Source organism: Gordonia sihwensis NBRC 108236, assembly GCF_000333035.1.
Taxonomy (GTDB): Bacteria; Actinomycetota; Actinomycetes; order Mycobacteriales; family Mycobacteriaceae; genus Gordonia; species Gordonia sihwensis.
The window spans coordinates 57672-114982 of record NZ_BANU01000011.1; the positions used below are offsets into that span (position 1 = coordinate 57672).

Annotated in this window: 51 protein-coding genes (2 of these 51 cut by a window edge); 34 read left to right on the forward strand and 17 right to left on the reverse strand. The window is 68.7% G+C overall.

What is annotated here, in order from left to right:
- Positions 1 to 724, reverse strand: partial view of a TIGR03564 family F420-dependent LLM class oxidoreductase gene (locus tag GSI01S_RS08350; protein ID WP_006896091.1) — the 5' portion only. 197 nt of this gene lie to the left of the window's left edge; the window shows 724 of its 921 coding nt (coding positions 1–724); it begins with the start codon at positions 722 to 724; the stop codon falls past the left edge of the window.
- 163 nt (positions 725 to 887) lie between these two features.
- Here GSI01S_RS08350 and GSI01S_RS08355 point away from each other — a divergent pair, with 163 nt between their 5' ends.
- Complete coding sequence (locus GSI01S_RS08355) at positions 888 to 2102, forward strand: oxygenase MpaB family protein (protein WP_006896092.1); 1215 nt, start codon at positions 888 to 890, stop codon at positions 2100 to 2102.
- A 23-nt stretch (positions 2103 to 2125) separates the two neighbouring features.
- Here the strand turns inward: GSI01S_RS08355 and GSI01S_RS08360 are convergent, their stop codons facing one another.
- Complete coding sequence (locus GSI01S_RS08360) at positions 2126 to 2749, reverse strand: TetR/AcrR family transcriptional regulator (RefSeq protein WP_006896093.1); 624 nt, start codon at positions 2747 to 2749, stop codon at positions 2126 to 2128.
- Between the two features lie 119 nt (positions 2750 to 2868).
- Here GSI01S_RS08360 and glsA point away from each other — a divergent pair, with 119 nt between their 5' ends.
- From glsA to GSI01S_RS08370, 3 genes are read left to right on the forward strand one after another with little or no spacing between them, the layout of a single operon-like run.
- The gene (gene glsA, locus GSI01S_RS08365; protein ID WP_006896094.1) at positions 2869 to 3897 is read left to right on the forward strand and encodes a glutaminase A; all 1029 of its coding nucleotides are present in this window, start codon (positions 2869 to 2871) and stop codon (positions 3895 to 3897) included.
- Complete coding sequence (locus GSI01S_RS20490; protein ID WP_006896095.1) at positions 3894 to 4286, forward strand: MFS transporter; 393 nt, start codon at positions 3894 to 3896, stop codon at positions 4284 to 4286. The genes glsA and GSI01S_RS20490 overlap by 4 nt, the downstream gene beginning before the upstream one ends.
- The gene (locus GSI01S_RS08370; RefSeq protein ID WP_006896096.1) at positions 4258 to 5529 is read left to right on the forward strand and encodes an MFS transporter; all 1272 of its coding nucleotides are present in this window, start codon (positions 4258 to 4260) and stop codon (positions 5527 to 5529) included. The genes GSI01S_RS20490 and GSI01S_RS08370 overlap by 29 nt, the downstream gene beginning before the upstream one ends.
- Here the strand turns inward: GSI01S_RS08370 and GSI01S_RS08375 are convergent.
- On the reverse strand, positions 5526 to 6119 hold the full coding sequence (locus tag GSI01S_RS08375; RefSeq protein ID WP_006896097.1) for a hypothetical protein: 594 nt from the start codon (positions 6117 to 6119) through the stop codon (positions 5526 to 5528). The genes GSI01S_RS08370 and GSI01S_RS08375 overlap by 4 nt on opposite strands.
- A 288-nt stretch (positions 6120 to 6407) precedes the next feature.
- Positions 6408 to 6740, reverse strand: coding sequence for a hypothetical protein (locus GSI01S_RS08380; protein WP_039867294.1), 333 nt, complete (start codon positions 6738 to 6740; stop codon positions 6408 to 6410).
- A 41-nt stretch (positions 6741 to 6781) separates the two neighbouring features.
- On the opposite strand from GSI01S_RS08380, the gene GSI01S_RS08385 reads away from it, so the two are divergent.
- Together GSI01S_RS08385 and GSI01S_RS08390 are read left to right on the forward strand one after the other, a co-directional pair.
- On the forward strand, positions 6782 to 8806 hold the full coding sequence (locus GSI01S_RS08385; RefSeq protein ID WP_157225322.1) for a winged helix-turn-helix domain-containing protein: 2025 nt from the start codon (positions 6782 to 6784) through the stop codon (positions 8804 to 8806).
- Between the two features lie 155 nt (positions 8807 to 8961).
- Positions 8962 to 9369 carry a DUF7144 family membrane protein gene (locus GSI01S_RS08390; RefSeq protein ID WP_006896099.1) on the forward strand — a complete coding sequence of 136 codons (408 nt, stop codon included), beginning with the start codon at positions 8962 to 8964 and terminating at the stop codon, positions 9367 to 9369.
- Between the two features lie 13 nt (positions 9370 to 9382).
- Here the strand turns inward: GSI01S_RS08390 and GSI01S_RS08395 are convergent, their stop codons facing one another.
- Positions 9383 to 10033, reverse strand: a complete 651-nt coding sequence (locus GSI01S_RS08395) for an NAD(P)H-binding protein (protein WP_006896100.1) — start codon at positions 10031 to 10033, stop codon at positions 9383 to 9385.
- Positions 10034 to 10120: 87 nt separating this feature from the next.
- Positions 10121 to 11368 carry a Glu/Leu/Phe/Val dehydrogenase dimerization domain-containing protein gene (locus tag GSI01S_RS08400; RefSeq protein WP_006896101.1) on the reverse strand — a complete coding sequence of 416 codons (1248 nt, stop codon included), beginning with the start codon at positions 11366 to 11368 and terminating at the stop codon, positions 10121 to 10123.
- Positions 11369 to 11502: 134 nt separating this feature from the next.
- Between GSI01S_RS08400 and GSI01S_RS08405 the strand changes: the two genes are divergently transcribed.
- Positions 11503 to 12435, forward strand: coding sequence for a LysR substrate-binding domain-containing protein (locus GSI01S_RS08405; RefSeq protein WP_006896103.1), 933 nt, complete (start codon positions 11503 to 11505; stop codon positions 12433 to 12435).
- On the opposite strand, the gene GSI01S_RS08410 is transcribed toward GSI01S_RS08405, so the two are convergent.
- Positions 12417 to 13391: a D-2-hydroxyacid dehydrogenase gene (locus GSI01S_RS08410; protein WP_006896104.1), complete on the reverse strand. Its 975-nt coding sequence runs from the start codon at positions 13389 to 13391 to the stop codon at positions 12417 to 12419. The two genes, GSI01S_RS08405 and GSI01S_RS08410, sit on opposite strands and share 19 nt — an antisense overlap.
- A gap of 77 nt (positions 13392 to 13468) precedes the next feature.
- On the opposite strand from GSI01S_RS08410, the gene GSI01S_RS08415 reads away from it, so the two are divergent.
- From GSI01S_RS08415 to GSI01S_RS08425, 3 genes are read left to right on the forward strand one after another with little or no spacing between them, the layout of a single operon-like run.
- On the forward strand, positions 13469 to 14755 hold the full coding sequence (locus GSI01S_RS08415; RefSeq protein WP_006896105.1) for an aspartate aminotransferase family protein: 1287 nt from the start codon (positions 13469 to 13471) through the stop codon (positions 14753 to 14755).
- Positions 14756 to 14759: 4 nt separating this feature from the next.
- The gene (locus tag GSI01S_RS08420) at positions 14760 to 17681 is read left to right on the forward strand and encodes an FAD-binding and (Fe-S)-binding domain-containing protein (RefSeq protein WP_006896106.1); all 2922 of its coding nucleotides are present in this window, start codon (positions 14760 to 14762) and stop codon (positions 17679 to 17681) included.
- Between the two features lie 24 nt (positions 17682 to 17705).
- Positions 17706 to 19178, forward strand: a complete 1473-nt coding sequence (locus tag GSI01S_RS08425) for an NAD-dependent succinate-semialdehyde dehydrogenase (RefSeq protein WP_006896107.1) — start codon at positions 17706 to 17708, stop codon at positions 19176 to 19178.
- Between the two features lie 5 nt (positions 19179 to 19183).
- Here the strand turns inward: GSI01S_RS08425 and GSI01S_RS08430 are convergent, their stop codons facing one another.
- Both GSI01S_RS08430 and GSI01S_RS08435 read right to left on the reverse strand, forming a co-directional pair.
- Positions 19184 to 19888 (reverse strand): GntR family transcriptional regulator, encoded by a 705-nt coding sequence (locus GSI01S_RS08430; protein ID WP_039867311.1) that lies wholly within the window; start codon positions 19886 to 19888, stop codon positions 19184 to 19186.
- Positions 19889 to 19917: 29 nt separating this feature from the next.
- Positions 19918 to 21390: an amidase gene (locus tag GSI01S_RS08435; protein WP_006896109.1), complete on the reverse strand. Its 1473-nt coding sequence runs from the start codon at positions 21388 to 21390 to the stop codon at positions 19918 to 19920.
- 106 nt (positions 21391 to 21496) lie between these two features.
- Here GSI01S_RS08435 and GSI01S_RS08440 point away from each other — a divergent pair, with 106 nt between their 5' ends.
- The 7 genes from GSI01S_RS08440 (at position 21497) to clpB (ending at position 30932) form a co-directional block, all read left to right on the forward strand.
- Complete coding sequence (locus GSI01S_RS08440) at positions 21497 to 22882, forward strand: TrkH family potassium uptake protein (RefSeq protein ID WP_006896110.1); 1386 nt, start codon at positions 21497 to 21499, stop codon at positions 22880 to 22882.
- On the forward strand, positions 22875 to 23555 hold the full coding sequence (locus GSI01S_RS08445; RefSeq protein ID WP_233500156.1) for a potassium channel family protein: 681 nt from the start codon (positions 22875 to 22877) through the stop codon (positions 23553 to 23555). The genes GSI01S_RS08440 and GSI01S_RS08445 overlap by 8 nt, the downstream gene beginning before the upstream one ends.
- 432 nt (positions 23556 to 23987) lie before the next feature.
- Entirely contained in the window at positions 23988 to 24629 is a 642-nt protein-coding gene (locus GSI01S_RS08450) for a hypothetical protein (RefSeq protein ID WP_006896112.1), read from the forward strand.
- A gap of 742 nt (positions 24630 to 25371) precedes the next feature.
- On the forward strand, positions 25372 to 26610 hold the full coding sequence (locus GSI01S_RS08455; protein WP_081598091.1) for a sensor histidine kinase: 1239 nt from the start codon (positions 25372 to 25374) through the stop codon (positions 26608 to 26610).
- Positions 26607 to 27287: a response regulator gene (locus GSI01S_RS08460; RefSeq protein WP_006896114.1), complete on the forward strand. Its 681-nt coding sequence runs from the start codon at positions 26607 to 26609 to the stop codon at positions 27285 to 27287. Before GSI01S_RS08455 ends, GSI01S_RS08460 begins: the two co-directional genes overlap by 4 nt.
- Positions 27288 to 27407: 120 nt before the next feature.
- Positions 27408 to 28118: an MTB12 C-terminal domain-containing protein gene (locus GSI01S_RS08465; RefSeq protein ID WP_006896115.1), complete on the forward strand. Its 711-nt coding sequence runs from the start codon at positions 27408 to 27410 to the stop codon at positions 28116 to 28118.
- A gap of 261 nt (positions 28119 to 28379) precedes the next feature.
- Entirely contained in the window at positions 28380 to 30932 is a 2553-nt protein-coding gene (gene clpB / locus GSI01S_RS08470) for an ATP-dependent chaperone ClpB (RefSeq protein WP_006896116.1), read from the forward strand.
- Positions 30933 to 31048: 116 nt separating this feature from the next.
- Here clpB and GSI01S_RS08475 read toward each other — a convergent pair whose 3' ends face one another.
- Positions 31049 to 31984 carry an alpha/beta hydrolase gene (locus GSI01S_RS08475; protein ID WP_006896118.1) on the reverse strand — a complete coding sequence of 312 codons (936 nt, stop codon included), beginning with the start codon at positions 31982 to 31984 and terminating at the stop codon, positions 31049 to 31051.
- 408 nt (positions 31985 to 32392) lie between these two features.
- On the opposite strand from GSI01S_RS08475, the gene GSI01S_RS08480 reads away from it, so the two are divergent.
- Positions 32393 to 33748 (forward strand): HNH endonuclease signature motif containing protein, encoded by a 1356-nt coding sequence (locus GSI01S_RS08480; protein ID WP_006896119.1) that lies wholly within the window; start codon positions 32393 to 32395, stop codon positions 33746 to 33748.
- A 9-nt stretch (positions 33749 to 33757) separates the two neighbouring features.
- Here the strand turns inward: GSI01S_RS08480 and GSI01S_RS08485 are convergent, their stop codons facing one another.
- Positions 33758 to 34372 (reverse strand): hypothetical protein, encoded by a 615-nt coding sequence (locus GSI01S_RS08485; protein ID WP_006896120.1) that lies wholly within the window; start codon positions 34370 to 34372, stop codon positions 33758 to 33760.
- Positions 34373 to 34683: 311 nt separating this feature from the next.
- On the opposite strand from GSI01S_RS08485, the gene GSI01S_RS19800 reads away from it, so the two are divergent.
- The 7 genes from GSI01S_RS19800 to GSI01S_RS08515 are packed head-to-tail and all read left to right on the forward strand — an operon-like array spanning position 34684 to position 42893.
- The gene (locus GSI01S_RS19800) at positions 34684 to 34782 is read left to right on the forward strand and encodes a potassium-transporting ATPase subunit F (RefSeq protein WP_081598092.1); all 99 of its coding nucleotides are present in this window, start codon (positions 34684 to 34686) and stop codon (positions 34780 to 34782) included.
- Between the two features lie 12 nt (positions 34783 to 34794).
- On the forward strand, positions 34795 to 36483 hold the full coding sequence (gene kdpA, locus GSI01S_RS08490) for a potassium-transporting ATPase subunit KdpA (RefSeq protein WP_006896121.1): 1689 nt from the start codon (positions 34795 to 34797) through the stop codon (positions 36481 to 36483).
- Complete coding sequence (gene kdpB, locus GSI01S_RS08495; protein ID WP_006896122.1) at positions 36483 to 38579, forward strand: potassium-transporting ATPase subunit KdpB; 2097 nt, start codon at positions 36483 to 36485, stop codon at positions 38577 to 38579. Before kdpA ends, kdpB begins: the two co-directional genes overlap by 1 nt.
- Before the next feature lie 4 nt (positions 38580 to 38583).
- Positions 38584 to 39240 (forward strand): potassium-transporting ATPase subunit C, encoded by a 657-nt coding sequence (locus tag GSI01S_RS08500; RefSeq protein ID WP_006896124.1) that lies wholly within the window; start codon positions 38584 to 38586, stop codon positions 39238 to 39240.
- Between the two features lie 10 nt (positions 39241 to 39250).
- Complete coding sequence (locus GSI01S_RS08505) at positions 39251 to 41794, forward strand: ATP-binding protein (protein ID WP_006896125.1); 2544 nt, start codon at positions 39251 to 39253, stop codon at positions 41792 to 41794.
- Positions 41794 to 42486, forward strand: coding sequence for a response regulator (locus tag GSI01S_RS08510; RefSeq protein WP_006896126.1), 693 nt, complete (start codon positions 41794 to 41796; stop codon positions 42484 to 42486). The genes GSI01S_RS08505 and GSI01S_RS08510 overlap by 1 nt, the downstream gene beginning before the upstream one ends.
- A 29-nt stretch (positions 42487 to 42515) precedes the next feature.
- Positions 42516 to 42893 carry a PPOX class F420-dependent oxidoreductase gene (locus GSI01S_RS08515; RefSeq protein ID WP_006896127.1) on the forward strand — a complete coding sequence of 126 codons (378 nt, stop codon included), beginning with the start codon at positions 42516 to 42518 and terminating at the stop codon, positions 42891 to 42893.
- Between the two features lie 187 nt (positions 42894 to 43080).
- Here the strand turns inward: GSI01S_RS08515 and GSI01S_RS08520 are convergent, their stop codons facing one another.
- Entirely contained in the window at positions 43081 to 44292 is a 1212-nt protein-coding gene (locus GSI01S_RS08520; protein ID WP_006896128.1) for a M20 family metallopeptidase, read from the reverse strand.
- A gap of 69 nt (positions 44293 to 44361) precedes the next feature.
- Between GSI01S_RS08520 and GSI01S_RS08525 the strand changes: the two genes are divergently transcribed.
- From GSI01S_RS08525 to GSI01S_RS08535, 3 genes are read left to right on the forward strand one after another with little or no spacing between them, the layout of a single operon-like run.
- A complete protein-coding gene (locus GSI01S_RS08525; protein WP_006896129.1) occupies positions 44362 to 45285 on the forward strand; it encodes a TtfA family protein in 924 nt (307 codons plus the stop codon).
- 53 nt (positions 45286 to 45338) lie between these two features.
- A complete protein-coding gene (gene pyrE / locus GSI01S_RS08530) occupies positions 45339 to 45905 on the forward strand; it encodes an orotate phosphoribosyltransferase (RefSeq protein ID WP_006896132.1) in 567 nt (188 codons plus the stop codon).
- Entirely contained in the window at positions 45898 to 46578 is a 681-nt protein-coding gene (locus GSI01S_RS08535; RefSeq protein WP_006896133.1) for a TrmH family RNA methyltransferase, read from the forward strand. The genes pyrE and GSI01S_RS08535 overlap by 8 nt, the downstream gene beginning before the upstream one ends.
- A 30-nt stretch (positions 46579 to 46608) precedes the next feature.
- Here the strand turns inward: GSI01S_RS08535 and GSI01S_RS08540 are convergent, their stop codons facing one another.
- Together GSI01S_RS08540 and GSI01S_RS08545 are read right to left on the reverse strand one after the other, a co-directional pair.
- Positions 46609 to 47487 (reverse strand): type IV toxin-antitoxin system AbiEi family antitoxin domain-containing protein, encoded by an 879-nt coding sequence (locus tag GSI01S_RS08540; RefSeq protein ID WP_039867298.1) that lies wholly within the window; start codon positions 47485 to 47487, stop codon positions 46609 to 46611.
- A gap of 104 nt (positions 47488 to 47591) precedes the next feature.
- Positions 47592 to 48296: a DedA family protein gene (locus tag GSI01S_RS08545; RefSeq protein ID WP_006896135.1), complete on the reverse strand. Its 705-nt coding sequence runs from the start codon at positions 48294 to 48296 to the stop codon at positions 47592 to 47594.
- Positions 48297 to 48445: 149 nt separating this feature from the next.
- Here GSI01S_RS08545 and fbaA point away from each other — a divergent pair, with 149 nt between their 5' ends.
- Positions 48446 to 49480 (forward strand): class II fructose-bisphosphate aldolase, encoded by a 1035-nt coding sequence (gene fbaA / locus GSI01S_RS08550; protein WP_006896136.1) that lies wholly within the window; start codon positions 48446 to 48448, stop codon positions 49478 to 49480.
- A gap of 92 nt (positions 49481 to 49572) precedes the next feature.
- On the opposite strand, the gene GSI01S_RS08555 is transcribed toward fbaA, so the two are convergent.
- Positions 49573 to 50544: an Rv0361 family membrane protein gene (locus GSI01S_RS08555; RefSeq protein ID WP_233500157.1), complete on the reverse strand. Its 972-nt coding sequence runs from the start codon at positions 50542 to 50544 to the stop codon at positions 49573 to 49575.
- Positions 50545 to 50784: 240 nt separating this feature from the next.
- Here GSI01S_RS08555 and GSI01S_RS08560 point away from each other — a divergent pair, with 240 nt between their 5' ends.
- From GSI01S_RS08560 to GSI01S_RS08570, 3 genes are all read left to right on the forward strand, one after another.
- Entirely contained in the window at positions 50785 to 51228 is a 444-nt protein-coding gene (locus GSI01S_RS08560) for a DUF3151 domain-containing protein (protein ID WP_006896138.1), read from the forward strand.
- A 20-nt stretch (positions 51229 to 51248) separates the two neighbouring features.
- Positions 51249 to 52403: an FUSC family protein gene (locus tag GSI01S_RS08565; RefSeq protein ID WP_006896139.1), complete on the forward strand. Its 1155-nt coding sequence runs from the start codon at positions 51249 to 51251 to the stop codon at positions 52401 to 52403.
- Positions 52404 to 52467: 64 nt separating this feature from the next.
- Complete coding sequence (locus GSI01S_RS08570; protein ID WP_006896140.1) at positions 52468 to 53400, forward strand: cation diffusion facilitator family transporter; 933 nt, start codon at positions 52468 to 52470, stop codon at positions 53398 to 53400.
- Between the two features lie 40 nt (positions 53401 to 53440).
- Here GSI01S_RS08570 and GSI01S_RS08575 read toward each other — a convergent pair whose 3' ends face one another.
- A complete protein-coding gene (locus GSI01S_RS08575) occupies positions 53441 to 54220 on the reverse strand; it encodes a site-2 protease family protein (RefSeq protein WP_006896141.1) in 780 nt (259 codons plus the stop codon).
- Positions 54217 to 54876: a hypothetical protein gene (locus GSI01S_RS08580; protein WP_375004082.1), complete on the reverse strand. Its 660-nt coding sequence runs from the start codon at positions 54874 to 54876 to the stop codon at positions 54217 to 54219. Before GSI01S_RS08580 ends, GSI01S_RS08575 begins: the two co-directional genes overlap by 4 nt.
- An 89-nt stretch (positions 54877 to 54965) precedes the next feature.
- On the opposite strand from GSI01S_RS08580, the gene GSI01S_RS08585 reads away from it, so the two are divergent.
- On the forward strand, positions 54966 to 56252 hold the full coding sequence (locus GSI01S_RS08585; RefSeq protein WP_006896143.1) for an adenylosuccinate synthase: 1287 nt from the start codon (positions 54966 to 54968) through the stop codon (positions 56250 to 56252).
- Between the two features lie 12 nt (positions 56253 to 56264).
- A protein-coding gene (locus tag GSI01S_RS08590; protein WP_006896144.1) for an adenylate/guanylate cyclase domain-containing protein crosses the window boundary here: on the forward strand, positions 56265 to 57311 show its 5' portion. The gene runs 561 nt beyond the window's last position; the window shows 1047 of its 1608 coding nt (coding positions 1–1047); the start codon lies at positions 56265 to 56267; its stop codon lies beyond the right edge, outside the window.

Below are 57311 nucleotides of genomic sequence, written 5' to 3' on the forward strand. Positions count from 1 at the left end.
AGGGCAGGTTGTCGTACATCGCGAACTGCTCGGCCGCGGCGGCGCGGGCGCCGTCGGCGTCGTCGGTCACCGAGACCGGCAGCATCGCCACCACGCGCACGTCGGAGGCCGAGCGTTCCGCGGCCTCGGCGGCTGTGCGCAGGGTGGGGGCGATGTGATCGCGCAAGGTCTTGGGCCCGGTCATCCAGGTCACCGTGCCCGCCGTGCGACTGCCCGCGATGCCGAGCATCTTCGGTCCCAGCGCGGCCAGGTACACCGGCGGCGCGGGAACGTCGGCGATCGTCAGGGCGCCCCGCGTCGTCACGAGTTCGCCCGCGCTGCTGACCTTTTCGCCGTTCAGTAGCGGGAGCAGGCCGTCGAGGTACTCGTTGGTGCGCTGGACGGGCCGCTTGTAGGAGACGCCCCACATGCCTTCGGTGACCACTTGGTGGCTCAGGCCGAGTCCCAGATGGAGGCGCGGACCGATGATCGCGTTGGTGGTCAGCGCGCGTTGCGCCAGGAGCATCGGATGCTGCACCTGCATCGGCAGCACGCTGGTACCGAACTCGATCTCCGGCACCTCCCATCCCGCGACCGTCAGCATCGTCAGGGCGTCGGGCTCATTCGGCATCTGGGTGCACCAGACTCGGCGAAAGCCCTCCTCCTGGATCTCCGCGAGGCTCTCGACGGCCTTGTCGACGGAGGCGGTGCGGGCATTGATGGTCCAGACGACGCTGACATCCATGGGTGCTCCTGAGTTCGGGACGGTCGACGTCGATCCTATGCTTCTTCGCCGACGCGCGTGGGTGGCTCGGGACCCCGCCGCGGGGAGCTGGTGCGCGTGCAGCCGGTGAGACGATATAGTCAAACAGTCTCAAAATGGTGCGTTCATCTCTTACTCTTGCCGCATGGAACTGGTCGTGTCGCCCGCGCATCTGCGGTTGCGGAATCGAATCGAGCGGATCACGGGAGTGGATCTGTTTCCCGGCGACGACGTGCGCTCGGCGTTCGCTGCGGGACTTCTCGCCGGCGACCCGACGGCGGAGGCCTTCGTCGCCGAGACCTTTCACGGTGAGATGGGCGGTGCGGCGGCGCGCGAACTCCTCGACGAGGCGCTGCGAGTGGGGATCGACAACGTTCCCGACGCGCCCGAATCGATGCGGGCTCTCTTCGCCGAGTTCGAGACGGTCCCGGACTGGGTGGATCCGGACCTGGTGGAGCAGGGCGCGGCGGTGTGGCGACGCTGGGGCTACAACCTCGGAGCGGTCGGGAATGCGGGCACGATGGACACCTACACCGAGGCGTCTCTCGCGGTGCCGCTCTCACTCGCCGGCGGATACGCGGGATCGAGTGCGCTGAACCGATATCTCGAGACGAGTCGGTGGTGGCTGGAGGTCTGCCGTCCGGGGGCGGTGCTCACTCCCGGGTCGACGGCGCGCGCCATCTCGCTGCGAGTCCGCGTGATGCACGTGTCGGTGCGGGCGCGCGTCTTTGCGCATCCGGAGTGGGACGCCGAACGGTACGGTCTGCCGATCAGCCAGAGCGAGATGATGCTGACCCTCCTCGGCGGCAGCGTGGGTCCGGCTTTCGGGCTGACCGCGCTCGGCTTCCTGACCAGTCCGTCGGAGGTCCGCGCCGTCCTCCATTTCAATCGGTATCTCGGTCACCTGGTCGGTTGCCGGGTGGACGAGATGTATCCGGATACCTATGCCGACGGCCTCCGGCTGCTCTACTACTTCGACGCCACGCGCAAACACGACTCCGGCGGTCTCGGTTCCGAACTGGCGGAGTCGTTCGTCCCCGCGTTCGCGCCGCATCCGGGGATGCGCGGCCCGGGCCGGTTGCGTGCCCTGTTCCACCTGCATCTGCAGGCCGGCTACACGCGGCTGTTCATGCTGCCCTGGAACCGGCGCGCCCACCGGCTCCCGAGCGGGCTGCCCGGCGTCGCGATGCTGATCGGACGGGCGCCCTTCATCGCCGTGATCGAAGTGGCGCGCCGCGTGCTGCCGGGTGTGGACCGGTGGTGGCAGACCGGTTCCATGAGACGGTGGCGGCGCTGGCACGCCTGGCACAGCGGGAGCCGTGTGGAGGCGTTCGACGCCACGGCCCCGTTGCGCCGCTGACCGCCCGAGCTTGCGCAGCGACGTCAGACGGCCGTCCGCAGTGCGCGGTACACGCTCTCGCCGAGGAATTCGGCCAGTTCGTCCGGCGCCCAACGAGAATCGGCGAGCAGGGAGCGAACGGCGCCCTCGCTGGCGGAGACCCACAACTCCACCAGCGGGTACAGCTTCTTGTCGATGTCCGCCTCCGGCATCCCCCACGCCGCCAGGGTCGGCCGCAGCAGATCGGTGCAGCGGGCCACGGCGTCGGCCCGTCCCCGGCCGAAGAACTCCGCGACTTCGGAGTCGGGGGAGCCGTACACCAGCCGCCAGGTCTTGGGCTGTTCGGCGACGGTGTTGAGCAACGCGCGGAAACCGTCGATGAAGACCGTCGCGTCGGCGTCGACGGCTCGCCTGCGGAGCACGGTCGTCATCGATTCGCGCAGCCGGCCCTCCTCGCGCTGGACCAGTTCGGCGATCATGTCGACGCGGTTGGCGAAGCACGCGTAGATCACCGGCCGGGTGACGCGCAGCCGCTCGGCCACCGACGCCACGGTCACGGCCGAAACGCCTTCGGAGACGGCGATGTCCAGCGCGGCGTCGAGGATCTGGGGCCGACGACGCTCGGGGCCGAGATGCTCGGCGCGCGGCCGGTGGGAGTTGGCAGCCATTGCGCTAAGAGTTTAGAGGTTCGAGACTCTCGTCGACGCTGAAAGCCGGTGTGCGGCCCGGAACGTGCGGAACCTGCGATGACCGGACGACGAAGTGCGCGTCGACGAGAGGAACGCCGGTGGACAGAACCGTGAACGATGTGGCTCAGCAGGTCTCGACCGGCGCCATGCCGGGATGGGACCGCGTCGAGGCCCTGGCCGTCCAGGCGCATGCGCGCTACGCGTCCAATGCCGACGGGCACGTCGCCGACTACATCCCGGGGCTGGCGGCCGCCGACCCGGAGTTGTTCGGGCTGGCGGTCGGAGAGATCGACGGATCGGTCCACGGCGCCGGCGCGTGCGAGACGCTGTTCTCGATTCAGTCGATCTCCAAGGCCTTCGTCTATGCGATGGTCTGCGACGCCGTGGGCCACGGCGTCATCAAGGATCGGGTCGGCGTGAACAACACCGGCTTGTCGTTCAACTCGGTGATCGCCGTCGAACTCAACAACGGTCACCCGATGAATCCGATGGTGAACGCCGGCGCCATCGCCACCACGGCGCTGGTCCCCGGAGCCACGCCGGCCGAACAGTGGGAGGTGATCCGGACGGGGCTGTCCCGGTTCGCCGGACGGCAACTCGAACTCGACGGCGAGATCTACCATTCGGAGATGCGAACCAACCAGCGCAACAGGGCGATCGCACAATTGCTCGAGAGCTACGGACGCATCGACATCGATCCGTCGGACGCGGTCGACACCTACACGCGCCAGTGCTCGCTCCGCGTCAGCGCGCGCGACCTCGCGGTGATGGGCGCGACGCTCGCCGACGGCGGAGTCAACCCGGTGACCGGTGAACGGGTGGTCTCCGACCAGGTCTGCCGCGACACCCTCGCGGTGCTGGCGTCGACCGGCATGTACGAGCGTTCCGGCGAATGGCTGTTCGAGATCGGCCTGCCCGCCAAGTCCGGGGTCTCGGGCGGCATCGTCGCGATCGCCCCGGGCAAGGGCGCGATCGGCACCTTCTCGCCCCTCCTGGATTCGGCCGGGAACAGCGTTCGCGGCCAGTTGGCGACCGCGTATCTCTCACGTGCACTCGGCTTGAACATCTTCGCCTCGGCTCCCGCCCACCACTCTTCGGCACCAGCCGCCCGAAAGGATGCAGTATGACGACCACCGCCGTCCCGGTCAGCGAGGAGCGGCGCTCGTGGCTGCCGCTCATCGGACTGTTCTTCGCGCAGGTCCTGATGTCGTTCAACGTCGCGGCGCTGCCGGTCTCGATCGGCGGGATGGTCGACGACTTCGACGCCACGCCCACCGCCGTCGGCACCACCATCGTCATGTACGGGCTGGCCGTGGCCGCATTGGTGATGCTCGGCGGCAAACTCGGTCAGCGCGTCGGATGGGTGATGATCTTCCGGATCGTCGTCGTCACCTTCGCCTGCTCGTCGCTGATGATGATCTTCTCGCCGTCGGTCGGGTGGGCGATCGCCGGACAGGGCCTGGCCGGAGCATCCGCGGGCCATCATCGTGCCGTCGCTGGTCGCATTGATCGCTGAGAACTACGTCGGCGACCAGCAGGCGACGGCGGTGGGATCGCTCGGCTCGGCTCGTGCGGTCTCCGGCATGAGCGCCTTCTTCATCGGCGGTGCGCTGGGTGCGTCGGTGGGCTGGCGGCCGGTGTTCGGCATCGTCCTGGCTGTGGCGGTCATCGTCTTCGCGCTCAGCTTCACCCTCCGCTCGGACAAGGGTGACCCGAGTATCGAGATCGACGTGATCGGCGCGGTGCTGATCGGTGGCTCGGTGGTGCTGCTGACGCTCGGCTTCAACAACCTCAACTCGTGGGGCCTGTTCTTCGCCGACGCCGGTGCGCCCTTCGACGTCGGCGGAGTCTCGCCGGCGCCACTGATGATCGTGCTCGGTCTCATCGTCGGCCAGGGCTTCTTCGTCTGGACCCGGTCGCGGATGAAGGCGGGCAAGGTTCCGCTGGTCGATCTGTCGGTGCTCGGCAGTTCGCGTGAGCGTGCCGCGGTGTACGCCATGTTCATCGTCGTCTCGCTGGAGGCCGCACTGAACTTCACCGTGCCGCTGTACATCCAGATCGTTCAGGGCCGTTCGTCGTTCGACACCGCGATCGCGATGATTCCGTTCAACCTGACGGTGTTCGTGACCGCGCTCCTCGTGATCAGGTTCTACCGGCGCTACAGTCCCCGCACCATCGGCGTCTTCTCCTTCGGCCTCACCACCGCGGCACTGCTGTGGCTCTCATTCGTGGTGAGCAACAACTGGGAGACGGCGGCGACGATCATCGGGCTCATCGTGTTCGGCATCGGGCAGGGCGCCCTCGTCACCCTCGTCTTCAACGTGCTCGTGACCGCGGCTCCGACGCGTCTGGCCGGTGACGTCGGATCGGTCCGCGGCACCACACAGAATCTGGCTTCGGCGGTGGGCACGGCGGTGGCCGGCGCGCTGCTGGTCACCATCCTCGGCTTCACGGTCGCATCGTCGGTCGCGAGCCACCCGGAACTGCCCGACTCGCTGGTGGAACAGGTGAATCTCGATAACGTCAACTTCGTCAGCAACGACAATCTGCGGACCGCTCTCGAGGAGCAGACGGACGCGACCCCGGCACAGATCGACGCCGCGGTGGAGGTCAACGAGGACACGCGTCTGCGGACCCTGCGATTCGGACTGCTGTTCCTGGCCGCCGTGAGCGCGACCGCGATCATTCCGGCCGGCCGACTGCCGAACTACCGCAGGGAGGAGATCCCCGCACCCGGAGACGACGAAGGCGCGGCCTAGGCCGCGGCCTCGCTCTGGCGGGGTTTGATGCCCAGGCGGTCGGCGAACAGTCGCCGCTGGATGATCCAGCCCGCCACCGACAATGCGATCCACAGCGCGTTCGAGGTGATGCTGGCCGCTGCCGAGTCGGGACTGTCGACCCAGTTCAACGGCTCGAAGGCGCGCCCGACGCCGATCAGGACCATGCTGGCGCCGCCGATGGAGGTGAGCCACAGCAGTGCGCGTGCGCGGTACTTGTCGGCGCAGAACGCGGCCGCGACCGCGATGGCGACGATGATGATCGCGCTGGCCGCCCACGAATTGTCGCCGGGCTGAACCAGGTCGGCGAGGCGTGCGCCGCCCACCGCTCCGGTCAGGCCGCCCACGAAGTACGCGGCGAACCGGAAGATCAGCGAGCAGACCACCCAGGCCGACACCGCGCCGATCAGGCCGAACAGGAACATGGTCAGACCGCCGGCGTTGAACAGGCCGCTGACGATCCAGCCCAGACCGAATCCCGCGGCGATCACGCCCAGATGCACTGACCGCACCCCGTAGAAACACAGCAGCGCGCCGACTGCCAGGATCACCAAGCCGTTTGCATCAAACATCCTCGAGCCCTTCCGGTTCTGCCGTCGCGTCCGGCCGGACGCGATCGGCGCCGCGCCCGCGGTGGACAGGAACGTCAGAGTAGTCGAGAATCCCCCAGCCCCGAGCCGGATACCGCTGACGAGTCTTCCGTCTGACGGTAGGCGCGGAAATTACCGTAAATGGGTGAAATCGCCCTCGAAATCGGCTCTGCCGCAGAACAATGGGCGAATGGCGTGGTTCAGGGACGGGCAGGCGGTGAGACCGTTCGACCGTCCCGTCGTCCGCAATGCGTTGCCGCGCCGCACCGTCTACGCACTGCTCGACGAGTACCGGTCGACGCCGGTCACCGTGGTCTGGGCCCCGGCCGGGTACGGCAAGACGACCGCGGTCGCCGGATGGCTCACCGACCGCCGGCATCCGGCGGCCTGGGCCGATCTCGCCCGTGTCGGCGCCGACCCGGCCGCGCTCTGGTCGGCGGTGGTCACCGCCGTGGCCGAGATGGGCATCGGTGATCCCCGTGCGCTCGCCGCGATGATCGACTTCTCCGCGTGCTCGCCGGCGGAGGTGCCCGCGCGGCTGGCGTCGTGCCTGGCCGACTCCGGGCCCCTGCTGCTGGTGCTCGACGACCTGCACTCGGTCACCGGGCCGCGCGCACGAGCAGTTGCTGGAACTGGTGGACCGGATGCCCGACAGCGTACGCATCGTCGCGGTGACGCGCCACGATCCGCCGTGGCCACTGCACCGCATGCGGGTGGAATCGGTGCTGAGCGAGGTCCGCGTCGACGAGATCCGGTTCGGTGTTCACGAGGCGGCGGCGCTGCTGGCGGATGCGTCGGTGACCGTCGGTCCGGACGACGTGGAGCGGCTGGTCGAGCGAACCGGAGGCTGGGCCGCCGGTCTGCGCCTCGCGGCCATCGGTCTGGCTTCGGCGGCCGATCCGCACGCGTACGCCACCGAGTTCTCCGGACGGGACGGATACGTCGCCGACTATCTGATGCGAGAGGTATTCCTCGGCGCACCGCTGCAATGGCGCTACTTCCTCACCAGGGTCTGCGTCGCCGACGAAGTGTGTCCGGAACTGGCCGCTGCTCTCGGCGGAGGTGAAGACAGCGGTGAGCGGCTGGCCGAACTCGCCGGTCTCAACATGTTCGTCCACGAGAGCGCAAACGCCCCCGGCTGGTACCGGCTGCACCCGCTCCTGCTCGATCTGCTCCGTTCCCGGATCACCGACCGGCGCGATCTGGCCACTTCGCATCGGGTGGCCGCGCACTGGTTTCGTGAACAAGGCATGCCCAGACGGGCGCTGGAGCATGCGATCGAGGCGAACGAGTGGGAGGCGGCCTCCGAACTCGTCGGCACCCACATCATCGCGTGGGCGATGGCGCGCCCGCCGGACTGGCTGTCGGCGACGTTGAGCCGAGTTCCGCGGGACGCGGTTCTCACTCATCCCGGGTTGGCGATCGGGGTGGCGACGGCCGAGGCCATGACGGGCCGGACCGCCGACCTGGACGAGTTGGCAGCGGCGGCGCACGGTCGCGTCTGCCGCCTCGAGGGCCGCAGGCGTCGCCGGTACGAGTTCCTGTTGGAATTGGTCGAGTTGGGATTGCGGCCGTGGATCGACGATCCGGCGGGGTTGCGGGCACGCTGCGATCGACTGCACCGGAACCCAGAGGCGCTGGCGACTTCCGGACTGGCGGACTGGGACGTGATTCGGACGGCGCTGGTCGGCAACCTCGGAGCCTGTGAGCTCTGGTCGGGGGATCGTGTGGCGGGCCGAGCCGATCTCGCCGACGTGCTGCGGTATGAGGGCGGCCCGCGGATTCTGCTTCCCGTTCTCAACGCCCGCGCGAACCTCGCGCTTCTCGAGTGGCAGGACGGAGACTTGTCGGCGGCTGAAACTCACGCCCGCCGCGCGGTCGCAGATGCCGACGAGCTCGGCAGTCCTCTCGCCGTCCAGGCCGGGGCCGCACATCTGGCGCTTGCGGGCATCGCGCTCGACCGGGATGACCTCGACGATGCGGCGACGTGGCTCGATTCGGCGTCCGCATCGGTCCACAGCCCCCACGCGACCGTGGTGCTGGTGGTCCTCCAGGCGCGGCTGATGATGGCGCGACGAGCCGTCGCCGAGGCGCTCCGGTTCGCCGACGAGGCACTTCGCGCGGCGTCGGTCCCGGGCGTTCCGGACTCGTTGGTGACCGTAGCGATCGGCACCCATGCGGTGCTGAGTCGGAACCGCCACCGCAGACGTGTCGGCATCCGCTTCGCGGGCGACGCGGACTCGATCCGGGGAATGGTGGCCGAGTGCCTCGACGTCGCGGCGAACAGCGGCGGAGGGTCGAGCAGGGATCAGCGACTGCGGGCCCTCGACCGAGCCCTGGGCATCGCCGCCGGTCATCGGCTTCGCCGGCCGTTCCTCGAACGAGGAGTCCACTTGCGCGAACTGCTGTCCGACCGGGTCGCCGGCGGCACGGAGCACAGCGGCTTCGCACTCGACCTTCTCAATCGGATTCCGGTCCGTACCGGCGGGCTCGTCGACGAGGCGGGCCGGCTGGTTCCGCGGCTGAGCGCCCGCGAGATGGATGTCCTCCGGCATCTGCTCGGTGCCACGACCACCGCCGAGATCGCCGATCGGCTGTTCATCTCGGTGAATACCGTCAAGACGCATCAGCGCGCGATCTACCAGAAGCTCGGGGCGCGGCCGTCGTGACGCGATAACGCGGGCGCGGGAGCTGAGGCTGATCTGACCGGGACCGAGCACGCCGGATTCTCCCGTGCCGTCGGAATCACTCGCAAAGGGTGTTGTGCGAGGGATGGCCGAGCGCGATGATGGGGCCAGACGATCAACACGATGGGAGTTCTCTCATGTCCGTTCCCGATCAACGCGAATCGCATCCGGTACGGCAGGGCCTCGCAGGCGGAGCCACGTTCGCCGCTGCGATCCTGCTCTTCGTCGCCGGTCTTCTCGGTCTGTTCCAGGGTATTTCGGCGGTCGTCAACGACGACCTGATCGTCGTCGGCCCGCAGTACGTTTACCAGTTCGACACCACCGCGTGGGGCTGGATCCACATCGTGGTGGGCGTCCTCGCGATGATCATCGCGATCGGCATGTTCACCGGTGCGGTGTGGGCGCGCGTCGCGGCCATCGTCATCGCATCGCTGTCGATCATCGCCAATTTCCTCTGGCTGCCGTACTACCCCTGGTGGTCCATCTTGCTCATCGCCCTCGACCTGGTCGTCATCTGGGCGGTCGCCACCTGGAAGTCCGCTTGATCGGCGGTAGGTGTCAGCGCACCGCTTGATCGACGGGTACGTCGCCGTCGGTGAACGCGATGTCCTTTCCTGTCGTCGACGGTGTCGCGAGGACCGCGGCGGCGACCAGTGCGACGTTCGCCCGCGACGTACCGGGATTGTCGGGTGAGCGCGTCGCGCCCGGGTCGATCGCGCCGGTCGGTTCGTCGAGCGTCAGCCGGCCGGGCATCAGAATTGTCCAGTCGAGGTCAGCCGAGCGCAGAGCCGTGTCAGCAGCGGCTTTGGCCTCGGCGTACGGGAAGAACGAGTCGCTCTCGGGCACGCCGTGATCGGGGCCGGCGCCGAGGTAGGAGACCATCACGAAGCGCCGAACACCCGCGGACTGCGCGGCGTGCATCGTGGCGATTGCCGCATCGCGGTCGACGGCGTACGTGCGTGCCGGGTCGCCGCCGCCCGCGCCCGCGCTGAAGACCACGGCGTCGGTGCCCGTCAACGCCTCGGCGATCTGACCCTCAGTCGAGTTCTCGATGTCGAGGATCAGTGCCCGTGCGCCCGTCGCCTCGACGTCTGCGGCATGGTCCGCGTTGCGGATGATCGACGTGACCGCGTCGCCACGCGCGATGAGCAGGGGAGCCAGGAGTAGGGCGATCTTTCCGTGACCGCCGATGATCGCGATGTGAGCCATGCACTCGACCGTACGCGTGCGTTACGCTCGCCGCCGGGTCGCGCGGCGTCGGGCGTCACCCCGCCGACGCGCCTACGCGGAGTCGGGCTACGGAACCACCAGCGGCTCCGCGGAGCGCGAGCGCGCGGAGACGTCGGCGGCCCAGCGGATGGGGCCGGCGGACGGTGTCCACCCGGTCAGCAATGACGAGACCTTCGCATCCATCCGGGTGCGCAACCGGTCGAACGAGTCGCGGTAGTCCTCGCCCACCTGGCCGAGCAGCAGCCACCACGCCCAGGCGACGGCGCCGGCGTTGGCGATGAAGTCGGGGATCACGGCGATACCGCGGGCGGTGAGATCCAGTTCGGCGTCGGCGGTGGTCGGAGCGTTCGCGGCTTCCACCACGATCCGCGCTCGGACGTCGCCGCACCCTGCGCCGGTGATCGCATACGACACGGCCGCGGGGACCAGGATGTCGCACGCGGTCGCCAGAACTGCCTCGCGAGGCAGGCGCATCACCCGCGACGGCACCGCGGTCCGATCGATCTCGCCGTACTCATCCCGTGCGTCGAGCAGCCCGGGGACGTCGAGCCCGTCCGGGTCGTAGAGCGTCCCGGCGGCATCGGCCAAGGCCACCACGCGCGCACCGGCTTCGTGCAGATAGAACGCGGCGCCGCCGCCCATCGTCCCGGCGCCCTGGACCGCGATCGTCGTCTCCGGCACCGCCCAGCCGCGAACCCCGGCCGCGGCCAGAGCGGCCTGCGCGACGCCGTAGCCACCGACCACGTCGCCGAGGCGTCCTCCGGGCGCGTAGGCGTTGAGACCCGCGAAGACGCGGTCGGCGGTCGCGCGCGGGTCCGGCGACCGCTCGATCGCCGCGTGATACGACTGCCGCATCCCGAGACGGGCGAAGACGGTGTCGATCCGCTCCTGCGACACTCCGAGATCCTCGGCGGTGACCCAATGGTTGTCGAGGAAGGGACGCATCGCCTCGCAGTAGCGGGTCAGTACATCGACGGCCCGCGGATCCTTGGGATCGAAATCGATGCCGCCCTTCGCACCGCCGACGGGCAGGTCGAAGGCCGCCGTCTTGTTCGACATTCCGCGTGCCAGATCGGCCACCTCGTCGACGGTGCAACCCGCGCGCATGCGAGTTCCGCCGGTCGCCATCCCGTGCACCAGAGTGTCGATCACGAGGTAGCCCACGGCGCCGGTCTCGTCGTCGACCCATTCGATGCGCAGAAACGGCGGTCGACGCCCGCCGGAGCCGGGCGCGGGCAGGACGGTCTCGTGCAGAACGCCCTCGGTCGGGGGCAGACCGCCTGCGGCAGCCGGGTCGGTCGGGGTGAGCGTCATGGCCGGTCCTCCTCACGGTCGATCTCGCGGGTGCGTACATCCGCCGTCGTCCTCATCATCGGATTCCGGATGCGCCCGGGTCCATGTGGAATTTGTGAAGACGACCGTTCAGCTTTACCGATTAGGCTCGATGCATGGAGGTCTCGCTGCACCGCCTGAAACTGCTTCGGGAGCTTCGGTACCGCGGCACGGTCACCGCGGTGGCCGACGCCCTCCACTATTCGGCGTCCGCAGTGTCCCAACAGCTTTCGCTCCTGGAGCGGGAGGCGGAGACTCCGTTGTTCGAACGGCACGGACGCCGCATCTCACTCACCGAGGCCGGCATGGTGCTCGCCGATCACTCCGAGTCGATCCTCGACGCGGTCGAGAGCGCGGGCAACGCGATCGAATCACTGCGCGGTGCCTCGTCCGCCACGCTCCGCGCCGGCGTGTGGGCGTCGGTGGCGACGGGGCTCCTGCCGACCGGACTGGCGATTCTCGAACGGCGAGCGCCGGGAGTCTCGGTGCGGTCGGTGGAACTGGCGCCCGAGGCGGGTTCCGATGCGGTGCGCGACGGTTCGCTCGACCTCTCATTCGTCATCGACTACTCGAACTACGCGATGCCGCGGATCCGCACCCTGGAACGGCAGACGATCGCGGTGGAGCGGATGTACGTCGCGGCGCCCGCGGGTGCCGCCGGTCCCGACCCGATCGACCTCGCGGGACTGGCTGCCGACGCATGGATCCTGTCCGACTCGCGTTCGCACTTCGGCCGCGCGGTGCGCCTGGCATGCCGGGAGGCGGGATTCGAACCGGATGTGCGGCACGTCGTCGGCGAGCAGTCGACCGCGCTGGCGCTCGTCGCCGCCGGTCAAGGTGTGACACTGGTGTCCGACCTCGGCGGGATGACACCGCCGCCGGGCGCGGAGCTGACGCCGCTGGCCGGGAGATTCGAGCGCAACCTGTCGATCGCGTACCGCACCAGGGACTCGGACCGATCGTCGCTGCAGGCGTTCATCGACGCGATGGCCGAGGCTGCGCTGGAAGTGGGACTCCGGGCTCCGGGCGGTCAGCGGCCGGGAACGTAACCGCGTTGCTTGTCGACGGCGGGCCCGGGATCGCGCCCTGCGGCGTAGTCGGTCAGCATGCCGAGGAACTGGTCGGAGAGCGTGCCGCGCCAGCCGATCACGTCGCCCGACATGTGCGGGCTGATGTGCGCGCCGGGCAGCGTCCACAGCGGGTCATCGGCGGGAAGCGGCTCGGTGTCGAGAACGTCGAGATGCGCCGAGAGCCGTCCGGCCGCGATCTCGGCGGTGAGCGCGGACTGATCCACCAGGGCGCCTCGCCCGACGTTGACGACGTGCGCGCCGTCGGGCAGGGTCGCCAACTGCCCGGCGCCGAGCATCCCCCGAGTCGTCTCCGTCAGGGGCGCGACCATCACCAGGTGGTCCACGTCGGTGAGGTGGGCGGCGAGGTCGGCCGAGTCGACGACCACGCCGAAGTCGGGATCGTCCTCGCGGGGCCGTCGGCCGGCACCGCGCACCTGCAGCCCCACGCGCCGCAGCAGCCGGGCCGTGGCTCGCCCGATGCCCCCGGTTCCGACCACCAGCGCACGGCGGCCGGCGACGCGCCGGGTCTCCCGGTGCACCCACCGCTCCTCGCGCCTGAACTCCTCGGTCTCGTGGAGGAGCTTGTCGTGCGCCAGAATGCAGGCCAGCACGTATTCGGCGATCGGCTCGTCGAAGACGCCGCGCGCATTGGTGACCCGTACGGACGACGACCGGAGCCCGTCGAACAGGATCGCGTCCACGCCGGCCGCGGCCACGTGCACCCATCGCAGCGCGTCCGCCGCGTGCCAGGCGCGCGACAGGGCGTCGGAGAAGATGTCCCAGACCAGCAGGACGTCGGCGCCGGGTAGCGCGTCGGCGAGGGTGCCGTCCGTCGCGGTGCGGATCTCGGCGATCCGGGCCATCGCGTCGAGGTCGGCTGGCGGCTCGACTCCGTCGGCGGTGAGCAGGACGACGATGGGTCTGCGGTCGGACATGGTTCCACCGTAACGGTCGCCAGATTGTCGACAATCCTACCGTTGACAGTCGATGTGCGGGGGGACACACTGACCACATGAGCAGCGCGTCCCTGTCTCCGGTTCTGAAGCAGGCGACTCCGGTCGTCGTCGACCACGCGTCCGGATCGTGGATACACGGCACGGACGGCCGCCGCTATCTCGACTTCACCACGGGGATCGGTGTCACCAGCACCGGTCACTGTCATCCCGACGTGGTGGCCGCCGCGCAGGAGCAGTGCGCCAAGATCATCCACGCGCAGTACACGACGGTGATGCACCAACCGCTGTTGCGGCTCACCGAGAAGCTCGGCGAACATCTGCCGGACGGGATCGACTCGGTTTTCTACGCCAACTCCGGGTCGGAGGCGGTCGAGGCCGCGGTCCGGCTGGCGCGGATGGCGACGCGGCGCCAGTACATCGTCACGGTGCAGCGCGGATTCCACGGCCGCACCGTGGCCGCCGCCTCGCTCACCTCGGCGGGCACCAAGTTCTCGGCCGGGTTCGGACCGCTGATGGCCGGTGTCGCGACCACCCCGTTCCCCGACGCCCTGCGGCTGGGACTGTCGGAGGACGAGGCCGTCGACTACGCGCTTAAGGAGTTCGACTACCTCCTCGGCACTCGGATTCATCCCGACGAACTGGCCGCGGTTCTGATCGAACCCGTCCTCGGCGACGGCGGATACCTCGCGGTCCCGCCCGCATACCTCGCCGGCCTGCGCGAGCGGACCCGACGGCACGGCGCGCTGCTGGTGCTCGACGAGGTGCAGGCGGGCGTCGGTCGCACCGGACGATTCTGGGGGCATCAGCACACCGACGGGCTGGTGCCCGATGTCATCATCACCGCCAAGGGCATCGCCTCGGGGTTTCCGATCTCGGCGATCGCGGCGCCCGAGGCGATCATGGCGAAGGCCTGGCCGGGGTCGCAGGGCGGGACCTACGGCGGCAACGCGGTCGCGGCGGCCGCCGGCGTGGCCACGCTCGAGGTGATCGAACGGGAAGGGCTGGTGGAGAATGCGCGCGTACGCGGCGCGCAATTGCTCGACGGCCTGCGCGCAGGGCTCGACGGCGTCGATGAGATCTGCGACATCCGCGGAACCGGACTGATGCTGGCCGTCGAATTCGGCGATCCGACGGCCAATGCGGGGAGCCCGGACTCGGCCGAGGCGGTGCGGCTGGCGGGCGCCGTGCAGCGGGCGTGCATCGACGAGGATCTGCTGACCCTCACCTGCGGACCCATCGGGGCCATCGTCCGGATCATCCCGCCGCTGACCGTCACCGCAGACGAGGTCGCCACCGGCACGGAGAGATTCATTCGCGCCGTGGAGCGTGTAGTGGGAGGCTGATCTCATGACAGTCCCCGCCGCGCTGATCGATGCACTCCGCGCGGAAGGACTGGCCCCGGAGTCCTCTCCGCGGCGTCTCGCCGAGTACTCCTACGACGCCTCCAACTACCGCGTGGTGCCCGCGGCGGTGCTCTTCCCCCGGTCGGAGGGAGAGGTGTCCGCGGCGCTCACCGTCTGTCACCGTCTCGGAGTGCCGGTGACCGCCCGCGGAGGCGGCACCTCGATGTCGGGCAACTCGATCGGTGACGGACTGGTCATCGATCTCTCGCGCCAAATGAACCGGGTGCTCCGCGTGGACGAGGAAGCGGGTACGGCCACGGCACAGGCCGGGGTGGTGCTCACCGCGCTGCGGGCAGCGGTGCACGCGTCCACCGGCGATCGCCTGACCTTCGCCCCGGACCCGTCGAGCCAGACCCGTGCCTGCCTCGGCGGGGCTGTCGGCAACGACGCCTGCGGCAACCACTCGGTGCGCTACGGCCGTACCGCCGATCACGTCGTCGAACTCGCCCTGGTCACCGCCGACGGACTGCGGGTCACCGCCACCCGCAACGGAATCAGGGCCACCGATCCCGCCGACACCCAGGCCGCGGCGCGCGCCGAACACCTCGAGTCGGAGTTGCGCGCGCTGGCCGCCGACCACCTCGCCGCCATCAGGACCGAGCTGGGACGCATTCCGCGGCAGGTGTCCGGCTATCACCTCAGGCATCTGCTTCCCGAGGAGGGCTTCGACGTCGCCCGTGCGCTGGTCGGCAGCGAGGGAACGTGCGGCGTCATCACCTCGGCCAGGGTCGCGCTGGTACCGCGGCCCGCGACCACCTCGCTGATCGTGGCCGGATACGCCGACATCGTCGACGCGGCGCGCGACGTGCCGTTGCTGCTGCTCCACGGACCCACCGCCGTCGAAGGGGTCGACGAGGTGATCGTGGAGACGATGCGCCGCCGGCGCGGCGCCGACGCGGTGGCCGATCTGCCCTCCGGGCACGCATGGCTGTTCATCGAGACCGACCGCGGTGCCGACGCGGCCGATGAACTGGTGCACGAGCTGCGGACCGCCGGACACCCGGTCGACGTCCGCCAGGTGCACGATCCCGCGGAGCGCGCCGACCTGTGGCGCGTACGCGAGGACGGCGCCGGACTCAGCTCGCGGCTCACCGATCCCGCGACGGGCGAGACCATCTCCACCTGGCCCGGCTGGGAGGACGCCGCCGTGCGGCCGGACCTGCTGGCCGACTACCTCGCCGACTTCCGCGACCTGCTCGGCCGGCACGGTCTCACCGGCGTAATGTACGGCCACTTCGGCGCCGGCTGCATGCACATCCGAATCGACTTCGATCTGCGGACCTCGCAGGGGCGCACCGTGTTCCGCGAGTTCTGCACCGATGCCGCGCACCTCGTGGTGCGCTACGAGGGCTCGCTCTCCGGGGAGCACGGCGACGGACGCGCGCGGTCGGAGCTGCTGCCGATCATGTACTCCGACGAGATGCTGACGGCCTTCGACCGCTTTGCGTCGATCTGGGACCCTCGGGGCCTGCTCGCGCCGGGCGGACTCCGGGCCACCCGGCCGATCGACGCCGACCTCGCGCTGGCCGACGTCGACCCGCATCCCGCCCAGTCGTGCATCGGCATCGGACGGTGCCGGACTCACTCGGGCGGAGTGATGTGTCCGTCCTACCGGGCCACCGGCGACGAGAAGGACTCCACGCGCGGCCGCGCGAGGGTGCTGCAGGAACTGGTCCGGGGCGGTGCCGCCGCGGACTGGGACTCACCGATGGTCGCCGAATCGTTGGAGTTGTGTCTGGCGTGCAAGGCGTGCTCGTCCGACTGCCCGACGGGTGTGGACATGGCGGCGATGAAGTCCGAGGCGCTGCACCGCAGATATGCCCGACGGCTGCGGCCGCGGGCGCACTACACGCTCGGTCTGCTGCCCACGTGGCTGCGGTTCACCCCGTACGCCGCCGGACCGCTGAACCGGCTGCTGGCCTCGCGGGCCGGCCGCGCCGGTGCGCGGCTGGGCGGTCTGGCGCAGGGCCGGGTGCTGCCGCAGTTCGCGTCCGCAGCGCGGCTGCGCGCCGAACTCGGACGCGCTCCGGACAGTGTCGGCGCGCCCGGACCGGCCGAGGTGGTGCTGTTCCTCGACTCGTTCACCCGGGGGCTGCGTCCGGAGGTGGCCGGTGCGGCTGTCCGGGTGCTCGGCGGCGTCCACGCCGCGGTCGCCTGCAGCGAGCACCACTGCTGCGGGCTCACTCAGATCACCACCGGTCGGCTCGACGCCGCCCGCAGGACGTTGCGGCGCACGGCCCGGCATCTCGACGCCCTCGACCCGGAGGCGCCGATCGTCGTCGTGGAGCCGAGCTGCGCCGCGGCACTGCGCGAGGATCTGCCGCGACTGCTCTCGGAGGAGTCGGTGGGTGCGGCCGATGCGGAGCGGGCACGCCGCGTGGCGGCGCGCGTACGATCGGTGGCGGTGCACCTGGGGCGCCTCGCAGAGCAAGGGCGTGCGCCACAGTGGCCGGACGGACCACCTGAGGCGGTGGTGCTTCAGACTCACTGCCACGAATACGCGACCTTCGGAAACCGGGTCCAGCGTGCGACGCTCACCGCACTCGGCGTCGGCAGCATCGTCGAGGCGACCGGGTGTTGCGGTGTGGCAGGCGATTTCGGTTTCACCGCCGGTCATGAGGAGGTGTCGGACGCGGTGGCCGAGCAATCGCTGGCGCCCGCACTGCGGCGTCATCCCGACACTCCGGTGCTCACCGACGGCTTCTCGTGCGCCACCGCGATCCGTCGCCTCGCCGTCACCGATCCGGCCGCCGGCGGAGCCACGGGCGCCGACCGGCGAGGACGGCATCTGCTGGAACTGCTCGACCCGGACCCACTCGAATCGCACTCCGCCGACCCCGCGGCCGGCGGGGGAGGACCCCGATAGCTCAATCATCACAGGAGGTATGTCATGACCCGTTCCGTCGCCGACATCATCGCCGGTCTAGGCACCGGCATCCACATCGACGGACGCTGGCGCCAGGCGTCTTCCGGCAGCACGTTCGACGTCGAGAACCCGGCCACCGGAGAGGTGCTGGCGACGCTCGCCGACGGTGGCGAGAGCGATGCGGTCGCGGCGATCGACTCGGCGGCGGCACACCAGCGCGAGTGGGCGGCGACCCCCGCGCGCGAGCGGTCGGAGATCCTGCGGAGAGCGTACGAACTCCTCACCGAACGGGCTGACGAGGTCGCGGCGGTGATGACCGCGGAGATGGGCAAACCGCTGGCCGAGTCCCGCGGCGAGGTGGCGTACGGCGCCGAATTCTTCCGCTGGTTCGCCGAGGAGGCCGTGCGGATCCGCGGCGATGCGCGGCGCAGTCCCGACGGCAAGTCGCGGATCATCGTCACCCAGGAACCGGTGGGACCGTGCATCCTGATCACGCCGTGGAACTTTCCGCTCGCGATGGTCGCGCGAAAGATCGGGCCGGCCATCGCCGCCGGTTGCACGATGGTCTACAAGCCGGCCAGCCTCACCCCGCTGACCTCCCTGTACGTCACCGATCTGCTGCGCGAGGCGGGGCTGCCCGACGGAGTCCTCTCGGTGGTCTGCACCTCGTCGGCCGGCTCGGTCGTCGAGCCGTGGATCGATTCGGGCAAGGCGCGCAAGCTGTCGTTCACCGGCTCCACCGACGTCGGCAAGTCGCTGCTCGAACAATGCGCCCGCGGAGTGCTGCGGACGTCGATGGAACTGGGCGGCAATGCCCCGTTCATCGTCTGCGAGGACGCCGATCTCGATGTCGCGATCGAGGCAGTCCTCGCGGCCAAGATGCGGAACATGGGCGAGGCGTGCACGGCCGCCAACCGGATCCTGGTGCACCGTTCGGTGATCGGAGACTTCGCCGGGCGGCTGACTACCCGGATGTCGGAGCTGACCGTCGGAGACGGGGCGGTCGACGGCACCGATGTGGGTCCGTTGGTGAACCGCGCCGCCGTCGACAAGGTCGACGATCTGGTGCGCGACGCCGTCTCCCGCGGTGCGGAGGTACTGTGCGGCGGCGAGCGGCCCGAGGGGCGCGGATGGTTCTACCCGCCGACGGTCCTGACCGGCGTCGCGTCCGACGCCGAGATGGTGCGCACGGAGATCTTCGGGCCGGTGGCCGCGTTGGTGCCGTTCGACTCCGACGACGAGGCCGTCGAACTCGCGAACAACACGGAGTTCGGTCTCGTCTCCTATGTGATGACCGAGTCCGCGGATCGCGGCTTCTCCATCGCCGAGCGACTGGAGACCGGGATGGTGGGATTCAACACCGGGCTGGTCTCGAATCCCGCGGCACCGTTCGGCGGCGTGAAGCAATCGGGTCTCGGCCGGGAGGGCGGATTCTCCGGCATCGACGAGTTCTTGGAGACCAAGTACGTGGCGATGCCGGTGCGGAACGCGACCTAGGCCCGCTACGGCAGGTGGCCGGCGGCCGGTTCGGCTGTGCCGCCGGTCAACCGGGCCAGCCCGTCGCTCATGTGCGCTTCCAGGACGGCGACCGCACGAGTCCGGTCGCCGGCGCGAACGGCGTCGGCGATCTCGCGGTGCTCCGACACCCGGTCCGAGCCAGGAGCGTATGTCGGCGCCATGGCCCGAAGACACATGCTCGTCTCGACGATCACCGTCTCGTGCACCCGCGAGAGCCGGTCGCTCTCGGCGGACTCCACGATGGTGCGGTGGAACTCCAGGTCGGCGGCCATCATCGCAGGGGAGTCGCGTCTCGTCGCAGCCGCCGACATCCGCGCGACCACGGCGTCGAGACGGTCGGCGCATGACGGCCCCGTTCCGGCCGCGAGGATCCGCTCCACCGCGGCGCGTTCGATCGTCGTACGCAGCAGGTACATGTCGGCGACGGCGTCGGCGGTCAGTTCGGGAACGAACAGGCCCCGATTGCGGCGCGAGATCAGGAGTCCCTCCTGGGTGAGCCGCTGCATCGCCTCGCGCAACGGTCCCCGGCTGACTCCGAGCTGCTTCGCCAGGGTGGCTTCGCCGAGTTGGGATCCGGGCGGGAACTCTCCGGCGGAGATCGCCCGGCGCAGGGCGCGGGCGATGATCGCGGGGGTCGATTCCTGGACGACGGGTTCCAACGAACTCGCCGGACGGTCGCTCGCTGTCATCACGCTTCCCGTCATCCCGCTTCCCGTCTTCACGCTTCTTCGGAGCATGCGTGGATCCGCGGTCGCGGTACGCGGTCGGCGACTGCCGCCTGCAACGCGGCTCCCGCCCGCATCACCAGCAGATCGGCGAAGCGCGGTCCGATGAGCTGAGCGCCGACCGGAAGGCCGCTGTCGGTGACGCCGCACGGCACCGACAGTGCGGGTTGCTGAGTCATATTGAAAAGGTAGGTGTACGGCGTCCACGAGGTCCAGTCGTCGTCGGGCCATCCCGGAGGGACGTCGCTCCCGACCGGGAATGCCGGCACGGGGGTGGTGGGAGTCAGCAGCAGGTCGTAGTCCGTGTGCAGTGCGCCGAGTTGAACGCCGAGCGCCATCCGCACGGCGACGGCGTCGAGGTAGTGCTGCGCGGTGAACTCCGAATGCCGGTGCAGGGCCGCGCGAAGGGAGGGGTCGATCCGGTCGGACACATCGTCGCCGAACGGCTTCAGAACGGCCGCGGCTCCGGCGAACCAGAGGACGTGGAAGGCATCGGCCGGGTCGGCGAGTTCCAGCGTCACTTCCTCGACCCGCGCGCCGAGGCTCTCGAGCGTCCGTGCCGCGGCGCTCACCTCTCGCTCGACGTCTCGATGGTTGGTGCCGAAGCCGAGGTCGCGGCTGTACGCGATCCGCAGGCCGGAAAGCGGGCGGTCGGCGCGGGTGCCCTCGAGCACGGCCGCGAGAAATCCCCCGGGCTCGGGGGCCGTCGCCTGTGCCGGCACCGCGGACCAGTCGCGGTAGTCCGGCCGGACCAGCACATCCATATACGCGGCGGCGTCCGTGACAGTTCGGGTCATCGGACCGGCGTGCGCGAGGGTCCCGAACGGGCTGGACGGGTACATCGGCACCACGCCGTAGGTGGGTTTCAGCGCGACCGTTCCAGTGAAGGAGGCGGGGATCCGGACCGACCCGCCGCCGTCGGTGCCGACCGACAGCGGGCCGAGTCCGGCGGCGACGGCGGCCGCCGACCCGCCGCTGGATCCACCGGGAGTCAGTGCCGGGTCGTAGGGGTTCCGCGTTATCCCGGTCAGCGGAGAATCGGTCACCGCTTTCCACGCGAACTCGGGTGTGGTGGTCTTGCCGAGGACCACGCAGCCGGCATCGCGCGTCGCGGCCACAGCGGGGGCGTCGTCGGTCGGAGGGGCGGCCGCCTGCCCGTCTGCCAGCAGTCGCGAGCCGCGGAGCGTCGGGTGGTCCGCGGTGAGGAAGATGTCCTTGATCGTCACGGGTACGCCGTCGAGCGGGCCGAGCGGATCGCCGTGCCGGTAGCGTTGCTCGGCGGCGCGCGCCGCGGCACGGGCTCCCTCGGGATCCACCAGGCAGAAGGCGTTCAGCACGGGGTCGAGGCGAGTGATTGCGGCAAGAGCTTCTTCGGTCGCCTCCACCGGCGAGAGGGTGCCGGCGCGATAGGCCTCGGTCAGCTCCAATGCGGTGAGTGTGCAGGTGCTCGCGTGCGGTGTGCTCATGACATCGACCGTCTCTCTCGATCGCGGTCTGTTGATTGTCGACAATCCTACGCAGGCGAGTCGGTTCGTCAAGGGTCTCCGGCCTGTGCGGGGTAGTCTTCTGAAAATGCTGCCCGCCGCGGGCCGGCGACGCCCGGCGCTACGACCTGCACGTCTGATCCTGATCGGCTTCGTTCTCGTCATCGTCGCCGGAACCGTGCTGCTGACGCTTCCGACGTCGTCGGCCGACGGACGGGGCACGGGCCTGGTGGCGGCGTTGTTCACCGCGACGTCGGCGACCTGTGTCACCGGGCTCTCGGTCGTCGACACCGCCGAGCACTGGTCGGGCTTCGGCCAGGTGGTCATCCTGGTGTTGATTCAGGTGGGCGGACTCGGGGTGATGTCGCTGGCGACGATCTTCGGTCTGCTCATCGCACGGAGGGTGCGGCTGCAGACACAGATGGCGGCGCAGCGGGAATCGAAGTCCACGGTGTTCGGCGACGGCCGGCGGGTGATTCTCGGGGTGATCGGCACCACGGTGGTGATCGAGGCCGTGGTCGCGGCGATTCTCGCGGTCCGGTTCGCGACCGGCTACGGCGAGTCGACGGGGCGTGCCGCCTACCTCGGCGTCTTCCATGCGGTCTCGGCGTTCAACAACGCCGGGTTCGCCCTCTTCAGCGACAACCTCGTCGGCTTCGTCGGCGATCCGTGGATCATCGTGCCCGTTTCGGCGGCGCTGATTCTCGGCGGACTCGGTTTCCCCGTGCTCTTCGAGCTGGCGCGCGAGATGCGCCGCGCCGGACTGAGGCTGCGGGGTGTGGGCCGCGCCGCCCGGCTGCGGCTGTCGTTGCACACCCGGATGACACTGGTCACCTACGCGGCGCTGGCCGTGGTCGGCGTGGTGGCGCTGACCGCCACGGAGTGGACCAATCCGGCCACGCTGGGCCATCTGGGACTCTCCGACAAGCTGCTCGCCGGCATGTTCTCCGGAGTCTCGCCGCGCACGGCCGGATTCAACAGCGTCGACGTCGGCTCGATGAAGTCGAGCTCGCTGCTGGTGACCGACGTCCTGATGTTCATCGGCGGCGGCAGTGCGGGTACCGCGGGCGGCATCAAGGTCACCACCTTCGCGATCCTCGGCTACGTGATCTTGAGCGAGATCCGGGGTGAGCCGAGCGTACATGCGATGAGGCGGCGGATCGGGCCGGACGTCCAGCGGCAGGCGATCACCGTCGCGCTCCTCGGCGTCGGCGCGGTCGTCGCCGCCACGCTCGCGCTGATGTACCTCACCGACTACACCCTCGATACGGTGCTGATCGAGACGGTGTCGGCGTTCGCCACCGTCGGACTGTCGACGGGGATCACGCCGGATCTTCCCGGCGCGGCGCAATTGTTTCTGGTCGGGTTGATGCTGCTCGGCCGCCTCGGTCCGATTACGCTGGGATCGGCTCTCGCGCTGCGGGAGAAGGCCCGCAGATTCGAACGACCCGAGGAGCGCCCGATCGTTGGCTAGGTTCAGAAGGACTCGCGACGACGAGCGGCGTGTGGCCGTCATCGGTCTCGGCCGATTCGGGGCGTCGCTGGCGATCGAGCTCGTGAATCAGGGCGTCGAGGTGCTCGCGATGGACAGCGATCCGGCCCTCGTGCAGCGATACTCCGACGACCTGCCGAACGCCGCGGTGATCGATTCGACGGATCCACAGGCGCTGCGCCAGTTGGGCGTCGAGACGTTCGATCACGTGATCGTCTGCATCGGGGCCGACCTCGAGGCCAGTGTGCTGACCACGTCGGTGCTCGCCGATCTGGAGGTTCCCGACATCTGGGCGAAGGCCTTGTCGCGTCAGCACGGGAGCATCCTCACTCGCGTCGGCGCCCATCACGTCGTGCTGCCGGAGCACGAGATGGGCGAGCGAGTGGCGCATCTCGTCATCGATCGGCGGCTGCTCGACTACGCGGAGTTCGACCACGAGTTCGCGATGGGGAAGTCGTCGGTACCGCACGACCTCGTCGGTCTCGATCTCAAGTCGAGCCGAGTGCGGAGCACCTACGGCGTCACCATCGTCGCGATCAAGAAGGGTGACGGCGCGTTCGAGTTCGCCGGCGTCGACACCGTGGTTCATGAGGACGATGTGTTGATCGTCGCGGGTCCGAGGCGGGCCGTGGAGCGGTTCGCGGACAACAAGTGAGCCCAGAGCTCGAAATTCGCCGATTTCTCCCATAACTCCTGGTCGGGCCGGGTATTCACGGCGAACGCCGACAACTGTCCAGATAACGGTTTTGTAACGAAAACCCGTCATTCTGTGATGGATCTGACACGAGGGCGCAACGTGATTAACGCGTTCGGTTGACAACTGATCGGACGACCTCCCCGATAGAGAAAAGAGTAGAAAATGGCAGACGGCCCGCTTCGCCTCGAAATCGACTTCTTGACCCCGATCATGGACGCTCTCGGTTCCAGCGGCGGCAGCAGCGGTGGAGACACCCCGGCGACGCCGTAGTTCGAGACGACGTAGCTCGATTCGACGAGAGGTCGCTTCGCTCATTGCGAAGCGGCCTCTCGGCTTTCTTCCGGCACCCGGTGCGGTCGAGCACCGGATCGCAGCGATGGGACCGCATGAATGACCGAGATCGTCACCCTTGATGACACCGACCTGACCGAGGCCGTGCGGCTCGCCGCCCACGGGATCCGGGAGATTCCGCTCTACCAGTGGTTGCTGGGCGAGCACGTCGGCGATTCGGACAAGCGGGAGTGGCTCGCTCGCCTGCTCCTTCGTCCGTTGCTGAGAGTCGGGTGTGTCACGGGCGCCCGCAGCGACGGGCGGCTGGTCGGAGTACTCGTCTGGCAGCCGCACGACGTCGATCTGTCGCCAGACGGTGAGCCGCCGCTCACTCCCGCGGACGTCGAGGTGGCGGCACGTACACCGGGTCTGCGCGAGAGGTTGGCCGAGCTCTGGACACAGCCGCCGCTGTGGTCGCCGGTCGAGGACGCGGTCAACTGCACCCTCACCACGGTCGAACCCGGGGGACGCGGCGGTCGCACGCTCATCGACATGATGCGGGTCGTCGAGCGATACTGCGCCGAGCGCGACAGGCCTTTTTACGCCTGGACCGGCTCGCCGGAATTGCGGGACTGGTTCGTGGCGGGTTGGGCGGCCGAGCCCTTCGCGACCACCGATTGGCACGGTAGGACGATGTACGGAGTCCTGTCCGGTCGTCCCCCGGTTCCCGCGGCGGTGCCCCGTGAACGCGACGCGGTGTGACCGGTACGGACCGCACCGTCGTCTGCCGGCAGCAGGATCACGTCCAGCAGCAACGCGGCGGACGCCATCAGGAGTGCTGCGTCCAGGTAGTGGCACGCCATCGCGCCGATGTAACCGGGTCCGCCCCAGGCGTTGACCGTGAAGTTCGGGTCGATCCCGCCGATGACCTGGACGCCGGCGCGGTATACGCAGAACACGAGCAGTGCGGTGGGCGGGAGGGCGGCCGCGAGGCGCCAACGGCTCTGCCCCGCGGCTGAGGCTCTGAGCGTGCGTCGGACACGAAGAGCCGCCCGTCGTCCGAGAGGCAGCAGGACCGCCGGTCTGCGGCGACCCGTGCGACGGCGATGGATGCCGACGGCCATCGCGAGAGCGGCCGCGAGTCCGGCCAGTACCGCGTGTTGCCACCACGCCGATGTACCGGCCTGATGCTGCTCGTGAACGGGCGAGCGCCCGGCGTAGAGGAGTGCACCGTGGATCAGTCCCGCCACGAAAGCGGAACCGAACAGCGCTGCCGACAGCGACGAGATGGACGAGATGTGGGAACGACTGCTGCAGGGACGTGAAGTGGAAGTGCTCATGACTCAACGGTGCCGCCGGCGGTCTCGGCTGTCGTCGGCTTACGAGCCGGTTTCTCGGCGGTACTCCGAGTCGATCCGCTAGCCGGGGTGGTACCGGGGGAGGACGTCAGGCGAGGACTCCGGAATGACGCGGCCGGAGCCTCATCCCTTCTAGATTGAGAGACATGGCAGATCCCGTGCATCCGTCGACAGTGCCGTCGGCGCGACCGCCGTGGCACGTTCGAATCGAGAACCGGTTGGGCGCCGGCGGATTCGCGATGCTGGTGGATCTGACGATCGCAATCACGTGCTTCGCGCTGTTCACCGGGCCACTGCTGCTCGGGGTGGTCGACCGTCACGGGTCTCCGGCCGCGCAAGCCGCGTTCGGGGCGCTGGCCGCGGCTCCGCTGATACTTCGTCGGCGACGCCCCGTCGCGGTTCTGTGCGTGATCACCGCGGTGTCGGTGGCCGCGATGCTGTTACGCGTGCAGTTCACCCCGTTCGTATCCGATGCCGGGCTTGTGTTCCCTATCGCCGTCTACACGGTTGCGGACCGCTGCGCGCGTCGGGTGTCGGCGGTGGTCACTGCGGGCGCGGTGCTGGCCGTCTCGCTCGGCGGAGCGGTCGCCTTCTCGCTGCACCCCGAGATCGAGCAGGACGCGGTTCACCTGCTTCTCGCTGTCCCGGCCTGGATCATCGGCGACGCGACGCGGAGCCGACGGAAGTTCCAGGCTCGGGTGCGGGAACAGGAACGGCTGTCGGCGCTGGAGCGGCAGCGTCGATTGCGAGCCGAGGACCATCTCCGCCTCTCGCGCGAGGTCCACGATGTCGTCTCGCACGGGCTGAGCATGATCGTCGTCCGTGCCGGGATCGGCCGAGTGGTCTTCGACGAGCAGCCCGAGGAGGCACGCCGCGCACTCGCGACCATCGAGACTGCGGGCCGCTCGGCCCTGTCCGATCTCCGCGGACTGTTGCGTGAGATCCGCAAAACTGCGCCGGGCGACGCGGCTGCGGCCCCCGGGTTGGCCGACCTCACCGCGCTCGCGGCGCAGATCAGCGACGATGGGGTGGTCTCGGTGAGAGTCGTCGAGGACGGACCGCCGAGGTCGTATCCGCCCGCGGTGGAACTCTCCGGATACCGAATCGTTCAGGAGGCCGTCACGAACGTCGTCAAGCATGCTCCGGGCGCCGCGGTGACCGTCCGGCTCACCCACCGTCCGGACCACCTGTTGCTGACCGTGTCCGACGACGGCGGACACGGGGCGCCGGCCGATCCGGTCGGCGCCGGGCTCGGCCTCGCCGGAATCGGTGAGCGCGTCGAACTCCTCGGCGGGGACGTCGTCGCCGGTCCAGATCCGGACGGTGGATTCACTGTCCGGGCACGACTGCCCGTGCGGGTGACGGACGCGGCGGGCGCGCCGTGAACGATCCCGCGGACACGACCACCGTGCTGGTGGTGGACGACGAACAGCTCGTGCGCGCCGGATTCCGGCTGCTGATCGACTCGGCGTCCGACCTGACCGCTGTCGGTGAAGCCGGGGACGGAGGCGAGGCGGTCCGCGCCGCCCGCCGGCTTGCGCCCGACGTGGTGGTGATGGACATCCGGATGCCCGGCATCGACGGAATCGAGGCCACCCGTCTGATCGTCGCGGACGACGCCGCGGCCCGAGTGCTGATCGTCACCACGTTCGACGACGACGAATACGTCTTCGCCGCGCTCCGCGGCGGGGCCAGTGGGTTCCTGCTCAAAGACACGCCGCCGGAGCAGATGCTGGAAGCGATTCGCACCGTCGCCCGCGGTGATGCGTTGCTCTCGCCGTCGATCACCAGGCGACTCATCACCGAGTTCGGGCGTTCGCCGGAGCGGCCGGCGGTGCGCAGCGGTGAACTCGACCGTCTCACCGACCGCGAGCGGGACGTGTTCGAACTGGTCGCCGCGGGACTGTCCAATGGCGAGATCGCCGACCGCCTGCACCTCGGGATCACCACTGTCAAGACTCATATCGGACGACTGCTCACGAAGCTCGATGCCCGCGACCGCGTGCACTTGGTCATCTGCGCGTATGAGAACGGTGTCGTCGCGGCGCAGCGCGAACGGTAGAGGTCGGCGTTGCCGCATTCGACTGCATAGTTTAGCCTTGCCTAAATTGTGTCGCGCGGTGGTGCGCGACCGGACAACCGGGCAGACGGTTGTCCCGGGGCGGTCAGGAGTGCAGGAAGAATGAGTCGGAGAACAGGTCAGTCGGGTACCGGTGTCAATTCGCCGACGGTGATCGCCGCGGCCGGTCTGGCTGCCGTGATCTCGTCCCTGATCGTCGTGGTCGGCGTGGTCGCCATGATGCTCAGCGGTGCCGCTCCCACGACTGCTGCGCAATCGCCTGCCACCGTGGTCAGTCTCGGTGACACCCAGCAGGCCCCTGTGGTCCAGGGCGGAACGCAGACCCCGGCGGCCACGGCCGACGCGTCGGCGTCGGTCGCCGAAGACGCGCCGGCGGCCGACGAGTCAGGACTCGCACCCGGAGCCCCCGTCGTCGCCACCCGGCAGCAGGCGCCGACGACCGCTCAGTCGCAGGGAACCGGTCCCACTCCGCCGACGCTCGCCGAGTTCAACGGCCAGTTGACGACGCTGTCCGGCAATTCGTCGTCCGCTCAGAAGGCGAAGCTCCTCGAGGGCGGTTCCCGCGCGGTCGGTCCCATCTCGAAAGTTCTCTACCTGGTGAAGCAGTATTCGTACACCGGCTTCCGGTACCAGGTGGTGGGCCCGTTGACGCAGAAGGGCACCACGGCGAACGCCCGCCTGCAGATGACCCTTCCGGGGTCGGGCTCGCGCTATATCCCGCTGCGGTGGGTGTGGAAGGACGGCGCATGGAAGCTGTCCGACAAGTCGGTGTGCGACATCTCCGCGTACGCGCAGATGCCGTGCAGCTTGTGACGGTGTGACGCGGCCGGAAGCGCGATGAGTGCTCCGGACGAAACGTTCGTCGAAGCGCGGCGTTGAAGACTCGTCGACGTCGGACGACAGTTGCAGGTGGGGCTACATTCGACCTGTGTCCTGTATCACTGACAACCCCTGGGGTTTAGTGGAATGGACTCAACTTTCAGATAGTTGAACAACTCGAGAGGCAAACCTGAGCCTCGTAGACTTAGGTTCGGCAGTGCCGAACCGGACAGCTCAACAGAAAGGCGAATGTCAGTGGACAGCTTCACCCCCACCACCAAGACGCAGGCTGCACTGCAGGCTGCCGTCCAAGACGCGGCCGCGGCGGGCAACCCCGACGTGCGGCCGGCCCACATCCTCGTCGCACTCCTCGAGCAGACCGACGGCATCGCATCGCCGCTGCTCAAGGCGGTCGGCGTCGACCCCGTGCGGATCCGGAACGAGGCCAAGACCCTCGTCGACCGGGCTCCGACCGTGTCGAGTGCGAGCGCGCAGCCGCAGCTGAGCCGCGAGTCCATCGCGGCGATCACCGCTGCGCAGAAGCTGGCCACCGAACTCTCCGACGAGTACGTCTCGACCGAACATTTGATGGTCGGACTGGCCACCGGTGAGTCGGAGACGGCACGACTGCTGGCCGGCGCAGGCGCCACGCCGGAGGCGCTGCGTGACGCGTTCGTGTCCGTCCGGGGCACAGCGCGCGTCACCAGCGAGAACCCGGAAGCGACGTACCAGTCGCTGGAGAAGTACTCCACCGACCTCACCAAGCGTGCCCGCGAAGGCGAGCTCGACCCGGTGATCGGACGTGATTCCGAGATCCGCCGCGTGGTCCAGGTGCTCTCGCGCCGTACCAAGAACAACCCGGTGCTCATCGGCGAGCCGGGCGTCGGCAAGACTGCCATCGTGGAGGGTCTGGCCCAGCGCGTGGTGGCCGGCGACGTCCCGGAGTCGTTGCGCGGCAAGACCGTCATCTCGCTCGACCTCGGTTCGATGGTCGCGGGCGCCAAGTACCGCGGCGAGTTCGAGGAGCGGCTGAAGGCGGTCCTCGACGAGATCAAGGCGTCGGACGGACAGATCATCACGTTCATCGACGAGTTGCACACCATCGTCGGTGCCGGCGCGACCGGTGAGTCCGCGATGGACGCGGGCAACATGATCAAGCCGATGCTCGCCCGCGGTGAGCTGCGGCTGGTCGGTGCCACCACGCTCGAGGAGTACCGCAAGTACATCGAGAAGGACGCGGCCCTCGAACGCCGGTTCCAGCAGGTGTACGTCGGTGAGCCGTCGGTGGAGGACACCATCGGCATCCTTCGCGGACTCAAGGACCGGTACGAGGTGCATCACGGCGTGCGCATCACCGACTCGGCTCTGGTGGCTGCCGCGACGCTCTCCGACCGCTACATCACGTCGCGGTTCCTGCCCGACAAGGCGATCGACCTGGTCGACGAGGCCGCGTCACGGTTGCGGATGGAGATCGACTCGCGTCCGGTCGAGATCGACGAGGTGGAGCGCATCGTCCGGCGCCTGGAAGTGGAGGAGGTCGCCTTGGAGAAGGAGACCGACGCCGCGTCCAAGGAACGACTCGAGGCATTGCGCCGCGAGCTGGCCGATCACCGCGAGAAGCTCAACGAGCTGTCGGCCCGTTGGCAGTCGGAAAAGACCGCCATCGACGCCGTCCGCGATGTGAAGGAGGAACTGGAGCGTCTGCGCGGCGAGGCCGAGCGGGCCGAGCGCGACGGTGATCTCGGGAGGGCCGCCGAGCTCCGGTACGGCCGGATCCCCGGCCTCGAGAAGGAGTTGGAGGCCGCGATCGAGAAGAGCGGCACCGATCCCGACGAGGACGTGATGCTGCAGGAGGAAGTCGGTCCCGACCAGGTCGCCGAGGTGGTCTCGGCGTGGACGGGCGTGCCCGCGGGCAAGATGCTCGAGGGTGAGACGGCCAAGCTGCTGCGCATGGAGGACGAGCTGGGCAAGCGAGTCATCGGTCAGCTCGAGGCGGTCAAGGCCGTCTCCGACGCGGTCCGACGCGCTCGCGCGGGCGTCGCCGATCCCAACCGTCCGCTGGGCTCGTTCCTGTTCCTCGGTCCCACCGGAACCGGCAAGACCGAGCTGGCGAAGGCCCTGGCCGAGTTCATGTTCGACGACGAACGAGCGATCGTCCGGATCGACATGAGCGAGTACGGCGAGAAGCACAGCGTCGCGCGGCTCGTCGGTGCGCCTCCCGGGTACGTGGGGTACGAAGCCGGTGGCCAGCTGACCGAGGCGGTGCGTCGTCGTCCGTACTCGGTGGTCCTGTTCGACGAGGTCGAGAAGGCTCACCCGGACGTCTTCGACGTGCTGCTGCAGGTGCTCGACGAGGGGCGGTTGACCGACGGTCAGGGACGCACGGTGGACTTCCGCAACACCATCCTCATCCTGACGTCCAACCTGGGCGCCGGCGGTGACAAGGATCAGGTGATGGCGGCCGTCCGCGCGGCGTTCAAGCCGGAGTTCATCAACAGGCTCGACGATGTGGTCATCTTCGACTCTCTCTCGCCCGAGCAGTTGGTCCGGATCGTCGACATCCAGCTCGACAACCTGGCCAAGCGTCTGCACCAGCGTCGTCTCGAACTGGAGGTGACGCCGAAGGCCAAGGAATGGCTGGCCGAACGCGGATTCGATCCGCTCTACGGTGCGCGTCCGCTGCGTCGCCTGGTGCAGCAGGCCATCGGCGACCAGCTCGCGAAGGCGTTGCTGGCCGGCAGGGTACGCGACGGCGACACCGTCCCGGTGGACGTCAGCGGCGACGGTGAGACCCTCGTGGTCGGCTGAGCCGAGCCTCGTTGAATCTCATCGGTTGAGTTCCGCCGGTTGAGCGGTACCGATGGAATCGCACAGAGGTCCCGCACTCGGGTTTCGAGTGCGGGACCTCCGTCGTGTGGGATGGATCAGAGGTTCGCGGCCAGGAAGGGAATGACCTTCTCCAATGCCGCACCCGCACCCCGCGGCTGGTCGTACAGGTCGTAGTGCGAGACGCCGGGGAGCACCACCAGTTCCTTGACCTCGGACGCCGCGCGGCGGTTGATCTCGAATCCGTCGCGGTAGGCGCCGAATGCTCCGGGCTTGTCGCCGACGACGACCATGACCGGCTGGGTCAGCAGCGTCTCGGCGAAGGCGAAGGCGTCCCACACCATGGCTGACGCGCCGTGTGCGACGTCGAAGATCGCCTTGCCGTTCGCGGACTGTCCGCGCGGGGTGCAGTAGTAGTCGTAGGCCTCGACGACGTCGATGTCGCCGATCTGCTGCGCGGCCTCGGCCGATGGCGGCAGAGCAGCGCTGATCGCGCCCTCGGCTCCCGCGGCCTCGGCGGTGCGCTGCTCGGCGATCTGTTTGAGCGCGGCCACCGGGCCGCCGGCTGCCGCCGCGTTCTCGCGGACCATGCGACCGTAGTTCACGCCGGTGATCGAGACGACTGTCTTGATCCGCTTCTCACTCTGCGCCGAAGCGAGCACGTATCCGCCGCCGCCGCACACACCCAGCGCGCCGATTCGGTCGGTGTCGACGTAGGGGAGCGTCGTGAGGTAGTCGACCACCCGGCGGAAGTCCTCCACACGCTGGGTCGGATCCTCGATCAGCCGTGGGGTGCCGCCGCTCTCACCCTGAAAACTGGCGTCGAAGGCGATGACCACATAGCCCTCGTCGGCCAGGCGCGTGGCGTAGATGTTGCCCGCGGTCTGCTCCTTGCAGCTGCCGATCGGATGCGCGCTGATGACGGTCGGGTACTTCTTGGATTCGTCGAACGACGGCGGAAAGTAGAGGTCCGCCGCGATCTCCCAGAACATGTCCGGGTTCTGGAACTTGATGTGCTTGATGTCGTTGGACACGTGCTCGCCTCTCTGTCGACTCTCGGCCGATCATGTGATGGGTATGTCTCTGTCGGCCGCTGCATCCAGTCTTCCCACCTCTGTTGACGTGGCCCAGGCCCGGTAGTTGCCTAGGAATAATCCTTCCTGGGTACGAGTCGTGGATGAGATACCACTCGATGAGTCGAACACTTGTGCTATCTAGAAGTCGAATGTAGCATAGATCACAGATCGAGCGTGAAGGTCTCTTCGGGGGATGCTTCGAGTTTTTTGAGAATCGAAAGTGCAGATGGGGTCGGGTGCCGGTCCGGATTCGTCGGACCGGCACCCGGCTCGGGATGACTGTTGAGCGACCCTGGCGTGCTTGTTGCGTGATGCAGTGCGTTGCGAATCGATCGCGGCGAGGGAGGCCGTGCGAAAGGGGGAATCATGAATCTGACTGAAGCTGTGAAGGAGTTCGCCGATCGTCTGTCGGACGAGTTGTCTCCGGCAATGGGAGGCGAGCCGGGAGGTTCGCTCGCGCGACTGATCGACTCGGTGGCTCGCGCCGGCGTCGACGACCGCGAACTCCTCGTGTTGATGGCGGAGTTGACCCGCCTGCTGAATCTGACGACGACGGCGTTGGCTGGAGTGTCGGAGGCTGCCGCGCGATCGGGGCTTCCGACTCGCAAGCGAGTGAGATCGGTCGTCGACCTGTTGAAAGGACTCGGTCACTCGCCGGCGGCGGCACATCGTCTCGCTCGGGTGGGTGGCGTCGCGGCGACGCTCCCGTCGTTGTCGCGGCAGGCGCGCGCAGGCGGGGTCTCAGTGGAACACGTCGATGCCGTCGGACGCGGGATCGCTTTCGTGGAGAAGCGGATCCCGCTCGACTCCGCGGCGCGTGAGGATCTGGCTCGGCGGCTGACGGTGCAGGAGACTCCGGCGGATGTGGCTCGCCGAGCGCGGGAACTCGCGCTCGAATGGGCTCCGGAACTCGATGAATCCGATCCGGACTCGGTGCCGGTCGCGGAGAACTCGGAGCTCAATGAGATGAGTCTGGCAGTCGGGGCCGACGGTCGGATCTCGGCGACGCTCGACGTGGATGTGCTCACCGGAGAGGAACTCAGCGCGGCGCTGGATCGGTTGTGCCGACCGGTGCCGCTGCCGGACGGCTCACCCGATCCGCGCGCGGTGGGACGGCGGCGTGCAGATGCGTTCGGGCAGATAGTCCGCTCCTTCCTCAGCGGACGCGATCGCCCGTCGAGCGGCGGCGTCCTTCCGCACGTCACTCTGGTCGTGCCGAGTCGCACGGAGGAACGTGTGAGTGGCAGGCGGTCGGAGGCGGAGCAGAGGGTCTCGTCGCTCGGCTACACCGGGCCGGTGTCGTCGGCGACGGTGGGTCTGGTTCTCTGCGATGCGGCGGTGCGGCGCATCGTGGTCGACGGAGAGTCGGTGCCGCTGGACGTCGGCCGTGAACAGCGGCTGGTCACGGCGGGCATCAGAAGGGCACTCGAAGTGCGAGATCGAGGGTGCGCATTCCCAGGGTGCGGCCGGCCCGTCGGATGGACCGATGCGCATCACTGCATTCCGTGGTCGCAGGGTGGAGAGACATCGCTCGACAACAGCGTTCTGCTGTGCCGGATGCACCACACGCTGATTCATCAATCGGGGTGGGAGGTGTTCATCGGCCACGATCGGTATCCCTGGTTCCGTGAGCCTGCGGACACCGACCAGCCGCACCGGCCGCGAAGGGAGTTGCGGTCGAACGCGCGCAGGACGCTCACGTCGGCGCCGGCAGCCGCGTGACTGCGGCGGCTACCGCGGGCAGAAGGTCGTGGCGATCTTCATGACGGTCTCCAGCGGTGCGCCGCGGAGGCCGAGATCCCACGACACACCCTTGACGATCTGCAAGCACTGCGCGTAGTTCGAGTTCACCGAGTTGTCGACCTTCACGACGACCTTGTTGGTCCCGCCGAGGAGGTTGGTGGTGATCTGCTCGCCGGTCTCGGCGGCGTCGGACTTCGCTTCTCCGGACTTCGCGTCTCCCGGCTCGTCCGACGGCTCGGTCGCCTTGGTTCCGACGCAGGTGCCGGAGACGGTGTAGTCGGTCTTGTTGAACATTCCTGCGAAGTTCGCGATGCCGGTGTGCTGGTTCAGTGCGTTGAGCTTCACGGTGCGGGTCAACGTCTTGGTGCCGGTCTTGGCGTCCCTCCGGGTGGCGGTGACGGTGCACTGGTCCGCGTCCTTGCGGTTGATCACCATCACGTTGATCTCGTTGGTCCCGGAGGTGATCGAGACGGCTCCGGATGCCGGCTGCTGGTACCCGCCGACGACGCCGGCTGCGGCGTCGCCCGGGGCGAATGCGACCCCGACGGTCGCGGCGAGAGCGGCGGTCGCGCCGACGGTGGCCAACTGGATGCTGCGCTTCACGTGAAACTCCTGAGGGTGAGCTGGACCATGCAACTACACCGGAGACGGCGGTCCGCGCGCAAATCGCCGAGCGTGGGGGCATGCGGTGTGAACGGAGCCGTCAAGATCCTCGGCGCCGCCGTATAGATCGCGTTAAGGCATCTGGCGCAGCGCATCTCGTGCGACGAGCGTGAGGTCCGAGCCCGCCGGACCGGCGGGCCGTCGGATTGAGGAGGCCGGGAGATGGCTGACGTCGTAATGGTCTGCATCGCCGTGCTCGCGATAGCCGCGTGCGCTGGACTGCTGTTCGCACTGGAGCGGGGGACCGGGCGATGACCGGGGCTGGCACGGTGTCGGTGGTGCTGTTGATCGCCGCAATCGGCGTCGTCGGATATCTGGTGGCAGCGCTGCTGTACCCGGACAAGTTCTAGAGAGTCGGGGCATTGACTGATCTTTCGGCCGGCATTCTGCAGCTGGCAGCTGTTCTCGTCGTGCTCGCGGTGGTGTATGTGCCGCTGGGCGACTACATGGCGCGGGTGTACGAGTCCGTGAAGGACTCTCCGCCGGAGCGTCTGCTCTACCGGGTGATCGGCGTCGATCCGCGGGCGAATCAGACCTGGCGCGGCTACGCGCTGTCGGTCCTCGGATTCTCCGGTGTCTCGATCCTGGTGCTGTACGCGTTGCAGCGTCTGCAGGGGCATCTCCCGTGGTCGGACGGAAAGCCCGGCATGTCTCCGGCGGTCGCCTTCAACACCGCGATCTCGTTCGTCGCCAACACCAACTGGCAGTCGTACGAGCCCGAGACCGTCATCAGCAACCTGTCGCAGATGCTCGGCCTGGCGGTTGCGAACTTCCTGTCTGCGGCGGTCGGCATGGCCGTGGCGATCGCGCTGATCCGGGGCATCGTCAGCCGCCGGGGCAACGGAGTGCTCGGCAACTTCTGGGTCGATCTCGTGCGGGGCACCGTCCGGATTCTGCTGCCGCTGGCGCTGATCGTGGCGACGATCCTGGTTTTCCAAGGGGCGGTCCAGTCGTGGCACACGGCAGCGGAATTCACCACTGTGGACGGGACCGCGGGACGGGTCCCATTGGGTCCCTTCGCGTCCCAAGAGGCGATCAAGCTTCTCGGCACCAACGGCGGTGGAACGTACGGGGCCAACTCGGCGCACCCCTTCTCCAACCCGACGCCACTGACCAACGTGGTCCAGGTGCTGGCGATCCTGATCATTCCGGTCTGTCTCACCCGCACTTACGGCACGCTGGTGCGTGATCGCCGACAGGGGCTCACGCTGCTGGGCGTGATGGCCGTCATCTGGGGCGCGATGCTGGCGCTGGTCTGGACCTTCGAGTCGCGGACCGACGGGATCGCGTCGCAGGCCGCGGGCGCCATGCTGGAGGGCAAGGAGTATCGGTTCGGGATTCCGGGCTCCGCTCTCTTCGCGGTGTCGACCACAGGCACGTCGACGGGTGCGGTGAACGCCGCTCACGACAGCTTCGCCGCAGCATCGGGCGGAGGGCTGCTCTGGAACATGCTGTTGGGCGAGGTCGCCCCCGGAGGCGTCGGCTCGGGCCTCTACGGACTCCTGGTGCTCGCGATCATCACGGTCTTCGTCGGCGGCCTGCTGGTGGGTCGGTCGCCGGAGTTCGCGGGCAAGCGGATCGGTCAGAAGGAGATCACCGTCGCCGCGCTCTACGTACTGGTGATGCCGGCGCTGGTGCTCGCGGGGTCCGCGGTGACTGTTCTTCTCGGATCCACACCGGAGGCTCTCGGCAACGACGGTGCCCGCGGCAGTGACAGTGCGATCCACGGGTTCAGCGAGATCATGTACGCATACGCGTCGGCGGCGAACAACAACGGCAGCGCGTTCGGCGGACTCGCCGCCACCAACGACTGGTTCCAGATCTCGTTGGGGCTGGCCATGCTGTTCGGCCGGCTGGTGCCGATCGTCCTGGTGCTCGCATTGGCCGGACTGCTGGCCAGGCAGAAGCCCAAACAGAACGAGACATCGGTCTCGCTGCTGCCCACCAGCGGAATCCTTTACGGCTCACTTCTTCTCGGCACCACGCTGCTGGTCGCCGGACTGACCTTCTTCCCGGCGATGGCGCTGGGACCGATCGCGGAGGCACTGTGATGACTGCGACGCAGAGCGACGAGAGTGCGAACGACACGAGCATGGCGGGGACCGGTGCATTCGACGTGAGGCAGCTCGTGTCGTCGCTGCCCCAGGCGCTGCGCAAGCTCAACCCGCGCGATCAGGCTCGCAACCCGGTGATGTTCGTGGTGTATCTCGGTGCGGCGATCACCACCGTGCTGGCCATCGTCTACCCATCGGTGTTCGCGTGGACGGTGGTGGTGTGGCTGTGGTTCACGGTGATCTTCGCGGGTCTGGCCGAGGCAGTCGCCGAGGGGCGCGGCCGAGCGCAGGCCGACAGCCTGCGGAAGGTGAAGCGCGACACCGTTGCCCGGGTTCTCGGCGACGACGGCGCCATCAGCCGGATCCCCGGGGCGGAGCTGAAGCCGGGAATGCGGATCGTGGTCGAGGCGGGCGAGACCATCGCCGGGGACGGCGACGTGGTGGAAGGCATCGCGACGGTCGACGAGTCGGCCATCACCGGGGAGTCCGCGCCGGTGGTGCGGGAGTCCGGCGGCGACCGGTCGGCGGTCACCGGGGGCACCGTCGTGCTGTCGGACCGCATCGTCGTGCAGATCACGGCCGAGCCGGGCAGCACCTTCGTCGACAGAATGATCGCGCTCGTCGAAGGTGCGTCGCGCAAGAAGACTCCCAACGAGATCGCGCTCGACATCCTGCTGACGGCGCTGACCATCATCTTCCTGCTCGCGGTGGTCGCGATCGGTCCGATGCAGAGCTATGCGGGACAAGCCGCCGACCCGGTGAAGCTGATCGCACTCCTGGTGTGCCTGATTCCGACGACGATCGGGGCGTTGCTCTCGTCCATCGGCATCGCAGGCATGGACCGGCTGGTGCAGCGCAATGTCTTGGCCATGTCGGGGCGCGCCGTGGAGGCGGCGGGCGACATCGACACCCTGCTGATGGACAAGACCGGCACCATCACCTACGGCAATCGCCGGGCCACAGAGTTCCATCCGGCAGACGGAGTGGAACTCGTGGAGCTGGCGGGCGTCGCGTACCGGTGCAGCCTGGCCGACGACACCCCGGAGGGCCGCAGCATCATCGACTTGGCGATCGAACGCTACGAGGTGACCCCGCTCGACGAGGTCTCGCTTGCCGCGGCGAGATCGGGCGCCGATCCGGGTATCACCGTGGTGCCGTTCACGGCTCAGACGCGGATGAGCGGCGTCGACGTGGACGAGAACGGGCGGCTCAGCGAATACCGCAAGGGTGCCGCAGACGCGGTGGAGAAGTGGGTCGGCGCGCTCCCCGCGCAGGTGCGCGCCGACGTCGACACCATCGCCACCCGCGGCGGAACGCCGCTGGTGGTCGGCATCCGGCAAGGGCTGCGGTCGCATGTGCTCGGTGTCATCGAACTGTCGGACGTGGTGAAGCCGGGGATGACCGAGCGCTTCTCGCAGTTGCGCGCCATGGGTATCCGCACCGTGATGGTGACCGGCGACAACCCGCTAACCGCCAAGGCCATCGCCGACCAGGCGGGCGTCGACGACTTCATCGCCCAGGCCACTCCCGAGGACAAGCTCGACCTGATCAGAAAGGAGCAGTCGGGAGGCCGACTGGTCGCGATGACGGGTGACGGCACCAACGACGCTCCCGCGCTGGCTCAGGCCGACGTGGGGCTGGCGATGAATACCGGAACCATGGCGGCCAAGGAGGCCGGCAACATGGTCGACCTCGACTCCGATCCCACCAAGCTGATCGAGGTGGTGGCGATCGGAAAACAACTGCTGATCACCCGCGGCGCCCTGACCACGTTCTCGCTGGCCAACGATCTCGCGAAGTACTTCGCGATCCTGCCCGCATTGTTCAGCACGGTGTACCCGCAGCTCGACGCACTCAACATCATGCGGTTGCATTCGGCGCAGTCGGCGATCGTCTCCGCGGTCGTCTTCAATGCGCTGATCATCGTCGCGCTGATTCCGTTGTCGCTGAAGGGCGTGCGCTATCGGGCGACGAGCGCGGCCAATCTGCTGCGCCGCAACCTGCTGCTCTACGGGCTCGGCGGCGTGGTGACGCCGTTCATCGGCATCTGGCTGATCGATCTGCTCGTCCGGCTGCTGCCGGGGATGGGATGAGGACATGAAGAACGTCTTGCTCGGCCTGATCCGGCAGAGCGGTGTGGCGCTGCTCGCTCTGGTCGCGTTGGCCGTCGTCGTGGGCGGCCTGTACCCCGTTGCGGTCTGGGGCATCTCGCGATTCCACACGACTGCTGCCGAAGGGTCGTTCCAGTCCGACGTGCACGGTTGCCGAGCCTCCGACCTGCTCGGCGTCGACCAGCGGCCCGCGCCCGGACAGCCCGACCCGTTCCTGCACAACCGGGTCGCCGGCGGCGTCGACGACCCGATGGCGCCGGGCGATCCGGCGGCGTCGGGGGCGAGCAACCTCGGCCCGAACAGCCCCGAACTGGTCAAGATCATCGACGCCCGCCGCGCGGCGATCGCCGAGCGCGAGGGCGTGAAGCCGTCACAGGTGCCCGCCGACGCCGTCACCGCCTCGGGCTCGGGACTCGACCCCGACATCAGCCTGGAGTACGCCGCTCTGCAGGTGCCGCGGATCGCCCGGGCGTCGGGTCTGGCGCCGGAGGAGGTCCGCGAGATCATCGCCGACCACACCCGGGGCCGCCAGCTGGGTTTCCTCGGGCGGGAGCGGGTCAACGTCCAACAGGTGAACCGCGACCTGCAGAGCGCGCGCGAGACGCGGGCCGGGACAGAGCCGCATGGCACCGCCTGCCGATAGCATCGGCGACATGCCATCAGCTGAGGAACCACGGGGCCAGCTCGAGGTATTCCTCGGCTGTGCCCCGGGCGTCGGCAAGACGTACGAGATGCTGGCGCGGGCCCGCACACTCGCCGACGAGGGCGTCGATGTGGTGGTCGGGGTGGTCGAAACCCACGGGCGAGCGGCGACGGCGGCACTGCTGGACGGGCTGGAAGTGATCGATCGTGTGCCCGTCGAATACCGCGGGACCGTGCTCCTCGAAATGGATCTCGACGCGGTGCTCGCGCGTGAGCCGGAACTGGTGCTGGTCGACGAACTCGCGCATTCCAATGCGCCGGGCATGCGCCACGAGAAGCGGTGGCAGGACATCGAGGAACTCCGGGACGCGGGAATAGACGTGCTGTCCACCGTCAACATCCAGCATTTCGAAAGCCTCAACGACGTCGTCGCCCGCATCACCGGCGTCACCCAGCGCGAGACGGTGCCCGACGCGGTGGTCCGCGGCGCCGACCAGATCGAGCTCGTCGACATCGAGCCGCGTGCGCTGCGGCAGCGACTCGCCCAGGGCAAGGTGTACGACGCCGGGCGGATCGACGGCGCCCTCGCCAACTTCTTCCGGCAGGGCAATCTGACGGCGCTTCGCGAGCTGGCTCTGCTGTGGCTCGCCGATCGCGTCGACGACAAGCTCGCCGCCTACCGTGCGGCCAACGCCATCACCGAGACCTGGGAGGCGCGCGAACGGGTGGTGGTGGCGGTCACCGGCGGACCGGAATCGGCCGGGCTGATCCGCCGGGCCGGGCGGATCGCGTCGCGGTCGAGCGCCGAGTTGCTGGTGGTGCACGTGGTGCGCGGCGACGGTCTGACGAATCGGGGAGCCGCCGACGTCGGCGGCCTGCGGCAGGTGGCGGCGGGCATCGGCGCGCGCCTGTATTCGGTGGTCGGTGACGACGTCCCGGAGACGCTCCTGGAGTTCGCGCGCGCGATGAACGCGACGCAGTTGGTCCTCGGCACGTCGAGGCGGTCGCGGTGGCGGCGGCTGTTCGACGAGGGCGTCGGCGCGGCCGTGGTGCGTGACAGCGGGCGCATCGACGTCCACATGGTGACGCACGAGAAGGCTGCGGTGCGGAATCGTCTCGACATCCGCGACACGCGATTCCACCGGCCCGGCAGCTGGATTCTCGCGGTGCTCGCGCCGCTCGCACTCACCGGGGTGCTCGCGCTGACGAACGAATACCTTGGCTTCACCAGTCAGAGCGCACTGTTCTTCGTGGTGATCCTCGCGGTCGCGCTGCTCGGCGGAGTGGTGCCCGCGGCGCTGTCGGCGGTGATGTCGGGCCTGCTGCTGAACTACTTCTTCGCCGCGCCCACCTTCACGTTCACCATCGCCGAACCGGACAACATCATCACCCTCGCGGTGATGCTCATCATCGCGGTCGCGATTGCGGCACTGGTGGATTCGGCGACGGTCCGACGCAGGCAGGCACAGCGCGCAGGTCGTGACGCCGAGCTGCTGGCGCTCTTCTCCAGCGCGGTCCTCGACGGGGCGGGGGTCTCCGGGCTGCTGCAGCGGGTCCGCGAGACGTACCAGCAGACCGCGGTCGCGGTCGCGCGGAAGGACGACCGCACCGAGACGGTCGCGCATTCGGTGGGGGAGAACCCGCCGCTGACCGCGGCTGAAGCCGACACCGTCTGTCCGGCCGCCGGCGGCGAGTACCAGCTGCTGCTGCGCGGACCCGAAGTGGGAGCCGCCGACCAGCGGGTACTCGCGGCCGTCGCCAGCCAGGTGGCCGCGGCGGTCGAGCGGGACCGGCTCGAGGCCGAGGCCGCGGAGGCCGACGAGTTGGCGCGCACCGATGAGCTGCGGCGCGCGCTGCTGGCCGCGGTGAGCCACGATCTGCGGACGCCGCTCGCGGCGGCGAAGGCGGCGGCGTCGAGTCTGCGCAGCCCGGAGGTGGTGTTCAGCGAGGAGGACACCGCCGAACTGCTCGCGACGATCGAGGAGTCCGTCGATCAGCTGGCCTCGCTGGTGGGCAACCTGCTCGACTCGTCGCGGCTGGCCGCGGGAGTGGTCCGTCCCCGGCGCACCCGCACCTACTTGCCGGAGGTGATCCACCGCGCGGGCGCCGCCGTGTCGCGTCGGGCGCCGGGGACTCCGGAGATCACGGTCGACATCGGATGCGACTGGGCGGTCACCGACGCCGGACTCCTGGAGCGGGCGCTGGCCAATCTGATCGACAACGCGCTGCGCCACGGCGGCGACGCGATCGAGATCCGCACCGAGTCGGTGCCGGCCGACGACTCCGACGAGCGCCGGTGCCGAATCCGGGTGATCGATCACGGTCCCGGTATCCCGGCGGAGGAGCGGTCGCGCGTCTTCACTCCGTTCCACCAGTACGGCGACCAGAACCGGCAGACGTCGGGTGTCGGGCTCGGATTGTCGGTGGCGAGCGGGTTCGTGTCGGCGGTCGGAGGAACGCTGGCGGTGGCGCAGACTCCCGGCGGCGGGACGACGATGGTCGTGGAACTACCCGCGGAGCACGACCGGGCCGACGACCCGGAGGGAGGCGCGTGATGGCCGAACACGGGCACGTCCTCGTGGTGGACGACGAGCCGCAGTTGCTTCGAGCCTTGCGAATCAACTTGCGCGCCAGGGGCTTCGACGTGACCACGGCGGCTACCGGCGCACAGGCGCTGGAGGCGGCGAGCAAGCGGACCCCCGACGTGGTGGTCCTCGACCTCGGGCTGCCCGACATGGATGGGTTCACCGTCCTCGCCGGCCTGCGCGGGTGGACGTCGGTGCCGGTGATCGTGCTGTCGGCGCGCACCGACGCCGCCGACAAGGTGCAGGCTCTGGACGCGGGTGCGGACGACTACGTGACCAAACCCTTCGGCATGGAGGAGTTCCTCGCCCGTCTGCGCGCGGCGATCAGGCGGGGCAGCGTCGCCGGAGCACCGGCCGAGAGCCCGGTGGTGCGTGCCGGCGCGCTGGAAGTCGATCTCATGGGCAAGCGGGTCCTGCGCGACGGTGAGCCCGTGCGGCTCACACCCACCGAATGGGGTGTGCTCGAACTGCTCGTGCGCAGCGAACCGAATCTGGTGAGCCAGCGGGAGATCCTCACCACCGTGTGGGGGCCCACATACGTGAACCAGACCAACTATCTCCGCGTCTACCTGGCTGCGCTGCGGCGCAAGCTGGAGGCCGATCCGTCGCATCCGCAGCACCTCATCACCGAAGCGGGAATGGGGTATCGCTTCGTCCGGTGACGGCCGGAGATCGGCAGTACCCTCGTGCCATGACCGCCACCGTCGCCCAAGTCGCCGCCGCCAAGTACGTCATGCTGACCACCTACAAGAAGGACGGCACCCCCGTGGCATCGCCGCTGTGGGCGGCGCCCGACGGTGACGACATGCTGCTGTGGACGGTCGGCGATTCGTGGAAGGTGAAGCGGCTGCGCCGCAACAACAATGTGCTGGTCCAGGCGTGCAACGCGAGCGGGCGCAGCACCAGCGGACCTCAGGTGGCCGGGCTCGGCGAGATCGTCGACCGGCAGCGAGCCGTCGACGCGATCATCCGCAAGTACGGGCTCATCGGCCGGCTGACCATCTGGGGATCGTCGTTGCGCCGGGGCGCTTCGGCGACGGTCGGGATCCGCGTCCGCGACGTGCTGTAGATCCCCGAAGGGCCTGTCGTGCCAGCGTGCCCCAGGCTGGTTGAGCGAGCTTTCTCCAGGCTGGTTGAGCGAGCTTTCCCCAGGCTGGTTGCGCGAGGTGTCCTGAGGCTTATTGAGCGAGGGTGCCCCAGGCTTGTTGTGCGAGCTTTCTCCAGGCTTGTTGAGCGAGCGAAGCGAGTCGAAACCCTCACCCGCCCCGCGCCAGCAACGACAGCGTGACCCGCACATACGCCTGTGCGGCCGTGACGAGTTCGGACAACGACACCGATTCGTCGGGCTGATGCGCCTGCCCGTTGATGTCGCCGGGCCCCATCACGACGGTGGGGATGCCGAGGGCGGTGCTGATCCAGCCGCCGTCGCACGCGGCGGTCCAGCCGCCGACACGGGTGGGCGCCCCGGAGTCGGCGACGGCCTGCGCGGTGGCATCGACGATCGGATCGTCGGCCGGGGTGGCGAAGCCGGGCAGATACATCGTCGGAGTCACCGAGACGGCGACACCGTCGGACTCGATGCCCGCGGCGCGGATCTCCTCCGACAGGCGCCTGCCGATCTCATCGACGTCTTCGCCGGGCATCAGCCGACGGTCGACGCCCATCGCGCAGTTCGGGGCCACCACTGAGATGCCCTGTCCGCCGTCGATGGTCCCGACGTTCCACGTTCCGTAGCCGAGCAGCGGATCCGGGTCCGCGGCCATGCGGCGCTGGTCGGCGTCGATCAGCTCGATCACCCTCGCCGCGGCGAGGATCGCGCTGGCGCCGTCGCTGGGGCGGCCGGAGTGTGCGGCGCGGCCGGTCACGGCCACATCGAAGTACGACGCGCCACGGCAACCGCGAACCACCTCGAGCCGGGTGGGCTCGGCGACGATGCATCCGCGGTACTCGCCGGAAGGCGGATCGGCGACCAGATGCCTCACCCCGACCCCGTGTTCCTCCTCGTCGACGGTCACCACCAGGCGGACCGGTCCGGAGACCTCGACGCCGCCGTCGACGGCACGCGCGACGACCTTCATCGCCGCCACCACGGCGGCGATGCCGCCCTTCATGTCGGTGGCGCCGCGTCCGACGATCAGATCGCCGTCACGACGTGGCACGAACGGATCGCCCGTCCAGCCGGGCCCGGGCGGAACGACGTCGGAGTGCCCCAGGAACATCAGACCCGGGCCGGCGGCGTCGCCGTTGACCGTCGCGATCAGATTCGGCCGGCCGGGCGCGGCCTCGGAGACCTCGACGTCGAACCCCGCTTCGCGGCACGCATCGGCCAGAACCGCGACGGTCGACTCCTCGCTGCCACCTGGGTTGACGCTCGCCTCGGCGATCAGCGCACACGTCAGCGCCTCGACCTCGGCGGCGTCGACAGCGGCTGCCAGAGCGTCGACGACGTCTCGACTGACAGTCCTCATCGTCGGCCTTTCTCCTTCAGCTTCGAGTCGTCGGGCGCACAGGGAGCCCTCGATAGTAGGCTATGCCCGATGGCCATTGTGTATTTCGTGATTGCGGTGCTCGCGCTGTTGGGTGCGGGCGCCCTGTTGTGGCTGGACCGGAACCGGTCGCAACAGGTTCACCACCAGCGTGCTGTGTGGGGCGAGACGCATTCCTTCAAGTTCCGCGAGACCGACAGCAAGCTTCGCACCGTGTTCCATCGTGCCGCGATGGACGTGCCGGAGCACGTCCGGGTGCGCGATGTCGCCTACGGCGTCTACGAGGGTGCCGAAGCCGTGGTCTTCGACCTCGAAGACACGTCGACCATCGTCGCGGTGCGTCGTCCGGCCGCGTCGGCGGTGACCGTGGACCTGCGCTACGAGGATGTGCTCGCGCCCGCGGAAGACGATGTGGATCTGCTCGGCGCGATGGGATCGCGCGTCATGTTCGCGAGCAATCTCGACGCCGCACGCCGGATCTGCGACCGCCGCATGGTGACACTCGCCACCGACACCCCGGCCTACGTCGAGATCCTGTGGAACGAGGGCAACTGGGCGCTCGGCGCGATGCCGGTGACGGTGGAGGACGAGCGTCTCGACGTCGCACTCGACGCCGTTCGCCGCTTCGCGGATCTGCTGCGCGTGCTGCCGCCCGCCGTGGTGCCGCAGGACGCGCCCGACCCGCGCGATCCGCACGGTCCCACCAACGAGGAACTGGCCGACGAGAAGACCGAGTCTCTGCGCGACAAGGAGCGTCGTCGCCGGATGGAGGCATCGGCATCACAGCCGGCCCCGCGGCCGGAGCCGCGCCCGTCTCGGCTGGACGCGACACCGCGCCCGCCCGACTCCGCGGGCACCTCGCGGATCGAGCCGATCCGGCGGCCTGCGCCGCGACCGGTCGCCGATCCCCGCACGTCCCGGGAGCGTTTCGCTCCGCCGGACCTTCCGCCGCTGAACGACCCGCGCGAACGCTGATCCGCCAGCCCGGACCCCTGACCTCTCGAAGCCCTCTTAGGAGCTGGTGACCCATGTCGGCATCCGATGCCACCCCCGCCGTCGACGGCGCCGCACGCGCCCGCCTCGCCGAACTGGTGACCGAACTGGCCGTCGTGCACGGCAAGGTCACGCTGTCGTCGGGCAAGGAAGCCGACTACTACGTCGACCTGCGTCGCGCGACGCTGCACTCGGAGGCCTCACGGCTGATCGGTCAGCTGATGCGAGAGCTGACCGCGGACTGGGACTACGCCTCCGTCGGCGGACTCACGCTCGGCGCGGACCCGGTCGCGACGTCGATCATGCACGCCGACGGTCGGGCCGTCGACGCGTTCGTGGTGCGCAAAGCCGCCAAGACGCACGGCATGCAGCGCCGGATCGAGGGCCCGGACATCGCGGGGCGTCGCGTGCTGGTGGTCGAAGACACGTCGACCACCGGTGCGTCGCCGTCGCAGGCGGTCGAGGCCGCGCGCGAGGCCGGTGCCGAGGTGGTCGGGGTCGCGACCGTGGTGGATCGTGCGACCGGCGCAGATGATGTCATCACCGCGCTCGGTGTGCCGTACCGGTCGCTCCTCGGGCTGGCCGACCTCGGCCTTGCCTGACCGGCCCGACGACGCCGTCGGGCCCACCGAGTGGGTCACCGGTGTCGGTCCAGCCGTCGGTGTCGGCCCGTGGCTCGAGGAATGCGAGGGACCGCTGCCCGGTGACCCCCGCTACGACCGCACGCTCCTCGCGGAGGGGGATCGGCGCAACGTCGTCGACGCCTACCGCTATTGGACCCGCGAGGCGATCGTCGCGGACCTCGACACGCGTCGCCACGAGTTCCACATCGCCATCGAGAACTGGGGACACGACGCCAACATCGGCACGGTGGTGCGGACCGCGAACGCCTTCCTCGCGGCCGAGGTGCATATCGTCGGACGCCGCCGCTGGAATCGGCGCGGCGCCATGGTCACCGACCGCTACCAGCATCTCCGGCACCACTCCACCGTCGCCGACCTCATGGAGTGGGCTCGCGCGGAGCATTTGACGGTGGTCGCTGTCGACAACACACCCGGCGCGGCGGCGCTGGAACGCACCGAACTCCCGCGGCGGTGCGTGCTGGTGTTCGGCCAGGAGGGACCCGGCGTCAGCGACGAGACGCAGGACAGCGCCGATCTCACGGTCTCCATCGCGCAGTTCGGGTCCACCCGCAGCATCAACGCGGGCGTCGCCGCGGGCATCGTCATGCACTCGTGGATCGCCCAGCACGCCGACCTCGATCAGGCGTGGTGATCGGCTTCCGGTTCGCCGTTCATCCGCGCTTCAGCCGGGGTGATTCAGCGCGTCGATCACCTGCTGGATGCAGTCTGACGGGCGGTCGTTGATCATGTGCCAGTTGAACTGCAGTTCGCGCCACCCGAGTGACTGAAGGTGGTTCGCCTTGGCGAGGTCGTTTCCGTGGCGGCGTGGATCGCGGTGAAAACTCCAGCCGGAGATCTCGACGGCCAGCCGGTGGTCGGGCCAGGCGAAGTCGAGTCGCCACCTGCCGGTCGGGAACTGCTGCACCCACCCGTCGAGTCGCCACTGCCTGAGTAAACGTGCGAAGAGTCGCTCGGCCTCGGACTCGCTGTCGGACCCCGCGATGCGGACGAGCCCGCGGGCTTCGCGGATCCCGACCAGACCGGCGTGGTCGGTGAGCGCGCGCTCCAGGTCGGCGAGCCGGACCTGCCGGGTCTGCAGCATGCGGTCGAGGAATGCGGTGCCCTCGGCGAGTTCGACAGCGGTCATCAGTGCGGTCAGCGGCTTGTGTGTCAGCGACAGCCCGCGGACCCGGGTGAGCGATTCGGGACGGTACACGCGGCGCACGGCACGGACGCCGACCGGCCACTCGAGGGAAGGCGCCTGCGACCGGCACGAGAGGGTGAGATGCGTCGGCAACTGATCCACCATGCCGTGCCACCACGCGGCGGTGGTCCGGTCGGCGACGCCGCGGTGCGCGAGAACCGCTGCGCGGACCATCGCGGCCTCAGTGAAGTCGTTCGCCGCCGATCGGTAGACGCCCCGCGCCAGGGCGGACCACTCGCCGCGCTCGATCCTGCCCTGGATCTGCCTGCGGGTCAGCCCCAGCTCGATCGCCTGCGTTGCAGTGATGACGCCGTCGTGCGCCGCCAAGTAGGCCGCGACGTCCCCTGTATCCCCCACATCTGATTAGACGCGGCGGAGTGCCGTTCGGTTCCACTGCGAATCCTGTCGAGTTGGTACCCGCCACGGGTACCAACTCGACAGGATTCACGGCTCGGCCGAGATCAGTCGAGTTCGACCGGGCTCTCGCTCTTCTGGATCCGGCGACGGCGCAGCCACTCGAAGACCATCGGCAGCACCGAGATCAGCACGATCACGATGAAGATGGGCTCGATGAGCTTCTGGATGATCTCGAACTGGCCCAGCCAGTAGCCGAGGAGGACGATGCCCGCGCCCCAGACGATCGCGCCCACCACGTTGTAGATCGTGAAGACGGCGAACTTCATCCGCGCGGCGCCGGCGACGATCGGGGCCAACGTGCGCACGATGGGTACGAAACGCGCCAGGAAGATGGTGATGGGTCCGTGCTTCTCGAAGAACTCGTGCGCCTCGTCGAGGTAGCGCTGCTTGAGGAAGCGCGCATCCGGCTTGAACATCGACGTCCCCGCGTAGCGGCCGATCCAGTAACCCACCTGGCCACCCAGGATGCCCGCGATCGGGACGCCGATCAGCAGAGGCCACAGGGTGAGGCCCGAGTCGGCGACCTTGGCTGCGTTCTCGCCCGCCTCGCCTGCGGCGATCAGACCAGCGACGAACAGCAGCGAGTCGCCCGGCAGCACCGGGAACAGGACGCCCGACTCGATGAAGATGACGAGGAGCAGACCCCAGAATGCGGCCGCTCCGAAGTACCCGATCAGATTGAACGGATCCATGAAGCCGGGCATCAGTGCCACGTTCGTCGTGGTCTCGGCAAGCAGAGTGTCGATCACAGGCCCCGATCCTACCGGCAGTCGCTTCGAGAACCCTTAACGATGTCCTTGGCAGGGGACCGGCCCGGCCCGGCGAGGCAACCGTCATACTGGATCGGACAGCTAACAATCGAGTGGAAAACATCCACTGGCTCTCTTAGGACGTGAGAATGCCTATCGCAACCCCCGAGAAGTACGCCGAGATGCTGGCCAAGGCCAAGGCGGACGGTTACGCGTTCCCTGCCATCAACTGCACCTCGTCGGAGACCGTCAACGCGGCCATCAAGGGATTCGCCGATGCCGGCAGCGACGGCATCATCCAGTTCTCGACCGGCGGTGCTGAGTTCGGTTCGGGTCTGGGTGTCAAGGACATGGTCACCGGTGCCGTCGCCCTCGCCGAGTTCGCCCACGTCGTCGCCGAGAAGTACGACGTCACCATCGCGCTGCACACCGACCACTGCCCCAAGGACAAGCTCGACGGCTTCGTCCGACCGCTGATCGAGATCTCCCGCGAGCGTGTCGCGAAGGGGCAGAACCCGCTGTTCCAGTCGCATATGTGGGACGGCTCGGCCATCCCGATCGACGAGAACCTCGAGATCGCGAAGGAACTGCTCGCCAAGACCAAGGAGGCGAACATCATCCTCGAGGTGGAGATCGGCGTCGTCGGCGGCGAAGAGGACGGCGTCGAGAACGCCATCAACGACAAGCTCTACACCTCGGTCGAGGACTTCGAGAAGACCGTCGACGCGCTCGGTACCGGCGAGAACGGTAAGTACCTGCTCGCCGCCACGTTCGGCAACGTCCACGGCGTCTACAAGCCGGGCAATGTGAAGCTGCGCCCCGAGGTCCTCAAGGAGGGCCAGGACGCCGCGGTCGCCAAGCTCGGTCTCGACGCGTCGGCCAAGCCCTTCGACTTCGTCTTCCACGGCGGCTCCGGCTCGCTCAAGAGCGAGATCGAGGAGGCCGTCAGCTACGGCGTCATCAAGATGAACGTCGACACCGACACCCAGTACGCGTTCACCCGCCCGGTGGCCGGTCACATGATGACCAACTACGACGGTGTGCTCAAGGTGGACGGTGAGGTCGGCAACAAGAAGGTCTACGACCCGCGCAGCTACCTGAAGAAGGCGGAGGCCTCGATGGCCGAGCGCGTGGTCGAGGCGTGCAACGACCTCGGGTCGTCCGGCAAGTCGATCGGCCGCTGACCGGCCGGGCCGCACGCGCCCGATACGAGATGAGACGGTCCCCCGGAGCGATGCTCCGGGGGACCGTCTCGTGAAGTGCGGGACCGCGGGAGTTACGGCTTCAGGCAGACCTTCCATTCACCGTCGATCTGGTGAAGCGTGATCTGCGCGGGCGCGGTCTTCGAAGGATCGTTGCTCGGGTACATGTCGACGCCGACGCGTGCGGTGTCACCGTTGATCTGGACGGCCTTGACGTCGTCGAAGGTCATCAGCTCATTGCGGTTCTTCTGGGCTTCGAAGGCCTTCTGGAAGTCGGCGTCGGAGACCTTGGAGTAGTACGCGTAATCCGCGCCGCAGGTCACCTCGCGCAGCTTGCCGAGGTCACCCGAGGTCATCGCGCTCCGGTAGTCCTTGGCGGCGTCGGCCACCTTGTGCTCCGGTGAGCTGCCGACCAGCGCATACCAGAGGCCGACCGCGATCGCCGCGATGACGATGACCGCGGCGACGAGGAGGCCGATCAGCTTGCCACGGCTGCGCTTGCGCTGCGTTTCGGCCGGCGCGACCACCTGCGGCGCGGGCTTGGCCTGTGCGGGCCGACCCGCAGGTGCGGCGGCGGCACCGGCTGCTGCGGCTCCGGCTGCGACAGCCGCGGGCACCGCCATCTCGGTGGTCGGCGCCTCCGATGCCGGCACCTCGACGGGCTGATCGGCCGGGGCGGCGACCTCGACGGTCGGGGCCGAGGCTGCATCCGTGTCGGAGGGCGCCTCGTCATCGGTGGCCGTCGGCGTCGCGGACTGATCGTCGGCGGGCAGGTCGATGGACTGCTCCACCAGATCGGCCTTCACCAGATCGACCTTCGCGTCGGTGCCGGCGTCCACCGCGTCACCGGTGGCCGCGTCGCCGGCCGAGAGCGCGTCTCCGACAACGGTCTCTTCGACGAGTGCGCCCTCCGCCTGCGGCGTCGCTCCCTGCGGGGCGGCCTGAGCCGGAATCTTGAAGGCCTTGGTGGGCGTCTCGGAATTGCCGCCGCCCTGAGGAGCCGGGGCGTCCTCGAGCTTCTTGACCGGGGTCGGCTCTGCAGTCATCTGTGCGTCTGTTTCCTTCGTGTCTGTTTCCTTCGTATCCGCTTTGCCCTGCTCGCGCTGGGCACGGAAAGCACCGACCACCTTGTCGATGGCAGCCGAAGTGTCTTTGTCCGAATCAGACATCTGCTCAATTTCCAATGTTCGTCGGGGACAGTACTGCTAGACGCGCAGCGTCAGGATATCGGACCTGTCGGTCTCGAGCTTCTCCGGAGCGTCCCACTCAGGTGATTGAATGATTACGTGACGTCATTTGGAGATCTCCTCGGACCCCCGCCCACCCTGCTGCCGGGAGACGACGAAGCGGAGTCGGCTCTGCTGAACGGAACCGATCCCGCGGCCGTCGCCGCCGCGCACCCGTCGGCCTCGATCGCCTGGGCCCATCTGGCCGAGGCGGCGCTCGACGGCGCGTTGGACGGCCCCGAACCGGACATCGCACGGGTCGTGGCCGCATACGCCTACGCTCGCACCGGTTACCACCGCGGCCTCGATCAGCTGCGGCGCAACGGCTGGAAGGGTTTCGGTCCCGTCCCGTGGAGCCATGAGGAGAACCGTGGCTTCCTGCGCTGTGTGGGGGCGCTGGCACGTGCCGCGCAAGCCGTCGGCGAGGAGGACGAGTACCTGCGGTGCCTCGACCTGTTGAACGACAGCGATCCCCGCGCGATCGCCGAACTGGGGCTGGACTGACACCGACGGTCGTGGTGTGAGTGCACGAGGCCGCTGAAGAACCGGAGTCCAAGGCGTCGTTCCGCGACCTGGGGTCGCAGGGCGTGCAGCGACTGCCGTCGGTCCTGCGCGTTCGGGTGCGCAGACTGTGGCTGTCGCTGGTGCCGATCGCGCAGTGCGCCATCGCCGCGGGGCTGGCCTGGTTCGTGGCCTTCGACCTACTTCACCACGCTCGGCCGTTCTTCGCGCCGATCGCGGCGGTGGTGTCCCTCGGGCTGTCGCTGGCCCGCCGCTGGCGTCGTTCGGCGGAGCTGATCGTCGGGGTCTCCATCGGGATCCTCGTCGGCGACCTGGTGGTGACCCAGATCGGATCCGGTGCGTGGCAGATCACGGTTGTGGTCGCGGCGGCGATGGCCCTCGCGGTGTTCGTCGACGGCGGCCCGATGCTCCCGACCCAGGCGGCGTCGTCGGCGGTGCTCATCGCAACACTGCTGCCGCCCGGCGGTGCGGCGAGCTATCAGCGTGCGGTCGACGCGCTGGTGGGCGGCTGCATCGGCCTGCTCGTGGGGGCGCTGGTGCCGGTGAATCCGGCTCGGCGGGCGCGCCGCGACGCCGCGGGCATTCTGAACACTCTGCGCGATCTGAGCCACGACCTCGCCGAGGCGCTCCGCGCGCGGGACGAGGACGCGGTCTATCGGGTCCTTGCGGCGGCCCGTGGCACCCAGCCCGCCGTCGACGGCCTCCGGGCCGACATTCTGGCCGGGCGTGAGGTCGGGACCCTCTCACCGCTGTACTGGGCTTCGCGCGACCGTTTGCGCAAGATCGCCGCGACCGCCGATCCGATCGACAACGCTGTCCGCAACTTCCGCGTGGTCACGCGGCGGGCGCTGGGGCTGACGCAGCGCGGGGTGGCGGTGGAAGAGCCGATGATCGACATCATCGAGGACATCGGCGGACTGTTCGAGACCCTGCGCGCGATGATGCTCGCCGAGCCCGGTCAGCCGCCGGATCCGGCAGACGCCGCGCGCGAGGTGCGCTCGGTGGTGCGCAGAGCGCGCACGTCGCTGGCCGACCACGTCGAGGACCTCTCGGAGGCCGCGCTGCTGGTGGAGTTGCGCTCGCTTCTGGTGGATCTGTTGATGGTCGCCGGACTCAAGCGTTCGTCCGCCATTGCGCAGTTGCACCTGAACAAATGAGTACTCGAGATCACCAGACGCAGCACTCTTGTCATATATGCAAAAGTTCGCATATATTGAGGTCATGGGTGCTGATCACGAACACGGCCACAGTCACGGCCCGACCGCGGCAGACCTGGCACGACCGGACGCGGGGCATCGGCGGATCTGGCCGCTGGCGGTGTCGCTGGGCCTGATCGGCACGTTCTTCGTCGTCGAACTGGTCACCGGCCTGCTGTTCGGCTCGCTCGCCCTCGTCGCCGACGCCGGGCACATGGCGACCGATCTGGTGGCACTGACGATGGGGCTGGTGGCACTGTTGCTCGCCCGCCACGGCCGGGTGACCGACGGCCGCAGCTTCGGGTGGTACCGCGCGGAGGTGTTCACCGCCGTCCTCAACGCAGTGCTGCTGCTGGGCGTCGGCGTCTACGTGCTGTACGAGGCCGTCGTCCGACTCGGGACGAATCCGGAGGTGCCCGGCGGACCGATGATCGTGGTGGCGCTGCTGGGGCTGGCCGCCAACGTGATCGTCATGTACCTGTTGCGGGCCGACTCGGGCACGTCGCTCGCGATTCGCGGGGCCTACCTGGAAGTGCTCGCCGACGCGGTTGGCAGCGTCGGGGTGCTCATCGCCGGTGTGGTCGCGATGACCACCGGCTGGGGATATGCGGACCTGATCGTCGCGGTCTTCATCGCACTGTGGGTGGTGCCGCGCGCGGTGAAGCTCGCGCTCGACGCACTCAAGATCCTGAACCAGCAGGCGCCGTCCCACGTCGACCTGGACGAATTGCGTGCCGACCTCGCCGCCCTGCCCGAGGTGCAGGACGTGCACGACCTGCACGTGTGGTCGGTGACGACCGGCATGGACGTGGCGACGGTGCATCTGAGCAGCACCGGAGATCACTGTGCCGCGCTCACTGCCGCGCAGCGGGTCTTCGCCGAACGCGGCCTCGAGCACGCCACAGTCCAGGTGGAACGTCCCGGCGACCGCTCCCAATGCGAAAGTCTCACCTGGTGAGAGCGGACTGAACGTCTCGACCCGAAGTGCGGAGCAGCGCCTACAGCCAGAACGCGAACAAGCGGATCCCGTACGAGACGAACGCCGGGCTGATTCCGAAGGCCTCGAACGCGTGGTAGACGAGGCCGAAGAACGCGGAGTTCAGCTGCGGGATGAACAGCAGCAGGAACAGGATCAGGAAGCCGAAGGGTGCGATCTTCTCCGCCGCCTGACGGACGTTCGCAGGCAGATGCGGTTCGAGCGCGCCGTAACCGTCGAACCCGGGCACGGGCAGGATGTTGAGCAGCGTCGCCGACAACTGCAGGAATGCCAGTGCGGCGGTGGCGGCCCAGAGGTTCAGGTTCGCGGTGGTGGGAGTGGTCGACGCGAGTGCCGCCAGAAGCGCCAGTCCGAGGACCAGGTTGGTCGCCGGGCCGGCCAGCGACACCTTGGTGCGCTGCGCGGGGGTGAAGGCCGCGGTGTTGAGGTAGACCGCTCCGCCGGGGAAGCCGATGCCGCCGAGCGCGACGATCAGCAGCGGCAGGGCGATCGACAGCCCCGCGTGGGTGTACTTGCGCGGATCGAGAGTCAGATACCCGCGGACTTCGGCCGACCGATCGCCGTAGCGGAAGGCGGTGAACGCGTGCGCGAACTCGTGCAGAGACAACGAGATCACCCATCCGCTCAGCACGAAGAGCAGGGCGCCGAACATGCCGAGGGCGCTGCGTTCCGCGCCGGACCGCAGCAGCAGGTACACGCCGACGGCGAAGGCCGCGCACAGCCCGAGGAACACCGGTCCGGGTCGAACGGACTTGAGGGCCGCGGTGGTCGGGGTGGTCACGGTCGCACCAGTCTCCAGTCGATGTGATGCCGATAGAAGGTGGATCGCTTCACGACGCGGTCGGTCAGTTCGCCTTCGCGCTCGACCACGAGGTTGGTGCCTCCGGTCTGAACCGCCCGGCCGCTCTTCCATCCGCCGGGCAGCGCCCGGGCGCGGCGGCCGCGGACTCCGGGTTCGACGGTCAGTGGCTCGATCTCCACCGCGCGGACGGTGCCGTCGAAGATCGTCGCCGAGTCGGCGATGCACTCGCCGTGCAGCTTCTCGCCCGCTGCCCCCAGATGTCGTGCCCGTCCGACGAGGACTGTCGCGGCATCGTCTCGGATGAGTGGAAGCTGCTGCGCCGTACCGGTTTCGGCGAGACGCATCGCGGCATCGCCGTGCGGTAGACCGTAGTTCCCGGTAGCGGCGGTGACGTGCGGTGCGACGTAGGCCACCTCGACGTCGAGACGTTCGAGCTTCATCAGGGCGGCGACGACCCGCGCTAAGAACGCGTCCGGCGCCATCGCATCGGAGTCGGTGGGGGCCACCACGATCCGGGGGGCGGCGCCGGCGGAAGCGGTGGCGGCGGAGCCGGCCGACGGGTCGTCGAGCAGGCCGGCGAGGCGGCGGGTCAGGGCGGACGGTACTTCGTCGCCGGGGCTGACCGTGATCAGCAGAGAGGGCACCTACCCAGGCTATACGGCAGCGGGGACCAACATTTCGACCGCGACCCAGTAGGGTGGGCACGTTAGGAGGAGCACCTGATATGGCTGCGATTGTGCTGATCGGCGCCCAGTGGGGCGACGAAGGCAAGGGTAAAGCGACGGATCTGCTGGGCGGGAAGCTGCAGTGGGTGGTGCGCTACCAGGGCGGAAACAACGCGGGACACACTGTGGTCCTGCCGAACGGCGAGCAGTTCGCGCTGCACTTGATTCCGTCGGGGATTCTGACGCCCGGTGTCAAGAACGTCATCGGCAACGGCGTCGTCGTCGACCCGAGCGTTCTGCTCACCGAGCTCAAGGGGCTGGAGGACCGCGGCGTCGACACGACTTCGCTGATGCTGTCGGCCGACGCGCATCTGCTGATGCCGTACCACGTCGCCATCGACAAGGTCACCGAGCGCTTCCTGGGCAACAGCAAGATCGGTACCACCGGTCGCGGCATCGGGCCCTGCTACCAGGACAAGATCGCCCGCGTGGGCGTCCGCGTGGCCGACGTGCTCGACGAGAAGATCCTCGCGCAGAAGGTCGAGGCCGCGCTCGAGATCAAGAATCAGATCCTCACCAAGATCTACAACCGCAAGGGTCTCGACCCGCAGCAGGTGGTGGACGAGACGCTGGAGCTGGCCGAGGGGTTCAAGCACCGGATCGCCGATACCCAGCTGTTGCTGAACCAGGCGCTCGAACGCGGTGAGACCGTGCTGCTCGAAGGTTCGCAGGGCACGCTGCTCGACGTGGACCACGGCACCTACCCGTACGTGACGTCGTCCAATCCGACCGCCGGCGGCGCGTCGGTGGGCGCGGGCATCGGGCCCACCAAGATCACGACGGTCCTGGGCATTCTGAAGGCGTACACCACGCGCGTCGGTGAGGGCCCGTTCCCCACGGAGCTCTTCGACGAGTGGGGCGAGTACCTGGCCAAGACCGGCGGCGAGGTCGGCGTGACCACCGGACGTGCCCGTCGCTGCGGTTGGTTCGACGCCGTCATCGCGCGGTATGCGACCCGCGTCAACGGCATCACCGACTACTTCCTCACCAAGCTCGACGTGCTGTCGAGTCTGGAAGAGGTCCCGATCTGCGTGGCCTACGAGGTCGACGGCGAGCGGGTGGAGGACTGGCCGATGACACAGACCGGCATCCATCACGCCAAGCCGATCTACGAGACGATGCCCGGTTGGTGGGAAGACATCTCCGGCTGCCGTACCTTCGACGAACTGCCCCAGAATGCGCAGAACTACATCCACCGGCTCGAGGAGCTGTCGGGTGCGCGCATCTCGTGCATCGGCGTCGGCCCCGGGCGTGACGAGACGATCGTCCGGCATCAGCTCGTCTGACCGGCGACCTCGATGAACGAGCCGCGCGGGCTCAGTCGCGACTACGGGTCGACGCTGCTCGGTGCGGTCGATGAGGGGCCGCGCAGGCAGCGCATCCGGATCCAGCTGCTCCTGACGACGACCATCGTCGGGGCGCAGTTGATCGGGATCGTGGTGGCGATCTCGCTCGCGCTGGTCGGTATCCCCGACCCCTCGTTCCTGCGCGGCGATCTCGTATGGGTCAACTTCCTGGCCCTGCCGGTGTACATCGTGTGTTCGCTGGCACTGGGCGTGCTGGTCGGCACGGTGATGACGGTCCGGTCACTCAAGTGGTCGATGCGCGACCAAGTGCCGACTCGGGACGACGCGCGGCGCACCGCGTGGGCGCGCCGTCGGCTGACTGCGCTCCAGGCACTCCTGTGGGTGGGTGCCGCGGTGATGCTGGGTATCTGGTACGGCGTGGTCGACCCGATCCTCATCCCGAAAGTGGTGCTCATCGTTCTGATGAGTGGCATCGTCGTGATCGCCATCGTCAACATCTTCGTCGACGTGCTGCTGCGGCCGGTGTACGCCAAGCTCATGCAGGCGGGTTTCTCCGTGCGCGGCAGCTCCGTCCGGTCGCGAGCCCTCAGTGCGTGGCTCATCGGCACCGGCGTCCCGCTGAGCGGCGTGTTCATGGTGGTGCTGTTCGCGGCCACCAGCGGTCGCTCGTCGTTGGTCGGCGTGTTCGTTTCGGTGACGGTGCTGGTGGCGGTGGCTGCCGCAGTCGGCCTGCTCGCGATGTTCCTGTTCTCCTGGGATGTGACCGGACCGATCCGCAACGTTCAGGCCGGAATGAGCAAAGTCCGCGGCGGAGACGTCAGTCCGGCCGTCGACCTCGTCGTCTACGACGCCTCCGAACTGGGGGAACTGCAGTTCGGGTTCAACAGCATGGTCGCGGGACTGCGCGAGCAGGAGCGAGTGCGCGACATCTTCGGACGTCACGTCGGCCGCGACGTGGCCGCGCAGGCGCTGCGAAGCGATCCGGAGCTCGGCGGCGCCGAGCGGACCGTCGCGGTGATCTTCGTCGACGTCATCGGC

What these genes read in the sequence shown, in the direction of transcription:
- GSI01S_RS08355 (WP_006896092.1), top strand. Translation starts at nt 888, where the DNA reads ATGGAACTGGTCGTGTCGCCCGCGCATCTGCGGTTGCGGAATCGAATC.
- GSI01S_RS08360 (WP_006896093.1), bottom strand. Translation starts at nt 2,749, where the DNA reads ATGGCTGCCAACTCCCACCGGCCGCGCGCCGAGCATCTCGGCCCCGAG.
- GSI01S_RS20490 (WP_006896095.1), top strand. Translation starts at nt 3,894, where the DNA reads ATGACGACCACCGCCGTCCCGGTCAGCGAGGAGCGGCGCTCGTGGCTG.
- GSI01S_RS08375 (WP_006896097.1), bottom strand. Translation starts at nt 6,119, where the DNA reads ATGTTTGATGCAAACGGCTTGGTGATCCTGGCAGTCGGCGCGCTGCTG.
- GSI01S_RS08385 (WP_157225322.1), top strand. Translation starts at nt 6,782, where the DNA reads ATGCCCGACAGCGTACGCATCGTCGCGGTGACGCGCCACGATCCGCCG.
- GSI01S_RS08390 (WP_006896099.1), top strand. Translation starts at nt 8,962, where the DNA reads ATGTCCGTTCCCGATCAACGCGAATCGCATCCGGTACGGCAGGGCCTC.
- GSI01S_RS08395 (WP_006896100.1), bottom strand. Translation starts at nt 10,033, where the DNA reads ATGGCTCACATCGCGATCATCGGCGGTCACGGAAAGATCGCCCTACTC.
- GSI01S_RS08400 (WP_006896101.1), bottom strand. Translation starts at nt 11,368, where the DNA reads ATGACGCTCACCCCGACCGACCCGGCTGCCGCAGGCGGTCTGCCCCCG.
- GSI01S_RS08405 (WP_006896103.1), top strand. Translation starts at nt 11,503, where the DNA reads ATGGAGGTCTCGCTGCACCGCCTGAAACTGCTTCGGGAGCTTCGGTAC.
- GSI01S_RS08410 (WP_006896104.1), bottom strand. Translation starts at nt 13,391, where the DNA reads ATGTCCGACCGCAGACCCATCGTCGTCCTGCTCACCGCCGACGGAGTC.
- GSI01S_RS08415 (WP_006896105.1), top strand. Translation starts at nt 13,469, where the DNA reads ATGAGCAGCGCGTCCCTGTCTCCGGTTCTGAAGCAGGCGACTCCGGTC.
- GSI01S_RS08420 (WP_006896106.1), top strand. Translation starts at nt 14,760, where the DNA reads ATGACAGTCCCCGCCGCGCTGATCGATGCACTCCGCGCGGAAGGACTG.
- GSI01S_RS08425 (WP_006896107.1), top strand. Translation starts at nt 17,706, where the DNA reads ATGACCCGTTCCGTCGCCGACATCATCGCCGGTCTAGGCACCGGCATC.
- GSI01S_RS08430 (WP_039867311.1), bottom strand. Translation starts at nt 19,888, where the DNA reads ATGACAGCGAGCGACCGTCCGGCGAGTTCGTTGGAACCCGTCGTCCAG.
- GSI01S_RS08435 (WP_006896109.1), bottom strand. Translation starts at nt 21,390, where the DNA reads ATGAGCACACCGCACGCGAGCACCTGCACACTCACCGCATTGGAGCTG.
- GSI01S_RS08440 (WP_006896110.1), top strand. Translation starts at nt 21,497, where the DNA reads ATGCTGCCCGCCGCGGGCCGGCGACGCCCGGCGCTACGACCTGCACGT.
- GSI01S_RS08450 (WP_006896112.1), top strand. Translation starts at nt 23,988, where the DNA reads ATGACCGAGATCGTCACCCTTGATGACACCGACCTGACCGAGGCCGTG.
- GSI01S_RS08455 (WP_081598091.1), top strand. Translation starts at nt 25,372, where the DNA reads ATGGCAGATCCCGTGCATCCGTCGACAGTGCCGTCGGCGCGACCGCCG.
- GSI01S_RS08465 (WP_006896115.1), top strand. Translation starts at nt 27,408, where the DNA reads ATGAGTCGGAGAACAGGTCAGTCGGGTACCGGTGTCAATTCGCCGACG.
- GSI01S_RS08480 (WP_006896119.1), top strand. Translation starts at nt 32,393, where the DNA reads ATGAATCTGACTGAAGCTGTGAAGGAGTTCGCCGATCGTCTGTCGGAC.
- GSI01S_RS19800 (WP_081598092.1), top strand. Translation starts at nt 34,684, where the DNA reads ATGACCGGGGCTGGCACGGTGTCGGTGGTGCTGTTGATCGCCGCAATC.
- kdpB (WP_006896122.1), top strand. Translation starts at nt 36,483, where the DNA reads ATGACTGCGACGCAGAGCGACGAGAGTGCGAACGACACGAGCATGGCG.
- GSI01S_RS08500 (WP_006896124.1), top strand. Translation starts at nt 38,584, where the DNA reads ATGAAGAACGTCTTGCTCGGCCTGATCCGGCAGAGCGGTGTGGCGCTG.
- GSI01S_RS08505 (WP_006896125.1), top strand. Translation starts at nt 39,251, where the DNA reads ATGCCATCAGCTGAGGAACCACGGGGCCAGCTCGAGGTATTCCTCGGC.
- GSI01S_RS08510 (WP_006896126.1), top strand. Translation starts at nt 41,794, where the DNA reads ATGGCCGAACACGGGCACGTCCTCGTGGTGGACGACGAGCCGCAGTTG.
- GSI01S_RS08515 (WP_006896127.1), top strand. Translation starts at nt 42,516, where the DNA reads ATGACCGCCACCGTCGCCCAAGTCGCCGCCGCCAAGTACGTCATGCTG.
- GSI01S_RS08520 (WP_006896128.1), bottom strand. Translation starts at nt 44,292, where the DNA reads ATGAGGACTGTCAGTCGAGACGTCGTCGACGCTCTGGCAGCCGCTGTC.
- GSI01S_RS08525 (WP_006896129.1), top strand. Translation starts at nt 44,362, where the DNA reads ATGGCCATTGTGTATTTCGTGATTGCGGTGCTCGCGCTGTTGGGTGCG.
- pyrE (WP_006896132.1), top strand. Translation starts at nt 45,339, where the DNA reads ATGTCGGCATCCGATGCCACCCCCGCCGTCGACGGCGCCGCACGCGCC.
- fbaA (WP_006896136.1), top strand. Translation starts at nt 48,446, where the DNA reads ATGCCTATCGCAACCCCCGAGAAGTACGCCGAGATGCTGGCCAAGGCC.
- GSI01S_RS08555 (WP_233500157.1), bottom strand. Translation starts at nt 50,544, where the DNA reads ATGACTGCAGAGCCGACCCCGGTCAAGAAGCTCGAGGACGCCCCGGCT.
- GSI01S_RS08570 (WP_006896140.1), top strand. Translation starts at nt 52,468, where the DNA reads ATGGGTGCTGATCACGAACACGGCCACAGTCACGGCCCGACCGCGGCA.
- GSI01S_RS08585 (WP_006896143.1), top strand. Translation starts at nt 54,966, where the DNA reads ATGGCTGCGATTGTGCTGATCGGCGCCCAGTGGGGCGACGAAGGCAAG.